This is a genomic window from Autumnicola tepida, assembly GCF_031846485.1.
In the GTDB taxonomy this organism is placed as follows: Bacteria; Bacteroidota; Bacteroidia; order Flavobacteriales; family Flavobacteriaceae; genus Autumnicola; species Autumnicola tepida.
In genome coordinates, this window is sequence record NZ_JAVRHQ010000001.1 from 115,344 (window position 1) to 172,317 (window position 56,974).

Sequence of the window (56,974 nt, forward strand, 5' to 3'; positions counted from 1 at the left end):
GGGAGCGCATTTTGGGTGAAGATCCCGAAACAGGCAAGCCGGTTAGCGTAAGATTGGGAAAATTTGGGCCTATGGTGCAGATTGGATCAGTGGAAGATGAGGAAAAACCAAAATTTGCCAGCCTTGGACCAGACCAGACTTTAGATTCCATTACTTATGAAGAGGCGATGGACCTTTTTCAGCTTCCGAAGAAATTAGGAGAATATAAAGGAGAAAATGTTGAGGTGAATAACGGGCGCTACGGACCTTATGTAAGATTCGGAAAAAAATTCGTCTCACTCGAAAAAGGAGAAGATCCTTTAAATGTCGATTTTGACCGGGCGATGGAGCTTATCAAAGAAAAGGAAAAAGCAGATGCTCCTATTTATGAATACGAAGGCCTTCCGGTTCAAAAAGGAGTCGGCAGATTTGGCCCGTACCTTAAATGGAACAATATCTTTATTAACGTCAACAAAAAGTACGATTTTGATAATCTTTCCGCAGAAGATATCGAAAGCCTTATTGAGGATAAGAAGAGAAAAGAGCGCGAAAAGGTGATCCATAACTGGGAAGAGGAAGGGATACGTGTGGAAAAGGCCAGGTGGGGCAGGTCCAATGTGATAAAAGGCAAAAGCAAGGTGGAATTGCCAAAAACAGTAGATGCGCAAAAACTTACTTTGGAAGAGGTTAAAGATATTCTTGAAAAGAATACGAAAAAGAAGAAACCTGCAAAGAAAAAGGCATCGGCAAAAAAGAAGACTACAGCTAAAAAGAAAACCACGAAAAAGAAATAAGAGCCTATGGATTTTGATTTTTTGAGTCCGGTAGATGGAGATTTACTGGATGAAATTTCAAATTTAGATAGACAATCTATCGGTGCCAATATAAAATTACATACTGCTGAAGGGGGAATTCCTGAGATGGATGATGTTCAGGTGGCAATTATAGGAGTGAAGGAAAACCGCCTGTCGTCCAACAGGGATGATGCGCTGCATTTTTATAATATCCGCTCTTCTTTTTACAGTCTGTTTCCCGGCAACTGGCACATTAACATTGCAGATTTAGGAGATATAGAAAGGGGTGCAGAGGTGGAAGACACTTATTTTGCGGTGCAGAGCCTTGTTGCCCAACTGGTAAAAAAGGATATTATTCCGCTCATACTTGGCGGGAGCCAGGATCTCATTTATGCGCAATATCGTTCTTACGATACCCTCGACCAAATGGTAAATTTGGTCAATATTGACCGTAAATTTGACCTGGGCGATGCCGATAATCCGATTTCCAACGAGTCCTACGTAGGAAAAATCGTAATAAATAAGCCCTACAATTTATTTAATTATTCTAACGTTGGATACCAGACGTATTTTAATTCCCAGAATGAAATTGAATTAATGGAGCGCCTCTTTTTTGATGCTTATCGTTTAGGGGAAATAAGTGCCGATATTTCCCAAATTGAACCTGTTATGAGAGATGCTAACCTGGTTGGCATAGATCTTGGTGCAATCAATGCCGCCGCAATGGGGCATGGGCTTCATGTATCCCCAAATGGATTTGACGGAAAAGAAATTTGCGCATTGGCGAGGTATGCGGGAATAAGTGATAAAGTTTCCTCTTTCGGGATTTACGAATATGATTCCCGGTACGGATCCTTAGGAAACATGCTGGTTGCGCAGATGATGTGGTATTTTGTTGAGGGAGTTAATTTCAGGACCAACGAGAATACTATTTCGGCAAAACAGGAGTTTATAAAGTACCAGGTTCCTGTAGATGAAGATATATTGGTCTTCTTTAAAAGCCCGGTTAGCGGGCGCTGGTGGATAGAAATTCCGTTTTTAGCAAATGTGAATACTAAATTAAAAAGACATACGTTATTACCTTGCAGTGAAGAAGATTACCTGGAAGCTTGCAACCAGGTTATTCCCGAAAGGTGGTACAAAGCCAAGAGAAAAAACGAAGTTTAAAAAATTTTCAGACAATAATTTGATTTACTGTATTTTTATCGAAAATATTGTTTTTTATAAAATATTTAGATAGGTTTACCGCCGTAAATCGAATGTCTTAACCTAGGAGAAATTATGAAGAAGTTTATTTCGCTAATTGCTGTTCTGGCCTTGCTTGCAGGCTGTGGTCGTAGTGATCGGGGGCAGCTGGTAGGTGCGAGAGGTAAAAAGTGGAATCCGGAGAAACCTTATGGTATGACATTGATTCCTGGGGGAGCTTTCATTATGGGTAAATCTGATGATGATATTGCCGACCAAAGGAATGCCCCACCCAAAACAGTTACTGTTCGTTCTTTTTATATGGACGAAACCGAAATTACCAATGCTCAATACAGGCAGTTTGTTAACTATGTAAAGGACTCCATAATCAGGGTGCGGCTTGCTATAATGGCAGAAATGGAAGGTGCCGTTCCCGGAGATGGCGGTATTGGAGAATTTGCCTTTGCTGATGCAGATCCCGAGAATATGACTCCTTATGAGGAATACATGCTCAATGCTTATGGCGAGGGAGGCCCCAGCGATACTTACGAGAACAGAAGGCTTAATAAAGACGTGGACCTTTATACAGAAACAGAGGATTATCCTGATGTTTATTACGCTGAAGTGATGGACTCCATGTATATTCCTTTAGATGAAGCTTATAACGGCCAGCGCACTATAGATGTTAAAAAGCTGAAGTTTAAGTATTCCTGGATGGATATTCAGGCTGCTGCCCGGTCTAAAGAAAACCGTAGTAATTTCATTAAGACTGAAGAAATTTCTGTTTATCCGGATACCACTGTCTGGATCAAGGATTTTAATTATTCCTATAACGAGCCTATGCATAATGATTATTTCTGGCATAGCGCTTTTGATGATTATCCCGTAGTTGGGGTTTCCTGGAAACAGGCCCGTGCTTTCGCACAATGGCGTACGATGTACCACAACCAGTTTAGACAAGGCAAAGATCTTGAGAATGTTCCTACTTACCGTTTACCCACCGAAGCAGAGTGGGAGTATGCTGCTCGTGGTGGCCTGGAAGGTGCAACATATCCCTGGGGGGGGCCTTATGCTAAAAATGATCGTGGATGTTTTATGGCCAATTTTAAGCCTCTTCGCGGGGACTACGCGGCAGATCAGGCATTGTACACTGTAGAGGCCAAATCTTATGAGCCTAATGATTATGGCTTGTATAATATGGCCGGAAACGTGGCAGAGTGGGTGTTTTCTTCTTACGATCCCATCTCTTACGAATATATGTCTACAATGAACCCTACCGTTAATAATCCTGACGATATGCGTAAAGTGGTTCGTGGCGGTTCCTGGAAGGATGTGGCTTATTTCCTTCAGGTGAGTTCCAGAGATTATGAATATGCAGATTCTGCAAGAAGCTACATCGGCTTCAGGACTGTGCAGGATTATTTAGGGACAGACGTTACCCTTAACCAGTCCAACAGATAAGAACCTTAAATTTACTCAAACAATAAAAACCTATTTCTAGAATCTAATCTTTTAATTAATTATGGCAAAATCAAGATCTACAAAGAAGATAACAAACATGGTGTACGGTTTAGGTGCATCTGTGGTAATATTAGGTGCGCTTTTTAAAATTATGCACTGGCCGTTCGCTAATCCTATGCTTATTGCAGGTCTTGTAGTAGAGGCTTTTGTATTCGCTTTTTCTGCTTTTGAACCGGTAGATGATGAATTGGACTGGTCTTTGGTTTATCCTGAACTTGCAGGAGGGCCCGCTGCCAACAACAGGCGTACAGCAACAGTTATTGAAGAAGACAAAGAAGCGGAAGGACAGCTGTCTAAAAAACTGGATACTATGTTAAAAGAAGCCAAGATTGACGCAAATCTAATGAGCAGCCTTGGAGAAAGCATTCGCAATTTTGAAGGAGCTGCCAAAGGTATTTCCCCAACTGTAGATGCTATGGCCTCGCAGAAGAAATATAGTGAAGAACTTGGTGTTGCGGCTTCTCAAATGGAAACCCTTAATAATATTTATAAAGCACAGGTGGAATCTGCTTCACGCCAGGCAGAAATTAATGAGGCAGTGGCTGAAAATGCAGGAAGATTAAAAGAAGAGATGGATTCTCTTACTAATAATCTTGCTTCTTTAAACAATGTTTACGGAGGTATGTTAACTGCTATGCATGGAAATCCTGCCAGGGTCTAAGCCAGAAGAAAGGAGCTTAAGAACCAAATCTTAATACTAAACAAACTACTTAATAATGGCGTCTGGAAAACAATCACCAAGGCAGAAGATGATAAACCTGATGTATCTGGTTTTCATTGCTATGATGGCCTTGAATATGTCAAAAGAGGTACTTACCGCTTTTGGTTTAATGAATGAAAAATTAATAGAATCAAACGCTTCCACTACGGCAAGAAACAATGCGGCTATGGCAGGGTTGGCAGCTAAGGCTGAAGAACAACCTGCTAAATACGCGACCCTGGAGGAAAAAGCGAATAGAATAGATGAACTGTCTCAAAATCTTGATGAGTATATAGCTGAAATAAAAAACAAACTTACTTCAGAAATAGAGGATACAGATGATTACGAGTCTATGGATAGGCCTGACCAGTTGGATGAAATGTTCTTTCAAAGCGGAAGAGTTAGTCCCAGTGGCCAGGAGTTAGTGAATGCTATAGATACCTATCGGGAAGGTGTTCTTGAAGTTTTGGGAGAGGACCCTCGTTTTTCACAAATCAGGCAGGAAGTTCAAAATGAATTTTCAACAGAGGAAGTTACCGATAGCGAAAATGTAACTCAACCCTGGTTGATGTATCATTTTCAGGGATATCCTCTTATTGCATCTTTAACTAAAATGACGCAACTTCAGGCTGATGTGAAAACTACTGAGAATGATATCTTATCAACTATGCTTGCAGGGCAGCTGCAAAGTGAAGTGTCTATGACCAATTATACCACTTTACTTGAAACTCCTAAGTCAGCATATTATCAGGGAGAAGAATTTAATGGTGCCATTGTTTTGGGAAGAAAAGATCCAACTACAAGGCCTAACGAAGTGCATCTTACTCTTGATGGACGAGAATTAAGTGATTCGGACTATAGTATTGAAGATGGCCGTGTAGTGCTGAATATTCCTGCCGGTAGTGCCGGGCAACATACCCTTGAAGGCCGGCTTGTTTTTGAGCAGGAAGGGGAAAGTGTGGACGTTCCTGTTTCTTCAGAATTCTCAGTAATACCTAAACCGAATTCTGCCGTTATCTCTGCCGATAAAATGAATGTACTTTATCGCGGGGTACAGAATCCTCTAACAATCTCTATGCCTGGTGTGCCAGATAATCAAATTAGTGCTAATGCACCTGGATTATCAAGAGTATCCGGGAGTAGCTATGTAATTAATGTTACTACCCTTCAGCAAAGAGAGGTGAAGATTAATGTAACAGGAACTATAGATGGTGAAAGCTATCCATCCAGTGCAACTTTCAGGGTAAAAGATATTCCAAGACCTGTGGGTACTATCCGCGGGGAAGATGGTTCAGTACAAATGCAGCGTAACAGCCTGGAAATTGCAACTGTTGGTGCAAATTTACCTGACTTTGATTTTGACCTGGATTTAAATGTTACAGGTTTTAGCTTTAAAGTTCCCGGGCAGCCTACTATCAGGATTAATGGAAACAGGTTAGATGACAGGGCTAAATCTGCACTTAGAAGGGCCGGTAGAGGTGAGTCTGTTCAGATATTTGATATCAACGCCTCACTGGCAGGAAATTCAGGTTATAAGCTAAAGCAGGTAGCTCCTGTATTTATTGAGCTTACTAATTAAAAAATTAAAACAATGAGCTGGAGAAGATTTTTGGTTTTTAGTTTCGCAGTGGCTCTTAGCGGAGCGTCTTACGGGCAGGCAAATATTTTAAATGCCAATAGCCCGGAAGAAATCGGTAAGAAGAGTGAAGCTCAAAAGCTAGTGGAGAGGAATGATAAGCCATTGGAATATGGATATGTGGGAGACAGGGATATTCTCTGGTCTAAAAGCACCTGGGAAATTATAGACCTTGATGAAAGGGTGAATTTTCCTTATTATTATCCCATAGATACCAACAATATCGGGAACAACAGGAGGTCTCTTTACGACGTGCTGGTTGCGGGTGTTAAGAATGGCGACATTAAGAATATTTATGCCGATTCTTATTTTAATGAAAAACGTACTTTGAAAGATATCCAGGCTACATTGTCTAAAATTGATACTACAGATTTAGGTATTGAGCAGTACAACGCCGGGGAAGAAGTAGACCCTCAGTTTATCGACCGTCGTGATCTTGGTTCTGCCGATGTTGCTGAATATCATATTCGCGGGATCTGGTATTTTGATAAGGTCCAGGGAGAATTGAGATACAGGCTTTTGGGAATTGCGCCCGTTGCGCCCGATGTTAACTTTATAGATTCTGGGCAGACCGATTTAGTGGAATTATTCTGGGTTTTCTATCCAGATGCACGCGAGGTGTTACATCAGGCAAAGGCTTTTAATGGATCTAATAATGCAACCGATTTGTCTTTTGACCATTTGTTGAATGCAAGGCGTTTTGACGGGGTGATCTATAAAGAAGAAAACGTACAGGGCGACCGCGAAGTGGAAGAATATATTCCGGAGAATGCGTTTATGCAGCTCCTGGAATCCCAGCGAATCAAAGAGCAAATTCGCAATTTCGAACAGGATATGTGGAACTATTAGTTTTCAATAGTTTTAAAGATTTAAAGCGTCTTCCCCGGAAGGCGCTTTTTTATTAAAGAAGATCTGGAATTTCTAATATCGGGTAATATGGTAGATTATATTGTTGTTGGATTAGGATTAAGCGGGCTTGCGGTTATTTCCAGGCTTGAGCAGCGAAAAAAGTCTTTTCTTGTTTATGAAGATAACTCCCAGCATTCCTCACAGGTAGCAGGCGGTATTTTTAATCCCGTAATTCTTAAAAGATTCACACTCGCCTGGAAGGCAGATGAGCAAATAAAAGAAGCCATTCCTTTTTATCAGAAGTTTGAAAAGAAGTATAATCGTCAATTTTTACATTTTTGGGAGATCTACCGTAGGTTCCATTCTGCGGAAGAACAAAATAACTGGTTTAATGCTGCCGATAAACCTGGCCTGGATGAATTTTTGAATACTGAACTGGTCAGGCAAGTCAATGCTAATATTCCTTCAAGTTTCTCCTTCGGGAGAGTAAAGAAAACCGGAAATATTAATACTGATGCTTTATTAAAGGATTACAGAAAGGACCTTTTGGGTAGTGGGAAATTAATTGCCGAAAGGTTTGATTATGATCAGCTGGAAATATCAGGGGAATTCTTCAGATATAAGGATCAGAAAGCCAAAAGGATAATTTTTTGCGAAGGCTTCGGGATGACTAAAAACCCCTTTTTCAATTATCTTCCGCTAAGAGGAAATAAAGGAGAATATATTATTATCCGTTCAGAGGCACTTCAGCTAAACAAAGCGGTAAAATCTTCAGTTTTCCTGATGCCGCTTGGGAACAACCTGTATAAAGTTGGCGCCACTTATAATCACAAAGATAAGACCCCGGGTCCAACACAGGAGGCAAGGGGAAAACTGGCAACAGAATTAAACAAACTCATTGAGTGTGAATACGAAGTAGTAGACCAGGTGGCGGGAATAAGGCCTGCCACGGCAGACAGGAGAGCTTTAATAGGTAGCCATCCGGAAATACCAAATATGTATTGCTGTAATGGTTTTGGAAGCCGCGGAGTGCTTATCGCTCCAATGGCTTCAAGGGAACTGGTAGATTTTATCGAAGAGGGTGCTGAAATATCACCGGAAATTGATTTGCAGCGCTTTACCAGGAAACACTACAGGCGCAATTAAGTTTTCCCTGCATTTTTATTATAACTGAAGAAAAAGTTAATCCAGATGTTCCTGGACAAACGTGTAATGACCGGCATAAAAACCACCAGCGTGCCTACAATGGCAAAAAAGGAGGTGAGGGGTGTGGAATTCAGGAATACATAAGAAATAATAAAAGCAGCTACCGAAAAGGCTACACCAACGGCATAGCTCACATACATGGCGCCATAAAAAAAAGACGGCTCTATTTTGTAACGGGTGCCGCAGTTGGAACAGCGTTCATGCATCTCAAAAATTCTTCCCATTTTGTAAGGGTTGGGTTCTTTATACATGCTCTCCTCCTGGCATACAGGGCAGGTGCCGGTTAAGATGCTGTAAATTTTAGTTCCTTTTAAAAATTTCATTTGAAAATTTTGACGGTAAGTCAGGAGGTTAAAAATTCCCCGGCCTTATATGTTATTGAAAAAAGGCGTTTTAGTGCCTCTATATCATTTTTTTTGCACCACAAATTTAAGCATCTTTGCAAAAATTTAATCAGATTTCATGCTTAACATTCACAATCTTTCCGTCTCCTTTAACGGAGAATATCTTTTTGAAGAAATCACCTTTAGGCTTGGCGCCGGAGACCGGGTTGGGCTAATAGGGAAAAATGGAGCGGGAAAATCTACCATGCTGCGTATTATTTCCGGAGAACAGGAATACGATACTGGGAGTATCGCGAAAGATAAAGAACTGAAAATTGGTTTTTTAAAGCAGGATATAGATTTTGTAAAAGGTCGTACCGTAATCCAGGAAGCGCAGCAGGCTTTTGAGGAGATAAAAAAAATGGAGAAGCAGCTGGATCATATCAATGAACAGCTGGCTACCCGCACCGATTATGAAAGTGAAAGCTATACGCAACTTATACAGGATCTAAGCGAAATCACCCATCAGTATGAAATTATCGGCGGCTACAATTATGAAGGCGAAACCGAAAAAGTATTGCTGGGCCTGGGTTTTAAAAGAGAAGATTTCAATAAGCTTACCGATACTTTTTCGGGTGGCTGGAGAATGAGGATTGAACTAGCCAAGCTACTGCTTCAAAGCAATGATATTTTACTGCTGGATGAGCCTACAAATCACCTGGACATTGAAAGTATCATCTGGCTGGAATCTTTTCTGAACAATTATCCCGGCTGTGTGATCCTTGTTTCCCACGATAAAATGTTCCTTGATAATGTGACCAACAGGACCATAGAAATAAGCCTGGGCAAAATATATGACTTCAAAAAGCCATATTCAGAATTTATGGAACTGCGCGGAGAGCTTAGGGAACAGCAACTGGCTGCGCAGAAAAATCAGCAGAAGGAAATAGAGCAAACAGAAAAACTTATTGATAAGTTTAGAGCGAAGGCTTCCAAAGCTTCCATGGCGCAATCCCTTATCAAAAAGCTGGATAAAATAGATCGTATAGAGGTAGATGAAGACGATAATGCGGTTATGAATATAAGTTTTCCTGTTTCCGTCCAGCCCGGGAAGGTGGTGATAGAAGCCAATCATGTGGGTAAATCCTATGGTGAGAAGCAGGTGCTGGAGGATATAAATTTGCTCATAGAGCGTGGCAGTAAGATAGCTTTTGTGGGGCAGAACGGACAGGGAAAAACCACTTTGGCCAAAATTATAATAGATGAAATTCCGCATAAGGGAGAATTAAAGTTAGGGCATAATGTACAGTTGGGATATTTTGCCCAAAACCAGGCAGATTATCTGGATGGGGAAAAATCTGTTCATGAAATTATGATAGATTCTGCCAACGAGAAAAACCGAAGTAAGGTTAGGGACATGCTGGGCTCCTTTTTATTCCGTGGAGATGAAGTAGAAAAAAAGGTGAAGGTGCTATCCGGAGGTGAGCGTAACCGGCTTGCCCTGTGTAAATTAATGCTTCAGCCATTTAACGTACTGGTAATGGATGAGCCAACCAATCACCTGGATATAAAATCTAAAAATGTACTTAAGGAGGCGCTGAAAAAATTTGAAGGAACCTTGATCCTGGTTTCTCACGACCGGGATTTTCTGCAAGGGCTTACTTCAAAAGTATATGAATTTAAGAACCGTAAGGTAAAGGAATATCTGGGTGATATTGATTATTATCTGGAACAGCGGCAGTTTGAGGATATGCGTGCGGTGGAAAAGCGGGAAAAACAAAAGCCTGGTGCTGCGGCAAAAAAGGAAGAGGCTCCTAAACAATCTTATGAAGACCAGAAAAAACTGAAATCCCTGAATAATCGTTTAAGTAAAACGGAAGCGAAGATCACCAGGCTGGAAAAGGAATTGAAGGAGAAAGATGTTGCCCTGGCTACCAATTATGATGAAACTATCGCAAAACCAGAATTTCTGAAGAAATATAATCAGAAAAAAATGGAGCTGGAGAAATTCATGAAAGAGTGGGAGAATATCCAGCAAGACCTGGACAAAATGAGCTGATTGTTTAATAAGGAGCCTTGAAAAAACAGGAATTATGGAAGAGCATTTTTTTCAATGTCCCTACTGTTGGGAAGAAATCTCTGTACTTCTGGATCCTTCGGTAGGAAGGCAGATTTATATTGAAGATTGTGAAAACTGTTGTAATCCTATAGAGTTCAGGATAAATTTCCAAAATGGAACATTAAATGAGTTCCAGGCGGTAAGTATTGAACAGTAAATCTAAGGCCTGCAAAGGTGATTTTAGTAAGATAAAAATCCTTAAATTAGGCTGAAATTTTCAAAAAAGGCCATGCTCCAAACTTTTAATCTAGCTGAAAACGTAATTGGTATTATCATAGATTCTTACGTAGATGAAGATCTTACGGAATCCCTGCAACAGGAAGTGCTGGAAAAAATGAAAAAGTTTGGGAAAATTAACCTTTTTCTAGAAATCCGAAAAGGCAGGGAATTATCAGTTAAAGCTTTTTTTAAAAATGCTCATTTTAATATAGAGCACAGTAATGGCTTTAATAAAGTTGCTGTTGTAAGTGACCTCACCTGGTTAAAGGGAGCGATGGTTTTTAAAGATATTCTTACAGAAGCGAAAATAGAGACCTTTCCTAATAGTGAGCGACTTAAGGCTCTAAGCTGGATTTCCCAATAATTTTTTTCAAAAAAGTTTTTGCAAAGTGAAATTCTGTTGTATATTTGCCATCCAATATCGCGGGATAGAGCAGTAGGTAGCTCGTCGGGCTCATAACCCGAAGGTCACTGGTTCGAGTCCAGTTCCCGCTACTAGCAATGACAAGGCTTTACAGAAATGTAAGGCCTTTTTTTATGGACTGGGTACAACATAGGTACAACATTTTTGGAAAGCCAAATTTGAATAGAAAATAATGTTAATTAACATTATTTGGGGATATTTCCTATCTCATTCGAAGTGTAACTTAGTAATTTGAAGGATTTGTATAATTCTCTATTTCATTAAATAGCTTATTAAAAAACAATGTTCTAATTCTTCAGTATAAGATCTTGGTAATTTTTTAATTGAAATTATTATCAAATTATGTGATAAACCTTTTGAAATCTGTTCCTATTCTTTTTGCACAATCTGTGCATTGATTTTTTTTTATCTTTGTAGTGTGAAAATTATCGCTGTCATATTATCTCTATATATATTCGGGCTTAACTTATTAGCCTGTAATGATAGTGACACTTCACAAGTGATTTCTGATTCAGAAGTAACAGTGGTTGCTACGCAGAATTTAGATATCGACTATTCACATGATAAAGTAGCAGATTTATGCCCTCCTTTTTGTAGTTGCCATTGCTGCCATGTGCATACAGTAGATTTCGGTTCTTCAAATTTCAAGGCTTTGATTATTGAAATTCCATCAAAAGCCTTTGTCCATTTTGACAGCTCAGTGGAAGAACCTATTCTTTCCTTTTTAGATCCTCCAAAAGTTTAATTCAGTTTTTTTAAAGGATAATTATATCCTTTTTTGACCAAATCCTGGTTCTCATACTAGATCCTTGGTCCTATTGATAGATTTTGTTAGGCACAAAATTATTATCAAGAATTTTAACTGAATTAAATTTTTATTTATATGATTAATAAGATAATCGCATTTTCCATTAATAATAAATTTATTATTGGACTACTTACCTTAGCGCTGATAGGGACGGGTATTTGGTCCATGATGACCGTCAACCTGGGATCGGTGCCAGATATTACTAACAACCAGGTTCAGGTGATCACCCAATCACCTAATCTTGCAACAGAAGATATTGAACAATTTGTAACCTATCCTGTAGAACTCTCAATGGGGAACCTGCCCGGGGTTACGGAAATACGATCTGTTTCCCGATTTGGCCTTTCCGTGGTTACAATTGTTTTTGAGGACGATATGGGCATTTACAAACCCCGTCAACTGGTTCAGGAAAAACTAAACGAAGTCAGGGACCAAATACCTGAAAAATTTGGAAGTCCCGCTATGGGACCCATTACTACAGGTTTGGGTGAGATTTATCAATATACGATAAAGCCCCAAAAAGAGTATGACACCGTTTATTCCCCTACGGAATTGCGTACCATCCAGGATTGGATCGTAAAGCGTCAAATGACCCTCGTCGAAGGTGTAGTAGAGGTAAATTCATTTGGGGGCTCTATAAAACAATATGAAATTGCCATTAATCCCGAAAAACTGAATGCGTTAAACGTTTCTATTTCCCAAGTCTTCGATGCCCTGCAAAAAAATAATGTTAATACAGGCGGTGCATATATAGAAAAAAATAATATGGCCAATTTTATCCGTGGTGAGGGTTTAATCAGGTCACTAGATGATATAAAATCTATTGTTATCAAGAATGAAAATGGAGTGCCTGTAACAATTGGAGATGCAGCTGAAGAGGTCCAGTTTGGTAGCCAGGTACGCTATGGTGCTTTTACCCAGGATGGCCGTGAAGCTGTTGGCGGTATGGTGCTCATGTTGAAAGGTGCAAATCCTAATAAAGTAATTGCAAATGTTCAGGATCGTATGGAGACGGTAGAACAATCTTTGCCTGAAGGTTTATCAATAGAACCCTTCCTTGACAGAAGTGTTTTAATTGAAAGAACTACGAGTACCGTGACCCAGAATCTTCTGGAAGGTGCTTTAATCGTGATTTTTGCCTTAGTAATATTATTAGGTAGTCTGAGAGGCGGTCTTATAACTGCTACTACCATTCCATTATCACTTCTTTTTGCTTTTATATTGATGAAGCAATTCAATGTCTGGGCCAATCTAATGAGTTTGGGAGCTATTGACTTTGGAATTATTATAGACGGTGCTGTGATCATCATTGAGGGTACGGTATATGAAATACAAAAACGGATGCGTTCCGGCAAAATAAAATTTAATAAGGCTAAAATGGATGAAGTAGCCTATGATGCCGGAAGTACGATGATGGGTTCCGCCTTTTTTGGACAAATTATCATTCTTATCGTATTTGCGCCCATTCTTTTTCTAACGGGGGTAGAAGGGAAAATGTTTCGGCCAATGGCATTTACTTTTGGTTTTGCCATGATAGGTGCTATTTTCTTATGCCTTACCTATGTCCCTATGATGTCTGCTTTATTTATGAAACCAATTCAGAATAAAAAGAACTGGTTTGGAAAGTTTGAACGCTGGCTGGAAAAAGTTAGTGATAAAATTATTGGAGGGATTCAAAAAGGATACATGCCTTTATTAAAAGGAGCTTTAAGATTGAAGTTCATAGTATTGGGGTCTGCGGTTGTCTCACTTATAGTAGCCGGTTTTATCTTTTCCAGAATGGGAGGGGAATTTGTCCCTCAACTTGATGAAGGGGATATCGCCATGCAGGCGTTAATCAGGCCTGGAAGTGGGTTGAGTGAAACAATCGATGTTTCCACAAAAATAGAAGATATCCTTCTTGAGAATTTCCCGGAAGTAGAAACCGCCGTAGCGAGGATTGGGGTTGCCGATATCCCTACTGATCCAATGCCTATGGATATTGCCGATATGTTTATTGTATTAGAGAAGGATATGGATAATTGGACTTCGGCAAGTTCTAAAGAGGAATTGATAGAAAAGATCAAAGAGAAACTTAATGAAGAACTTACGGGAGTCAACCTGGTTTTTAGCCAGCCTGTAGAGCTTCGTTTTAATGAACTGCTTACCGGGGTCAGGGAAGATGTTGCGGTAAAATTATATGGCGAAGATTTAGACCTTCTTGCTGAAAAAGCTGATAAAATGGCTGAAATAATACAGACTATACCGGGCGTAGGAGATGTGAACCCTGAACGAACATCTGGTCTTCCACAAATGACGGTGCGGTTTAATCGTAAAAAAATTGCGCAATATGGATTGGACATTGAAAAGATTAACGATTATATAAGTGCAGCTTTTGCCGGAGGAACGGCCGGAGTGATCTTTGAAGGGGAAAAGCGGTTTGATATGGTAATACGTTTTGATGAGGCGCACCGCCAAAGCATTGATGATTTACGTACCCTCTATATAGATCTGCCGGATGGAACCCAGGTTCCGATTAAGGAAGTAGCTGATATTAGTTATGTACCGGGTCCTATGCAAATTTCCAGGGATAACACCTTTAGAAGAACCTATGTGGGAGTTAATGCCCGCGGGAGGGATGTGGAATCTGTGGTAAATGACATCCAGCAAAAATTGGATGAAGAGTTAGATTTACCTCCAGGATATTACATTACTTATGGTGGGGAGTTTGAAAACCTTCAAAGAGCAAAAGGGCGTTTACAAATAGTAGTGCCCATCGCTCTATTTCTGATATTCGTGCTTCTGTACTTTGCACTCCAATCTTTTTCCCAATCAATTATGATCTATATAGCCATTCCACTGGCGGCTATTGGAGGAATATTTGCTCTTTGGTTAAGAGATATGCCGTTTAGTATTTCAGCTGGTGTAGGCTTCATTGTATTGTTTGGGGTTGCCGTTTTAAACGGGCTGGTGCTTATTAACAGGTTTAATTCCTTAAAAGAAGAAGGGGTAACCAGTATAAAAGATAGAATTTTTACAGGAACCAAAGAACGAATACGTCCCATTATGTTAACAGCAACAACAGATATTTTTGGATTTCTGCCGATGGCTTTTTCATCGTCAGCAGGAGCTGAAGTACAACGACCCCTTGCTACGGTTGTTATTGGTGGCATGCTTACAGCTACCTTACTTACGCTGGTTGTTCTTCCTGTCCTTTATACATTTGTAGAGAAGAGACGAGAGAAAAAGGAACAGAACAAGCTTGGTTCTTCCAATTCACGATCTTTAGCCACAATTTTGATAATTGGCTTGATGTTAGGCGGAACCTTTTCCGTAAATGCACAATCTGATGAAATGTCATCGGAAAATCCAATACAGGATTCTTTACAAACTATTAGTTTGGAAGAGGCTAAAGAAATGGCAATCCAAAACTTTCCACAATTAAAAGCTGCCCAACTTGAAATTGAAAGTGAGGAAGTATTGCGTAAAACCGCCTATGATTTTGGGAATACCCAAATCTTTACAGGAAAAGAAGAGGTAGGAAATGGCTCTGATGGGATCTATACCCAAATTGGTGTTCAACAACAAGGCATAGATGTTTTTGGAATAGCTCCCCGTTTGAAATTACAGAAAGAAAGGGTGGCCCTTGCTGAAAATGCTTTAGAACTAAATACCTTAGAAGTGGAACGTGAAGTAAGCAGGGCCTGGGCTTCAGTTTATACAAGTAAAAAGAGGTATCGGGTATATAAGAAAATGGATTCAATTTTTGAAGACATTGAAAGAGCAGCACGAATCAGGTATGAAACAGAAGCTACCTCTAAACTGGAGTATCTTGCTACTTCAAATCAGGGGAATGAGGTTAAAATACAGCTGGAACAATCGTACCGAGATTACCTGAAATCAATACAGCGTTTAAACCTATGGTTCGTTAGTGACACAATCTATGATGTACCAGATTTGCCTGTTGAAACTTTAGACGAACCTTTAAACTTTCTGGTAGAGTCGCTTGAAAATCATCCGTTGCTGCAGGTTTCGGAACAAAGGATAGATGTTGCCAAAGCGGTTACCAGAGAACGAAAATCTGAATTTTTGCCCAAATTTCAGGGTCAGTACGGTAGGCAGGAAATAGCCGGGCAATCGGGTTTCTTCCAATATCAAATAGGAATTCAAATTCCGCTGTTTTTTGGGCCGGAATTAGGCCGTACACAGGAAGCACAAGTAAATAGACAGATTGCAGAGCAAAACTTTTATCAGGATAAAATCGAACTGGAAACCGCCTATAAAAATATGCGTGAAGACTACATCAAATGGAGAAACTCATGGAATTATTATAGGGATGAAGCACTTCCGCTGGCCAAAGAGCAACAAGGTGGATCAGTGCTGGCCTTTAAGGAAGGCGCTATCGATTATGTGACATTTCTCCAAAATATAAGAGATGCCATTAGAATCGAGGTAAATGCCTGGAGTGCTTTTAACGATTATCTCGACAGCCGCTACCAACTGGAATATTACCTTAAGAATTCAAATTAAAAATTAAAATAAGAAAATCGATATGAATACAAGATCAATAAATATTCTAATGCTTGCCTTAACGCTCAGCATATTCTTTGGATGTAAAGAAAATCCTGCGGCAGGGGAAGATGCTTCCAGTGAAACTGCAACTACTAATACCGAAGAAGGTGAAAATCACGGTGAGGAAGGAGATGAAGAACACGGTGAAGAAGAAGGTGGGATGCGTTCGGTACATCTTTCAGAAATGAAATTCAATAGTCTGGGGATTAAAGTAGATACCTTGCCTAAAAAAGCTTTGTCGGGTATTGTGGAAGCCAATGGCCAGTTAGAAGTGCCGCCACAATATGAAGCTACCGTTACGGCAATTTTAGGCGGTAATATAACTTCTATAAAGGTTATTGAGGGGGATAAGGTAAATAAAGGTCAGGTGTTGGCTTATCTTTCTCACCCAAATTTAACCAGAATGCAGTCTGATTATATTAATGCATATAGTAGGATGCAATTTTTGGAAAAGGAATTTGAAAGACAGAAACGTTTATATGAAGCAGAGGTAGGATCTGGAAAATCTTTTCAACAAACCCAATCAGATTACCAGTCTGTACAAGGTGAAGTGCGGGGGTACGAATCGCAATTGCGCCAGTTAAACCTAAATGCTTCCCAGGTTAGAGACGGTGAATTATATGAATATATTCCGGTAGTAAGCCCAATTGGAGGTTATATTGAAAAAGTACTGGTACAGGTAGGACAATATGTAGACCCTCAGACCAGTATGTTTATGGTAGTTGATAATGAACATGTTCATGCCGATCTAATGGTTTTTGAAAAAGATATTTATAAGGTGAAAGAAGGCCAAAAGATTGCGTTTACACTGGAATCGGTTCCAGGCAGTAATTTAACCGGGGAAATTTATTCAGTGGGGAAACAATTTGAACAAAACCCCAAAGCGGTACATGTGCATGCAGAAATCGATAATAAAGAAGATTTTCTAATTCCGGGGATGTATATAAACGGAAAAATCAGGACCGGTGAAGAAGCTGTTCCTGCCTTACCGGAAGAAGCAATAATTGAAGAAGAAGGAAATCCCTACATCTTTACGGCCCAAAAACACCAGGAAGATGGTGAAACCGAATGGGAATTGAAACCAGTGCAGGTTAGAACGGGAATAAATGAAGATGGTTGGGTTGAAATTAAACTGCTGGAGCCTCTGCCTGAAGGTACGTTGGTTGCCTATAATAATGCCTATTATCTGGTTTCTGAAATGCAGAAAAGCCAGACTTCCCATGGTCATTAAATTAAAAAAATTAGATGGATGGACTCTCTGTTAAATGTTTGTCTTAATTAAAATTCCAGAGGGTTCATCCTTAATACTAAAATTAATATTACAGCAATGAAAGAAATAAAAGCATTTATAAAACCGAAACGAGTTCAAAATGTAATTGAAGCTCTTAGTGAAAGCGGATTTAAAAGTATGACCCTTTCCCAGGGAGAAGGAACGGGGGCTTTTAAAGCAAAAGGCGCATCACCTTCTTTAGATTTCCGTGTAACAGACAGTCCGGTTGTAAAGTTAGAACTGGTATGTCAAAACGAAGAAGCACAATCAGCAATAGATATTATCCTTGAGAATGCAAAAACAACTGAACCCGGTGACGGAATAATTTATCTTTCCGATATTGAAGATGCCTTCCAGATAAAAACCGGGGAATCCATAAAGCGTTACGACCCCTAAATACTTTTATAGCAAATGGAAAAAATAGTAAAAAAGTTGGAAAGCAAAGGCATCCGCCCTACGGCAATGCGCTTGATGACCTATAGACGGCTGGCACAACTGAATGTGGCCGTTAGCTTAGGCGACCTTGGAAAGGATTTCGAAAGCTCGGAAAGGAGTACGCTTTTCCGTACTATGAAGACATTTGAAGAAAAAGGAATCGTGCATCAAATTGAGGATGGCACCGGCATCATTAAATATGCCCTGTGCGAAGACAATTGTGAATGTGAGGTGGGAAACGACCTTCACTTACATTTTCATTGCAATAGTTGCGGGGAAACCGTGTGCCTTACAGAGCACAAAATCCCTCAGATAAACCTGCCCGACGGCTATGTGGCAGAGGATATCAATCTGGTGGCCAAGGGAGTCTGTGAGAAATGTAGCAATGACTTGGATTAAGTTTTTTGATTTAAAAAATTGGAACAATGATGAAAATTTATAAAAAAGAAAACAAGGTATATATGGTAGCTCAAAATAGATTGGATGCTACCGATTATGACAATTTGATATCTCAATTAAAAAACCATATACAGGCAAACCATAAAGTATACTGGTATATTGAAATGGAAAATTTTGAGGGGTGGACTGCAAGTGCGTATTGGAAAGGCATTGAACTGAAACTTCCGAATGAAGAACGCGTTAAAAAGGTTGCATTGGTGGGAATTACAAAATGGCAGGAACAGTTTACCGAAGTTTTGATACCCTTTACAAAGGCACATATTAAATTCTTTAGCCCTGAAGAAAAACATTTGGCCAAGGAATGGATGGAGAAAGGAAATCATTAAAAAAGTTAAATAAATTTAAACAGAAAGATTATGATGGACAACTGGAATTTTGGGGGAATGCACTGGATATGGTGGGGGCTTTGGATAATCCTCATCTTTTGGATATTCTTAATTCCTTATCCCACCCCGGGACAAAATAGACGGAAGGATAAGGCTATGGAAGCCCTGAGAGAACGATACGCCCGGGGCGAGATAAGCGATGAGGAATTTGAACAAAAGAAGAAAGTCCTTCAGGATAAGAAGAAGTAGTTATAAGGCACAGGCATCGAAAGCGATGGCACCTATGGCTTATAAAAGAAGGTAAAAATGAAAAAACGCAAAGTATTTGTTTTTATATTCATTGGATTAGCCCTTGGCTTATTTATAATACAGCCCCTGGTTATTTCACTCCACATGTATGACATGCAGGGAGGTAATGGCGAATGGTGGAAATCTCTGCTTGCTTCATATCAGCAGGAAGTTAGTTCATGGGATTTGGATCAAGCCATCATCAAATTGCTATTTGGACTGCTGGGCATTGCCTTGTCGCTTATGTTTATGGTCAGGCAAAGAATATTTCAATTGACCGGAAGAAGAGATAAGCTGGAGGAGATCAGAGAGCTGATTGCGGCAGGAGAAAACCAGCAAGTAGAATTTAAATCTACCTTGAGATGGGATTTGAGGCAGTTTAAACCGAATAAGGCTTTGGAAGACGTAATAGCAAAAACAATTGCCGGGTTTATGAACACCCAAGGAGGGCATTTAATTATCGGAATTGATGATGAAGGTAGTATTCTGGGGCTGGAACAGGATTATGGTACTTTAAAAAAACCTGGCAAGGACGGGTTTGAGCAATATATAATGCAATTGGTGTCCCTCAAGTTGGGTACCCATTTTTGCACTTTGGTTAAAGTGTCTTTTCACCAATTTGAAGAAAAGGATATCTGTTATGTAAGGGTTCACAAATCACAAAAACCTGTGTATTTGAATTTGGGCGATCGTTCGCATTTCTTTATCAGAACAGGGAACGGAACCCGCGAGTTGGATATGCCCGAGGCGTTGGAATATATGGAAACATACTTAAACTAAACAATATGGGATTTTTAAAACATTTATTAAGAGGAAATTATGGTCATCATTCCAACAAGCATCAACGTAAAAATAATGACCCAAGATTTAATGAACCCAAGGTTGTTGTGAGATGTACAAAATGCGGCAAAGACAATCCTGAAAATGCTTCTTTTTGTCAACATTATGGCGAGCCTTTAGGTAAAGTAAAATGCATAAGTTGTCAAGAACCAATACCTATGGATGCAAAATTTTGTTCTAAATGTGGCAATGAAGTATAGTTTACATTATGAGAATAAGCAAACAACTTATTGAACGGACTTAAATAATTTTTAAATATGCTCTTAAATAAGCGGATATCAATTTTTGACTTCTTGAAAACCATAAAATTTGACCTGATATTTATCGGTAGTTATTCAATTCTGGTTGGCTATATGGACCAATATGGTTTTTTGTCAAAAATCTCTATTCCAATTGCAATAACCGGCGTTTTTGGTACTGCGGTGGCTCTACTTTTGGGTTTTCGAACCAATCAAGCCTATGAACGGTGGTGGGAAGCCCGTATTATTTGGGGGGCTATTGTCAATGATTCCAGAACACTGGTCAGGCAGTGTGTGTCTTTTTTTGCAAGGGATCAAGGAGGCTATCAAAAGATGGTGAAAGAGATGACCGATCGTCAGGTAATCTGGTGCTATGCCCTAGGGGAATCGTTGAGGAAACTACCCTTTTCCACTCGGGTTAAGGTATACTCAGAATCCTATGGGATTAAAGCATTTAATATTCCTAATGCTTTATTGTCACAACACTCTGAAACTTTGTTAAAGGCAAAAGAAATTGGTATGGTCAATGATTTTCAGCAGGTACAGATAGACAGTACTATAGCCAGGTTATGTGATTCAATGGGCAAATGCGAACGTATAAAAAATACTGTCTTCCCCAAAGCACACAGCTTATTGATTCATTTGATCATCTACGTTTTTGCTACAATGTTGCCTTTTGGATTGGACGATAAAAATATAGCAGTTGAAATCGCTATAACATTTATTATACCAGTCATTTTCATTGCCATTGAAAAAACATCCATACTCATGCAGGATCCCTTTGAAAACGACCCTTTGGATACACCCATGACTGATTTGGCCGAAACGATAGAAATAAACATTAAACAAATGATAGGTGAAACAGATGTTCCTGTAAAGAAAGAGCCAACAGATTATTATATTTTATAATACAAGATGAATACAATGGATTTTCAAACTGAAATAACACTGATACCGAGATTATTTGTCGCTCTTTTACTAGGTGTCCTGATAGGACTCGATAGGGAAATTGACGGAAATGCGGCAGGAATTAGAACGTATGCAGCCGTTTGCCTTGGGGCCGCATTAATTACAATAATCAATACTCATATTGAAGTAACTGCCCAAACCCGCATTGTCGCCAATATTGTTTCCGGTATTGGGTTCCTTGGTGCAGGAATTATTTTTAGGGATAGCGCGAAAAATTTAATTTCCGGTTTGACTACCGCAGCTACAATTTGGGCCACTGCCGCGGTTGGTATATCAATTGGGTTTGGTATGTACCTCATTGGAAGTGTTACATCCGCTTTTCTTATTCTATTATTGGTTTCACATCATTTCCCTTTTTTGAAAAAACATAAAATAAACAACACCTAAAATGAAAAAATTACAACTGAAAATTCCGGTACTGTTACCTCAGGTGCCAAATGAAAAAGACACTTGTGTGCAAAGGCTCATTGAAGAATTAGAAGCCAAAGAAGGTCTTGATAAAGTGCATATAAAAGACGATCAGGAAGATACGGTGCCACAATTGTGCTTTCATTACGATCCGGATATAATTTCTATTGACCGCATTCAATCATTGGCAGAAAGAACCGGGGCTGAAATTACCGCGAAATATGGACATTTGCTTATAGAGGTTGAGGGGATTAGACATACCCGGCATGCAAGGACTTTAGAAAAGAGTCTGCTGAATATCAAAGGCGTTTTGGAAGCTTCCGCCAATGCCGGAGGAATGATCCGTTTAGAATATGATAAACGGGAAACAAGTTTTGATGAGATAACTACAAAGCTCGAAAAAGAAAACCTACAAGTTAAAAAAAGCTCCTCTGCTGAGAATAAGGGCTTTAAATCTGCCGAAAAGAATCCTCAAAATTTAAATAAAGAAAAGGTAAGGGATATAGAAGAACAAAAGCATAAAGATACTGATCTCCAGAATCATAGAGAAGCGGATAGCCACGGGGCCGGGGAAGAAAATTCCCACGCCCACGGAGGTATTTTTGGGAAAAACACCGAACTTATTTTTGCTATTATTTGTGGTGCTCTTTTGGGTATTGGTTTTGGTTTGTCCTACGTAACATCAATACCGGAATGGGTCAGCTTATCCCTATACATAGGTGCCTACTTTTTTGGAGGTTACTTTACAGCAAAAGAAGCCATACAGACCGTAGCCAAAGGTGGATTTGAAATTGATTTTCTCATGTTGGTCGCAGCTATAGGAGCAGCTATTCTTGGGGAATGGGCTGAAGGAGCTTTGTTATTATTTCTCTTTAGCCTGGGGCATGCCTTGGAGCATTATGCAATGAACAAAGCACGAAAATCTATAGCTGCACTGGCAGAACTGGCGCCAAAAACAGCTTTGGTTAAGAAAAATGGTAAAACGGAAGAAGTTGGTATCGAAAAACTCAATATTGGGGATATCATTGTGGTGAAACCAAATAGTAAAATATCTGCAGATGGCGTAGTGGTAGATGGGCAGAGTAGTGTTAACCAGGCTCCAATAACCGGGGAGAGTGTACCGGTAGATAAAGTTCCCGTAGAAGATGTTGAGAAGGATTACTCAGAGGTAGATGATATTAAAGATGAAAACCGCGTTTTTGCCGGAACGATCAATGGGAACAATACTTTGGAGATTAAAGTTATCAAAGCAGCCAAAGATTCAACGCTTTCCCGATTGGTGAAACTGGTTAACGAAGCTCAGACTCAAAAATCGCCTACCCAGTTGCTCACCGATAAATTTGAAAAATATTTTGTGCCGTCCGTCCTTATTTTGGTCGGGATTCTTTTGTTTGCTTTTTTAGTTATTGACGAACCCTTTAGCGCCAGCTTTTACAGGGCGATGGCCGTATTAGTAGCTGCAAGTCCCTGTGCGTTGGCAATCTCGACCCCAAGTGCTGTATTAAGTGGAGTGGCCAGAGCTGCCCGTGGCGGGGTATTAATTAAAGGAGGGCGCCCTCTGGAGGACCTGGGGGTTATTACCGCCCTAGCCTTTGATAAAACCGGAACTCTAACGGAAGGAAAGCCAAAACTTACCCAAGTGGTGCCACTTGGGGATATTTCAGACAATGAACTTCTCAAAATAGCAGTAGCCGTGGAAGGTCTTAGTGATCACCCCCTGGCCAAAGCTGTAGTTCGTGATGGAAAAGAGCGTCTGGAAGGCGAGGAAATCCCAAATGCCTCTAATTTAGAGGCAGTTCTGGGTAAAGGGATTAAAGCATCATTTGGCAATGATAAAATCTATATAGGTAACCTCGACCTGTACGAAGGGCTTGATGAGAGTACACCTTCCGAAAAAATAGCTACGAAAGTGCGTGGTCTTGAAGGTGGTGGAAATACAACAATGCTTATACGAAAAAATGAAGAATATATAGGCATCATTGCATTAATGGATACCCCTCGTGAAGCCGCCAAGGGAACCCTTAAAAAATTAAAAGAAATAGGAATTAAACGAATGATCATGCTTACTGGTGATAACCAGAAGGTAGCAGACGCAGTAGCAGAAGAAATAGGATTGACCGATGCCTGGGGGAGCCTATTGCCGGAAGAAAAAGTGGATGCTATAAAAGAATTAAAAGAAAAGGAATCCAAGGTGGCAATGGTGGGCGATGGCGTTAATGATGCCCCTGCCATGGCAAACAGCACTGTAGGAATAGCTATGGGTGCTGCGGGAAGTGATGTAGCCCTGGAAACGGCGGATATTGCGCTAATGGCCGATAAGTTGGAAACCCTGCCCTTTGCCATAGGTTTAAGCAGGAAGGCAAAGGCGATTATCAGGCAAAACCTTTGGGTTAGCCTTGGTATTGTGGCCCTGCTTATACCTTCAACCATATTCGGCTTGGCAAATATTGGAGTGGCGGTAGTAATCCATGAAGGTTCGACGCTTCTGGTGGTTTTTAATGCGTTAAGGCTTTTGGCTTATAAAAAAGATTAGATCCGGACTTAGACTGTTTTTCGAAAGAATATAAAATGACAAAAACGGAAAAAAAATTATCGTCAAAAGGGATACGTCCCACTGAAATGAGGTTGAAAATTTACAAATACCTCAAAAGGAAAACTTATGCAGTAAGTTTAAATGAAATGCAAAAAGTCTTTATCAATAAAAATATCAAAACAGCCAATAAGACCACTTTCTACAGGGCGATAAAGCTCTTTGAGAAAAAAAGCATGGTGCACCAAATTGACGATGGAACTGCTTTTGCAAAATATGCGATTTCCGATGAAAACGCCAAAGGTAAACACAGTACAGATTTACATATGCACTTTCATTGTACCAATTGTAAGAAAACAATCTGTTTACCAAATAAAATATCGGAAGAGAGTTTGCCAAACCAGTATGAGGTGAACGATGTGAACCTAGTTTTAAAAGGGATATGTAAAAACTGTAGTAAAAAATAATAGGTGGGAGTGCCTTAAGCCTGAATCCCAGCCCCCAATGGTCAAGCTTAAGGTTTTTTCCACCGTAACTAACTTAAAAAAATGTGAATATGGAAAAATTTGATGTAACTATAATAGGATCTGGCCCGGGCGGGTATGTAAGTGCGATCCGTTGCGCCCAATTAGGATTAAAAGTAGCCATTATTGAAAGGTACAACACGCTTGGCGGCACCTGCCTTAACGTGGGCTGTATCCCGTCAAAAGCCTGGTTGGAAGCCTCTGAGCATTATTACAAACTCAAGCATCAATTCGAAAATTTTGGGATTGATGTTAAAGAGGCCAATGTCGATATCCTGAAAATGAACCAAAGGGTTCAGGATGTGGTACAGGAAATCATCAATGGTGTTGATTATCTGATGAAAAAGAACAAGGTTGCCGTCTATCAAGGCCACGGCACCATCAAGGACAAAAACACGATTGAGATTAAGGGCGGGGACAAAACGGAAACCATAACAACCGATAAAATCATCATTGCCACAGGGTCCAAACCCGCTTCACTGCCCAATATTAAAATAGACAAAAAGCGTATCATCTCTTCCACCGAAGCCCTTGCCCTACAGGAAATCCCCAAGCACTTAATGGTCGTTGGGGGTGGCGTTATCGGTGTTGAGATAGGTTCCGTATTCGCCCGCCTGGGTTCAAAGGTTTCCATAGTAGAATATTTTGATAGCCTTATCGCCACTATGGACGGCGCACTGGGACATCAATTGCACCGTTCCCTTAGAAAACAGGGAATTGATTTTTATTTGGAACATAAGGTGACAAACGCAACGGCAACTGAGGATAAAGTAGAATTGAAAGCGGAAAATCTTTCCGATAAAGAAGAAATGAGTTTAGATGGCGATTACTGTCTTATGGCCATTGGCCGAAAACCATACACCGCCAGTTTAGGGCTTGAAAATATAGGAGTGGAAACCAATGAGAAAGGACAGATAACGGTAGATAAAAACCTTGAAACCAATGTCAAGGGTGTGTATGCCATTGGGGATGTAATCCGGGGGGCAATGCTTGCCCATAAAGCCAGTGAAGAAGGCGTTTTTGTAGCCGAAAGCATAGCAGGTCAAAAGCCACATATCAATTATTCCCTTATCCCAAATATCGTGTACACCCAGCCTGAGGTCGCCGGTGTAGGCTTGACGGAAGAAGAACTGAAGAAGACCAATAGAAGTATAAAAACGGGCTCTTTTCCCTATAAGGCAAACGCACGGGCGAAGATAAGTATGGATACGGATGGTTTTATCAAGGTAATCGCAGATAAGGAAACCGATGAGATATTGGGCGTGCATATGATAGGCCCTCGCATAGCAGACAGTTATACCGAAGCGGTGGTAGCGATGGAATTTAGGGCGGCTGCCGAGGATATTGCAAGAATGTCACACGGTCACCCCACATTTTCCGAGACCTTTAAGGAGGCCTGTCTGGCAGCTACCGAAGACAGGGCGTTGCATATTTAAAGTTGACCTAACAGTAAGTTCTTAAAAATTAAGACGCTACTGAGCTTTTTGAAATATTAAGGTTTAAGTAATGAACTCAAAAAACAGATAAGATAAAATGGGGCAATCAGTTCGAAATCAATCCACTATTGGGTATATCAGGGAAACGGCAACAAAGTTCCTCGACAGGGAAACAGCTGGGGGGATTTTTTTAATAATTGCTACTATAGTTGCCCTTCTTTTAGCTAATTCAAAGTGGGCAGGTGCCTATCATCATTTTCTTGGCGATGAATTGCTTTTTGAATTTTCCGAGCATCTTAGTTTTGGGCTAACAATTGAAGAATGGATCAATGATGGCCTAATGGCAATTTTCTTTTTGGTTGCCGGCCTTGAATTGAAGAGGGAGGTTATGGTGGGGGAATTATCTTCAATTAAAAAAGCCTCAGCCCCATTGTTGGCAGCTTTAGGTGGCATGGCAGTTCCGGCCCTCATTTTTATTAGCCTAAATTTAGGCACTGAAAATATAAAGGGTTGGGGCATCCCTATGGCTACCGATATCGCATATTCACTAGGGATTATTGGCCTACTGGGAAAAAATGTCCCCAGGCAGTTAAAAACATTTTTAATAGCCCTCGCTATTGCTGACGATATAGGTGCCATATTGGTGATAGCATTGTTTTATAGCAACGAGTTGAGCTGGATATACCTTGGATCGGGCATGGGGGCATTTGGGTTATTATTATTAATGAATTGGACTGGGATCAAAAATTTGATTTGGTATATTATTATTGGGATCATCTTATGGTATTGCTTCCTTAATTCGGGGATCCATCCAACTATTGCGGGAGTACTTTTTGCCATTACCATTCCAATAGTGCCCAAATTAGACAGTAAAATATTAAAAGAAAGGACCGCCACAAACGTTACTAATCTTGAGAAAACAGAGCTGGAAAAATTAAATCCTCTTCAGGATAAAAAACAACAAATAATTTTAAAAGCTATTAAAACAGATACTGAGAATTCAAGGCCTCCTTTGCTCAAACTGGAAAATTCCCTTGTTGATTTCAATGCTTTCTTTATCATTCCAATTTTTGCAGTCGCGAATGCGGGAGTAAAGCTCGATGTAAATTTAATTGAGGTTGTTTCCGGTTCTTTAGGGCTGGGGATCCTTTTGGGATTAGCTATTGGGAAAGTAACAGGGATTGGTATTTTTACATTGATCGGGCAAAAACTTGGAGTTTCCGAATTACATATTACACTAAACTGGAAACATATAATTGGAATTGGTATGATCGCGGGAATTGGCTTTACCATGTCCCTTTTTATTACCAATCTCGCATTTAATGATCAGGAATTGATTAAAATTTCGAAAATAAGCATTTTGATAGCTTCATTACTTGCAGCTATTGGCGGTGCGGTAATTCTCTTATTAACTTCCAATAAAGGAAGGAAAAATATAGTTAAGTGATATGGGAGAAATGAACAAAAGTACTTTTATAGTAAGTCAAATGGACTGTCCTTCAGAAGAACAGATGATCCGGATGAAATTGGAATCTTATGCTCAAGTGAAATATTTGGATTTTGATATACCCAATCGAAAACTTGAAGTATATCACCTTGAAGGGAATGAGGAAATCAAAGCCTCGATTTCAGAATTAAAATTAGGTGATAAATTTATGGGGACCGAAGAAGCCGAGCCTCCCGTAATAGAAGACCAATCCAAACAGAAAACAATCCTTTGGTGGGTCCTGGGGATAAATTTCGGCTTTTTCATTATCGAAATGACCACGGGGTGGATTTCTTCTTCTATGGGCCTAATTGCAGATTCTTTGGATATGCTGGCAGATTCGATAGTATATGCGCTAAGTTTATTTGCAGTAGGTGGTGCCATTTCCAGAAAAAAGAAGGTGGCAAAATTCAGCGGCTACTTTCAAATTGCATTGGCAACACTTGGTTTTGCAGAGGTATTAAGAAGGTTTTTTACAAGTAGTGAAACACCAATGTTCGAATGGATGATCATAGTTTCCATTTTAGCCTTACTGGGGAACCTTATTTCGCTCTGGTTGATAAATAAGGCCAAAAGTAAGGAGGCGCATATGCAGGCCAGTGCTATTTTTACGTCCAATGATATCATCGTAAACGGCGGGGTGATACTGGCCGGGGTGCTGGTCTATTTTCTGGATAGCAAATGGCCCGATTTGGTAATTGGCGGCATCGTTTTCACGTTTGTAATGCGGGGCGCCATAAGAATTTTAAAATTATCTAAATAATGCAAATATATGTTGCACAAGACGTTGGGCAAGAATAAGGAAATTATGAATAAAAGTAGTGTAGCATTATTAATTTTACTGTTGTTGGTAATAGACCAGGCCATAAAGATTTATGTGAAGACCCATTTTTATTATGGCGAGGAATATTTTGTGTTTGGCCTGGATTGGTTTCGCTTACATTTTTTGGAGAATGCCGGCATGGCCTGGGGCTTTAAATTTGGCGAAGGTTATCTGGCCAAATTTGTTTTAATACTATTTCGCTTCGTAGCCGTTATTTGGGGGACCTTTTATATCAAAAAGATGATACGTGAAGGATATGCAAAAGTCTTTATAATCTGTGCCGCATTTATATACGCAGGTGCATTGGGCAATTTGATTGACGGTGCATTTTACGGACTGATTTTTGAAAAAAGTGATCCCGCACTTCGCAATATTGCAGAAATATTCTCCTCAGGCGGTGGTTATGCCGGATTTTTAAATGGCAATGTGGTGGATATGTGGTACTTCCCTATTATTGATACAAGGCTTCCGGAATGGCTGCCATTATGGGGAGGTAATGAATTTACTTTTTTCGACCCTGTATTCAATACCGCAGATGTTTGGATTAGCACGGGAGTGATTTTACTCCTGATCTTTCAAAGCCAACAAAAAAAAGACCAGAAAATATCGGATAAGAAAAAGTTGAAATATACTGAAAGTAACAGGACAATTATAAAAATCGATTAGTTATGAACGCTTGGCTTTGGGTAGTAGTATTGGGATTGGCAGCTTGGGCTGCCCATTGGGGTGCTGATCAACTCCTTACCCCTTTAAAGATGCTGCGCAAACAATGGGGGCTTACTGCTTCTGCAGGGGCAGCTTTCCTGGCTATTGTAACAGCGAGCCCTGAAGTGGCGATAAATATTACGAGCGCCGCCCGTGGGGTATCTGATATCGGGTTGGGGAATTTGCTTGGTTCCAATATCATTTCCATTCCGCTCATGGTAACCATTGCATACTTTGCTTCCAGAAGAAAGTTTAAAAACAATAAGGAGCATCAAAAACATTTGGATGCCAACCTGCTGGCCCTGAACAAACGTTCCGTCTCGGTATTATCTATCCCCTATCTGGTAATTATCGGGTTGGTGGCTATATTAACGCTTCCCAAAGCCTGGCGTGGATTACAACCCATTGATGGGTGGATCATGCTGGCTGCCTATGCGGCTTTTTTAACGCATGCCATTATAAAAGGCAGGGAAAAGGGTCAGAAGGTAGAATGGGATAAAAAGAAAATATGGCTTTCGGTTGCAGGGGCCCTGGCCATAGCCGTGGGGGCTTTTTTTATTGTAAAAGCTACCGAAAATATTGTTTCGGCACTGAATATTTCCGAAATTGTTGGAGGGTTGTTTATCACCGGAATTATGACTACCGCCCCTGAAATATTCAAAACATGGAGTGTGGTAAAGGGAGGTGAAGTGACTGCAGGTACCACCAGTGTGATTGCAGATAATGCCGTTACCATGACAGTGGCATTTTTCCCCCTGGCACTGGTAACGACCCCAATCGAAGATTTCCAGTTGTTTTGGGTCAACCTGGCTTTTGTAGGACTGATGCCGCTTTTATATTCAGTATTTGTCCATCAAAGCAAGGAACTTCACGGGTTCAGCAGATGGCAGATATTCGTTTTCGATGCAGCGTATATTGTATATCTTTTAACTATGGTGTTTTTTGTTCTAAAACTATTTTAAAAAATGAAGGAGGATTTATTTAAGGATTACCAGGAGAGGCTTAATGTGCTGGATGAAAATATTAGAGCAGTAGCATTAAAATATGCAAGGGATTTCTATTTGAACAAAAATTGTTCAAAAGAAGAGGCTATTGAGCGTGGCATCGTAAAGGCAGAGATGGAAAAAAGGAATTTAGATAGAAATGGATAATATATTACTAATAGTATTATGGCAGAATTAAAAAAATCTCTGGGTACTCTTCGCCTTACTTTTTATGGTGTAGGTACCATTGTTGGTGCTGGAATATATACTGTAATTGGTGCAGCCGCTGGACAGGCGGGAACAGACCTTTGGTTGAGTTTTATTTTTGCCGCCATTGCGGCCAGTGTCTCGGCAATGTCGTATGCAGAGCTGTCCTCTACCTATCCTAATGCCGGTGCAGAATTCATTTTTGTACGGAAAGCTTTTCCAAAAATCGACATTCCATCTTTTCTAACAGGTTGGACGATTGCATTTCACAGTTCGGCCACCATCGCCGCGGTGCTACTTGCTTTTTCAGGGTATTTCAATACGTTTTTTAACATCCCTTCCTTACTGGTTAGCTATGCTGTGCTACTGATTCTTGCATTTATAAGCATTACGGGCATCAAAAAATCATCTACCGCCAATATCATTATGGTCAGTATTCAGCTATTGGGATTGTTTATTCTTATTGCGGTCGGACTTTTGGAAACAGGACCACCAAAATCAGAATTTTTTAAAGTGGAGTCCTTTTCCGGCACCCTGGCAGCGACTGCTACCTTATTTTTTGTTTATACCGGCTTTGAGCATATGGCAGCATTGGGTTCCGAGGTAAAAAATCCGGGCAAGACGATTCCGAGGGCATTTTTATTGACAATGGTGTTTACCACAATTATATACCTACTAATATCTTTTACGGTACTCAATATAAGTGACCCCGCAGAAATAGCAAAGGTAAATTCCCCATTGTCGCTGGCCGCTTCAAATTTAAATTCCTGGTTGCCCGTAGCCCTGGCAGTTGCGGCACTTTTTGCTACGGCTAATGCGGCTTTTAGTGGCATTATTTCCATTAGCAGGTTGCTTTTCGGTATGGCAAGCGTGGGCGAGCTTCCAAAATTTATGACCAAGACCAATGCACAGAAAGTACCCTGGGTAACTACACTGGTGGTTATGGCTGCGGTAGCGGCATTTTTGTTATTGGGAGATATTAAAATTGTCGCAGGAATGTCCTCTTTAGGGGCGTTACTCGTTTTTGTAGCTGTGAATATTGCACTCATCGTTTTGCGTTATAAAGCACCTGACAAAGAAAGACCTTTTAAAGTTCCCCTTTCCATAGGGAAAGTACCTATCCTACCCATTTTGGCCATAATTATTAGCCTGTCTCTGGTAGTTCAGTTTAACTGGCAGGTGTATGTTGCTTTTGTGGGAGCAATTATAGTGGGCATCGTGCTGGATTATTTTTTGGACAAAAAGTCAAAGAATGAGATGGATCCCGAAAAAGAAAAAGAACTGTTCAACCATTAAAATGAAGCTATGGAATGGACCTTTGAAGAATTTAAAACCAGTTTGGATGGCCTCCATCCTGCAGTGAAGCAAAAAGCCCTGGAAATTGCTAAAAGTCTGGTTATAGAAAAGAATTATACTAAGGGAAATGCCATAAAAGAAGGAATTATGAAAGCTGAAGAATGGTTTTACGATTTAGGCGGTTAATAATTAATAAAAATAGATATGTTACAAATTATAGAGATTTCAGGAGATAATATTATTGCAACCAGAGCATCGGGAGATTTATCCGAAATGGATATTGAGAAGGTACATCCCATTATTCATGCTATTTTGGACAAAGGATTAAACGTACGCTGGTATTTTGAAATGGAGAATTTTACCGGCTGGGATTTTCCAGGCCTGTGGGAAGATCTAAAAATGGATACTGCCCACGCAAAAGATTATGAAAAAATCGCCATGGTAGGTGATAAAAAATGGCAGGACTGGATTACAAAGTTCATGAAACCTTTTACCAATGCTGAAGTAAAATATTTTGACTTAGAGGAAAAGGAGATTGCCAAAAAGTGGATTAAACAATAAAGCTTTTATTTAAACAATTAATTGAAAAACTGAATGTATAATTAAAATTAAAAAACCATGAAAATAATAGTTCCGATTGATTTTAGTCAAAGTTCCAAAATTGGAGTTGAGTATGCCATAAAGGTGGCCGAATCTTTAAATTCAGAAATTATCTTTGTTCATGCCTATTCTGAAGGTTATCAATATGCCGGATACGGGGCTATAGTTTATCCGGTTCCCGACAACTTTAGTTCTTATCAGAAATTGTACAAAGAAAAAATGCTGGAATTTCTCGAAAATTTTCCACGTCTGGCGACAATAAAATATAAGAGTATGGTAGCCCCAGGAAGACCTTCAGATATAATTTATCAATTAGCAACAGAAGAAAAAGCAGGTTTGATAATTATGGGGACAGAAGGTGCAGGTGAGGTAGAAGGTTACCTTGCAGGAACTACCAGTGAAAAAGTGAGCAAGGATGTACCCTGCCCTGTGCTGGTTGTACCTGAAGATTTAGAAACTTTTGGTTTAAAAAGAATTTGTCTGGCGCTGGATTCAGATAATCTGAAACCTGATAGGGAACTAAAGGTTCTGGCTGATCTATTAAAGGCATTTAACGCGCGCCTTTTTATATTTCATTTTGCTAAAAGTAAAGATGAAGTTATTAAAGAACAGGAGATAAAAAACTATTATGAGGAGTTTTTTAATCTACAGAATATTTCTGTTCACCTTTTTTCCGAAGGGAAAACTGAAGATAAAATAACCGGTTTTTTGAAAGATAATGCCATAGATATTTTGGCGCTACTTTACAGGAAACATGCCTTTATAGAAAAACTAACTGAACTGGGGCTGAGACGGAAAATGATTTTCAAATCAGAAGTTCCTGTACTTATTTTAAAATGATAGTAGGATTGAAAACAAATCTGCATTTTTAAGTTTATGAAGTCACTATTTTTTAGAAATTAACTGAATTCCTGAGCTTCATACCTTCAGTAAGACCACAGAATTATTTGTGAAATATTCCTATGGTATCCTAGGTGCCCTAAATTAAGGCAATTGTAAGACTACAGTACAATGAATTTTTATCTAATTAGAGGGAATAAACCCTTTTTAAAGCGATAAGTTTGCAATTTACCCAAAAGAAAGTGTAGAAGAAAAATGTCAAAATATAGGAGAAATAGAAGAAAGAAGAAGGGTCAAAAATCTTCCCGGAATAAAATAACTAAAAAAGAAAAGCTTTTTGGAATTTTTTCATTAATCCTTTTGGTCATTGCATCATTTTTATTGTATTTTTTTGTCTTAAAAGACTTTATTCATAAGCCCTGATTATTTAAAAATGTTTACCTACCAACTTTTTCTTAATCTAATGATTCTATGGAATTCATTATTTTTCTTTTTAAAAGTTGAAGTTTTAAGAGGCGTAGAAAATTGACCTTTTGTAAACAAAATACTTCAATTAAAAACCGATTCCCTGTAATATAAGGAATCGGGAGTTCTCTGGTATTTCAATTCAAGTACTTCTAAAGGAGGGGCGACCAGAATTATACTCATATTATTGAGAACCTTCATAATACTCCTAATAGGTAGGCTGTCTCATAGGAGTAAATACAAAGCTTCCAAGTTAGAAACTTTAAACGTACAAACGAGGTTTTCGCCGTTGGTAAATCTTTTAAGAAGCTTAATACTATATATTCCTACAACTGGGACTATCTCAAAAACTGTGTAAGTAGAAAATATCGGGGTTTGCAAACCCCGATATTTTTTTAATCTTGCCTGTAATTTCAGGCCTCTAATATTTACACAGTAATGAAAAAAGAAGATTTATTTGACGATGATTTTTTAAAGCAGTTCAAATCAGGTGAAGAACTCAGTAGTTTTCTAAAACAGCTGCAAAAGCGTGGGCTGGAAAAGATGCTGGAAGGTGAACTCGATGGGCACCTGGATTACGGGAAAAACCAGCGTTCCATAGATACCAATACCCGCAATGGTTATTCCCGGAAGAAGGTTCGCAGTTCCTTTGGCCAGGACACTATAAAAGTTCCAAGGGACAGGGACGGATCCTTTAATCCCATGATTGTTCCCAAGCGGCAGAATATGGTTGATGGTATTGAGAATGTTATTGTATCGCTCTATGCCAAAGGAATGAGCAATAGCGATATTGAAGAACAGATCTCTGAGGTTTATGGTTTTGATGTTTCTACTTCCACCATATCCCGAATTACTGATCGAATTAGTAATGATATTGTTGCCTGGCAGAATCGTCCTTTAGAGTCTGTTTATCTTATTGTCTGGATGGATGGGATCGTGTTTAAGGTACGGGAGAATTCCAAGGTAGTAAACAAGACGATCTATATCGCAGTAGGCCTTAGGAGGGACGGTAAGAAAGAAGTTCTTGGCCTCTGGCTTGGAAAGAATGAATCTGCAGCCTTCTGGATGAGTGTACTCACGGATATGAAAGCCCGTGGGGTGGAGGATATTCTTATCACCGCCACAGATAATCTAAACGGATTTACCGATACCATCAGAAACGTATTCCCGCAGTCCAGAACTCAAATATGTGTAGTTCACCAGATCAGGAATGCCTGCAGGTATGTGGTCTGGAAAGACAAAAAAGCCTTTACAAAAGATATGAAGCTCATCTATGATGCTCCGACCAAACAGGCCGCAGAAGCTGCCCTGGAGGATTTTGCAGAAAAGTGGAATGACAAGTATTCCTATGCTATTAAAAGCTGGAGAGACAACTGGGAGGACCTTACAGTTTTCTATGAGTTTCCACTGGAGATTAGGCGTATTATTTATACAACCAACCTTATTGAGAATTTAAACGGTAAGATCAGGAAGTACACCAAGAATAAATTATCCTTCCCTACCGATGATGCTGTTATGAAATCTGTATATTTGGCTTTAAGGGAAGCCACAAAAAAGTGGACTATGCCGGTTAGAAATTGGGGAATTATCCTCAATCAGTTCTTAACCATATATGAAGAAAGGGTTCGACTTTAAGTAATAAAGCCAAACCCCTTTATTTAAAACTTACACACTTTACGGGATAGTGTCTTAATTTTCTGGTTGTAAATCAGTCAGCACATTACCGCTTCATTCTGCAAAATGCTCCATGTCGGGTAAAAAGATTCCTTTAGGATATCTTGAGCATCCTTTTCATTTTTCTCTTGATGTATTCGATATATAGTAATTTGTGCTTATCCTATAGTCTTATTCTATAAACTAAATAATAAAGGACGCCCGCTAAATCGGAATTCCATTTATCCATTTACTTCGCTTCCGGTTGTTTTTTAATTTCAGCATTTCCATTTCCTTCCCGGCCGTTGCTGTTCCTACCTTTTTTGTAATGCAAAATACCAATATTTAGAAGTTAGTCCAGACTGCATAAGCCAGTCGTATACTCCTTTTTATAAGTCTTCCCTAATTCTAACTCTTGAAAATGTATCAGCATCAAAAAAGGTAACAGCACACGGCCTTTAGATTTGTCATATAGTATTTATCTATAATGGTGATTGTGTTGAAAAGAGGGGGTCTGGGGGAGACTCATAACTTTCAATTTTGTTAATAAATACAAGTTTGGTAGGTGAACTTCGGCGACGGCTAGGATAACGACCTATATAGAGTTTTGGCACCTACCCTTTCTAAAATTGAAATTAATTATTCCTTGTCATTAAATTTAGGATGATAAAAGAAAAAGGACGGGGTGAACTTTTGCGACGGCCAGGTTCACGGCCTCTATAGCGTATTAGTCCCCGTCCTTTGTAACCAGATTGCCAGAACCATATAGGATTTTAGCCTTTGCTATTAAAGGTCTTAGTTTAAGCAATCTATTAAATGCAATATAAAAATATGGAAATTATTGATGTTATTGGTATTGATGTGAGTAAACTGACTTTGGATTGTTGTATCCATAAAAGTGGACTTCAAAGGGGGTTTGCAAACGATCCAGAAGGTATTGGCAAGATGATCAAGTGGTCTTTGAGCAAAAGTAAAGTGAATAAGGAAAATCTCTTGTTCATATTGGAGCACACGGGACTCTATTCAGATAGGCTTGTCGAAATATTAGCCACTGGAGATTACTTGCTAAAAGTAGTATCTGGTCTGGAGATCAAGCGCTCGTTGGGGATCATTAGGGGTAAGGACGATAAGGCGGATGCCAAACGCATAGCCTTGTATGGTTATCGAACCCGGGAAGAGGGGGTATTGGTTAAATTACCCGGCTCCACCTTGGTTAGGTTGAAACGGTTAATGTCCCTTCGAAGAAAATTGGTTGGACAACGGGCGGGACATATGGCGACACTTAAGGAGCAGAAAAAAGTTTTAGAAGAGGATGCTCTTTTGTTCTGGGTACAGGAGGACATTATAAACCTCTTGAGCTGGAGAATAAGTGACCTTGAACGTGAAATGGACAAGCTATTACAGAGCGATCAGGAGTTAAAGGAAATGATGAAGCTATTGGTTGGGATAAAAGGAATTGGCAGGGTTACTGCTCGTTTCTTGATCGTATATACGGCTGGATTTACATCATTCGGGTCGTGGAGGAAGTTTGCTTCCTATTGTGGTATAGCACCTTTTCCGCATACCTCAGGGACTAGTATAAAAGGAAGGACGAAGATTAGCCGTTTGGCAAACCTTGAAGGTAAATCACTGCTTCACCAATGTGCCATTGCTGCAATAAAGTCAAGTCCAGAGATGAAAGCGTACTATGAGAGGAGGCTTGAAATGGGTAAGAGCAAAATGAGTACAATCAATATAATAAGAAATAAGTTGGTGGCCCGGGCATTTGCGGTGATTGCGCGAGGGACACCTTATGTGAATACAATGGGCTACTTTTCCTAATTCACCGCTCCAGTTATTCTTCATATGTACTGCAAGAAGGTTCAATCCAAGTGAACATTTTTAGCGGTTAGAAACTTATTTTCCAAATTCTGCATAGAATTCCTTCATACCTCATTTTATGCCTTAGCGTTGAAGGTAGCTTCTCTTCATCTTCAGGCCTTCGACTTCCTGGCCGTCCACATAGCACATTAACTTTTTTTGGTGGCGAAATAACAACATCCATTCCTGCGGGCGGCATAAAGCCGCTTCGCTTTTTATACGCCCTATGCAGGTCTGGATATTGTAAAATTATTTGCATCAAAAAAAGGTAATGTAAAGGCTCTATGGGAAGTAAGTCGAAAACAAAAAAAGATGAAATCAAATCCACCACAAAATATCGCAACGGCACAAAAGAATCAAAAAAAGGAAAATGCTCTGGATATAAAAAGTATGTCGATCAAAAAGGCTTTGTGGATAAAAAGCAGAACTATAGAAGAAAATTATGAAAGGAAATTTGGATTTATCATAGGATACTCTATAGGAAGTAAATCAAATAAAAATCTCATGAAATCATTTCAAAACAACATACCCGGAAGCGAAGTAAAAAAAATCAAAAACAGGAAAACGCCCCGGATATAATAAGTAAATCAATTATTAATTTTTAAATCTTTTAATTATGAGTACGCTTAGAAACAAAGTTCAGTTAATCGGAAATGTGGGACAAACCCCGGAAATCAGAAATCTTGAAAGTGGTAAAAAAGTAGCCAGCTTTTCAATTGCAACCAATGAATTCTATAAAAATTCAAAAGGAGAAAAAGTACAGGATACGCAATGGCACAATGTTGTGACATGGGGAAAACAGGCGGAGCTTATCGAGAAATATGTTGATAAAGGTAAAGAAGTGGCCATCCGTGGCAAACTAACTTCCAGGTCCTATGAAACCCAAAGCGGGGAGAAACGATATGTTACCGAAATTTTGGTGAATGAAATCCTATTCCTTGGAAACAAGGAAAACGCAGACCAGTAATTTTTAAAACTAAGAGGGCGCCTATCTCCAAAGTTGCGCCCTCTTTTAATTATTAATCTAAGAAAATCAATAATTATGAAAACCAAAGTTAGTGAAATAAAAATAGTCTATCGCAGCAGGGTAAAACTTAGTGAAGCACCAAAAATAAAATCTTCCGCTACCGCTGCCGATGTCCTTTATTCCAATTGGGATAAAGATGAAATAGAAGTGAGCGAGAGTTTTAAACTCCTTCTGCTCAACAACAATAACCGTGTAAAAGGGATTTTTGAAGTGTCCAGAGGCGGGATTACCTATACCCTTGTGGATCTGCGCCTTATTTTCGGAGTTATCCTAAAGAGCCTTAGTACAGCGGTTATCCTTTGCCATAATCACCCCTCGGGAACGCTACTACCAAGTAACCCCGACAAAGACCTTACCCGTAAAATTAAAAATGCCGCTGGGTTATTTGATATCAAAGTGTTGGATCATTTGATTTTAACGCCCGGTGGAGATTACTATAGTTTTGCCGATAATGGCATGCTTTAAAACCCGAAAGTCATGGTTTATCTGAATTTTAACGATTTGAACAAAAAACCCCAAAAACGGCTAATCAAAATTTCCCGGGAAGAAGTAACCCCAAAAATACGGGAAATCGATCCAAAGGTATGCAAGGGAACACCAATCCGATTTTAAGAAAATAATCGAGGAGGAAGGCTTAAAAAACTTATATTCCTATACCTATATTTTTAATATCTGAATAGGTTAATCATTCAAGAAGCTCCCAAGTATTTCTTCTAAAATGTATTCGGCAGTTTTTTATATAAACCAATTCCTTGAAAACAAAAAGGGAAAATTCGCTGTTACCTGAATTTCCCCTTTCTTTTTAGGTCATTGAAACCTATTCAATAAAGATAAAAAAATTCCTGAATTTGCTCACCCTGTTGAATAGGAAATATTTGTTTATTACAACCTGGTACTAAAAAAATCCTTATATTTATTTCGCTGACTTTCAGCATTCAAATTTACGCAGGCGTATCCATTTTTGACTTTCGCCGATAAACCTGCAATCAAATAATTAACAACGGAAATTTTTTCCTGAAAAATGGCAAGGGGCTTTTGACTGTCTATCAAGACAGGCAATAGGCCAAATTGTACGGAATTTTTGTCCCGCGCTGCGGGACGAAAAGGAGTAGCAAGAGGGTAACACGCTACGCGATGTTAAGTACTCCTTTTCGTTTTTAAATAACTGTAAATCAGTTATTTAATGTTTGTTTGAATTCCTGTGTTTAAGCAATTTGCGACAAATGGCCTGCCAACGCCCATTTCTAGGGAAGAATTTGCGACAAATCGGCGAATTATGGACTCATTTATTGGCATCAGGTTTAAAAAAGAAACAGCAAAACGTTTCCAGGAATTTTCAAGAACACACTTCAAATCACACACCGAAGCCCTGGAAACAATGCTGGAGTTTTTTTTCTATAATGAAATTTCCCCCCACGAAAAATTAGGGCCAACCGGCAGGACTATCGAAGCTTCTTTTAAGAAACGTATCAATGCGGTTATTGCCATTATGCGTGATATGGAAAAAACCCAAACCAAACCTACCGCGGCGATGATCGCCTCACTTTTCCAAACCGAAGCACCTCCAAAGAAACCCCTCATCCTGGAAAAGAAAATCCTCCGGGAGAAAAAAGATGGTATTCCCAAACAGGAACAAGATGGTAGGGGTGAAAAGAATTTTTCTGATAATAACCTTTAAAATTTCCTGCTATGTATATCACGATCACTCCCCAAAAGTTAGGTGGGAATTACTCCCAAAGTTCCGCCGGTTTTGTTAGCTACCTGGAAAAGGAAAATGAAGGGTTAGAAGAAGGGGCAAAGGAACATTTCTTTAATCAATATGAGGATGCCATTACCCCTGAGAAAGTCGTCAAAGAAATTGATAACAATACCGCCAAGCTCAAAAAGAAAGAACCCAAGTTCTATTCCATTACCGTGAGCCCTTCCAAATACGAATTAAAACGCCTGCAAAGCAGTAGTAAGGATCTAAAAAGGTATACCCGGGAACTGATGAAAGATTATGTGGCCTGCTTTAACCGGGAAATAGACGGAAGGCCGATTAATATCAATGATATTAAATATTACGCTAAAATCGAACATAGCAGGAGTTTTAAAGGTACAGACCGCCAGGTTCGTGAAAACCAGCCTTACGCCACTAAAATCCTTCAACTTAAAAGTGAAGTCCGAAAAATTGAAACCGGGCTGATGCAGGGAAGTATTCAAAAACGGGAAAAGAAAATTGAGAAACTGGAAGCACAGGCACCACACCGGCAAGATGGTAAGCGAATCGTACAGGGAATGCCCAAAGCAGGAAACCAAAGCCATATTCATATTATCGTAAGTAGAAAAGATGCTTCCAATTCGGTTAGCTTATCCCCGGGAAGTAAATACAAAGCTTCGGAAGTTAATTTTAATGGTAAGACCGTTAAACGCGGATTTGACCGGGACCGCTTTTTTGAAAAAGCAGAAAAGACCTTTGATAAAACCTTCGGCTATCAGCGCAATTTTGTGGAAACCTATACGGCTCGAAAGGAATTTATTAAAAACCCGAACCACTATTTTACCGCGCTAATGGGATTACCGGCTAACGAAAAAGCACTTGCTTTTAAACTTATCCGGGAATCAGGGATCCCGATGATGCCCAGCATTCCAACTTCCCAGGCACAAGTTGCCCTCAAAATTTTTAACAGGCTTAAGAAAGGGGTGGAGCTAGCCGTTAAATCAAGTTCAATCGGTATTTAATTTTAATTATTATGGACATAGAAAATCTTGTTAGACTGCTTCTGATCATCGGGCTGGTAAGCATATTGTTCTATATATGTTTTAGGCTGATCAACCGCTTTGCTTTTATTTTGAATTTATTGCTGATAGTGACCCTTGGCATTTATGGGGTCCAGGATAACCAGTGGATTCCGGCTTTATTATTCCTGGGGTGTCCGTTGCTCCTAATCAATACCCTGATGTATGTATTTTTACATAAGGGTGAGAATAATAAAAAGATCGATAGAAAATACCAAGTCGGTTTTACGACCACCAACGGAAAATTTAAACTGGAGAATATTAAACGCGGTGTTTCCGTTATTGGCTCTGCCGGAAGCGGGAAGACCGAAAGCGTGGTGTATGGCTTTTTAAAGCATTTTCAAAAGGAAAATTTTTGTGGGGTGATTCACGACTATAAGGACTTTGAGCTTACCGAAATGGCCTATCCCCTTTTTAAGGACCGGGAAATTCCCTTTAAGATTATTTCCTTTGATAAAATCATCCATCGGGTGAATCCCATAGCTCCACGATACCTGGAAAATGAGGAAAGCGTCAATGAAGTCTCCCGGGTCCTAGTGGAAAACCTACTTGAACAACGAGAGTCAGGTACCTCGGGGACTACAAAATTTTTTAATGATGCCGCAGAAGGGCTAATCGGGGGACTGATCTGGAAATTAAAAACGGATTACCCGAAGTTTTGTACGCTCCCGCACCTTATCGCTACCTACCAGTACCTGGATACCGATAGCCTGATCCAGTTTTTGGAAACCAATACCACCTCCCGAGCAATGGCCGATGCCTTTATCAGTGGGAAAGATTCTGAGCGGCAAACGGCCGGTGTAAAAAGTACCCTGGCCAATGCGCTTAAAAGGATCAGTACCCAGCAGATTTTTATGGTGCTTTCTAAAGATGAGGTTCCGCTTAATATTAATAGTGAAGAAAACCCTGCAGTTATTTCCGTAGTGAACAATCCAAAATACGAAGCTTCCTACTCTCCGGTAATAGCCACTATTATCCATACCATAACTAAACAAATGAGTGTGCGAAACTCCAAAGCTTCCTTCCTACTGATGGAAGAAGCCCCCACCCTTCGTTTGTTGAATATGCACCGGATCCCGGCAACCCTGAGGAGTTATGATATCGCTACTATTTATGTAATGCAGGATAAGATCCAAAATGATATGATGTATGGGGATAAAGCTAGTAAGGCTATTTTAAGCAACCTGTCCTACCAGTTCTTTGGAAAGGTAAATGACCCCGACACCGCCAAATACTACGAGCGCTTTTTTGAAATTGTAAAGAAACCTACCACCAGTGTCAACCGCGGGTATAGCCTTGATTTTGATACCCGAGTAACAACCGGGGAGAAGGAAATCCCAAAAATCCGTGCCGATGTTTTCTTTCGCCTGAACCAGGGAGAATTTATAACCTATGCAGATGGAAAGGATAAAAAGGTACAGTTTAGATTGCAGAATATTAGGCGCGATCTGCCTTCGGCTAAAGATCAAAAACCTTATTCCAAAGCTGATTTGGAATCTAATTTTGAGCGGGTGTATAAGGAGGCCAAGTCTATATTTGACCAGTAATTATAAGTATATTTGTGGCGTTAAAATCTTTTTTATGAGTGAGACCAACCGTATAGAATATAAAAGGGAGCTTTCCGATGGTTTGGAGAAAGAAGTTGTTGCTTTTTTAAATTATCGTGAAGGCGGTATTATCTATATAGGGATTGATAAGGAAGGAAGAACTTTTGGGGTGAAAGATCCTGATAGTGTGCAATTGAAAATTAAGGATAGGGTAAGGAACAATATACGGCCTTCTGCACTTGGGTTATTTGATATTGTAACTGAGGAACGGGATGGGAATGATATTCTGAAAATCATCGTAGCAAGCGGTTCAGAAAAACCTTACCATCTCAAAAAATTTGGAATGAGTGAAAAAGGTTGTTTTATACGGCTTGGTTCTGCGGCAGAGCCTATGTCACAAAAACTCATTGAAGAACTTTTTGCCACACGTACCCGAAATTCTATCGGAAAAATAAAAGCACACCGACAGGATTTAAGGTTTGAGCAACTTCATATATATTACCAGGAAAAACAAAAGCCCCTCAACAAACAATTCAGAAAAAATTTAGAGCTAACTACGACAGGAGGAGACTTGAATTATGCAGCATATTTATTAGCAGATGAAAATAATGTTTCTGTTAAATTAGCTAAGTATAAAGGGAATACACGGGTCGATTTAGTTGAAAGTAATGAATATGGTTACTGCTCTTTAATAAAAGCCACTAAGAGCGTATTGGATAAAATGAACTTGGAAAATCGAACGATTACCAAAATCACCCACAGTGAACGAAAAGAACATCGTCTTTGGAATGCCATTGCACTGCGGGAAGCCATTATAAATGCCTTTGTCCATAATGATTACACTCGTGAAATAGCTCCAAAGTTTGAAATTTTTAGTGATCGGATAGAAATCACTTCTGCAGGTTCTTTACCGGATGGCTTAAGTAAAAATGAATTTTTTGAAGGTTTTTCGATTCCCCGCAACAAAGAATTAATGCGCATTTATAAAGACCTAGATTTGGTAGAACAACTTGGATCGGGGATCCCCAGAATATTAGAATCCTATAGTAAAGATTCCTTCCGTTTCTCCGAGAACTTTTTACGAATGGTTTTTCCAGCTTCAGAAGAAGTTTTTGATAAAACTACTAATGAAACCCCGCAAGTAACCCTGCAAGAGACCCCGCAAGTAACCCCGCAAGTTCAGGATCTCTTAAATGTGATTAATGGTGAAGATAGCAGAAGTGAGTTGCAATATCATTTAGGACTTTCCGATAGAGAAAATTTTAGAAAAAATTATTTGCAACCTGCACTTGCCGAAGGCTTGATTGAAATGACCATTCCCGAGAAACCACAAAGTAGTAAACAGCGTTATAGACTGACTGGCAGGGGTGCAAAAGCCAGAAAAATTTAAACTTTTAAAGTCGGAATTTTTCAAAATTATCAATTAGGATTATTAATAAACCGATGGGAGATCTTTAGTTTTAAATTACGTTCCCCATCCTTTTCATTAAGTTCCAATATCGCCCTCCTTTCTTTAGACAAGGAAAATTTTGGCATCACATAAACCAATCTTACCGTTTGTTTTTTTCCAATCTTAGCCGGCAAGTTGTACTTGAAAACCGGATCCTGGTATAAGCGTTGTAAGGATTTCTTCTTTCCCTTTTTGCGGGTTTCAATCGCCAGGTTTAAGAAATTAAGATCATAATCCAGGCTGGATCTATTCTCAATTTCGATCACAAAATAGAGCTGCTTCTTATTAAAAACAATATTCTCAACACTTAAAATAATACCCGTCTTGCGTTTTTTTATGCGGCCTATGCGTTGCTTTTTACTCAGCAGGTAGCTGCAGAATCTGCGGTAATGATCTTCCTTCTTGTTTAAGTTCTTTTGCGGTTTTTTGTCCCTAACTGAATCCTTGACAACTGGCTTTTCCTTTCCGATACTTTGCGCTTCAGGGATAAAATAGTTCAGCCTGGAAAGTTGTTCTTTATACTTCAGGATATAGGAGAATACCGAACCATTTGTTCCGATAACAAGTAAATTACTTTCTCTGCCGGGCTTGGCCTGCAGCAGTCCGAAGTGTTGCTGCTTATCCCGGTTATAGGTAAAAACAAAATGCTCAGCACCGGTAATACCCTGGCTAATTTCCTCTGGAAAAAATAGCGCAACATTCTTGTACTCATTAGCGTAAATAGTGTCCAGTTTTTCCTGGGTTTGTGCACTGGTCATAATAAAAACAAGTAGAGCGGCCTTGGTTAAAATATACTTTTTCATAATGATTGTTTTATTGGTTAGCCAATCCCCAATTTGATTCAGGTCTGCTGGCTTTGAGAATTAATTTGTAATTATTTAGAATGGTCACTTTTACATTGCGGTTATTTCGGCGAAATACTTTGCTTATTCCAGTGACCTGGGGTACACTTGGGATATTAATATCACCGATTACATCATCCAAGACTTCCGTGGTTACTTCCGCCCGGAAATTATTCTCGATGTAGATACCTTCGCTACCATCTTCAAGGTCAAAAGCTTTTAGGCTAGTTTGATGCTTATTGATATTTTCAATCTCAATCAGGACACGATTAGGCTGAAAACTAACAAAACCAAAAACCGGGGTGCTTTTGGGAATAAGTTTATCACCAATCCTGGCAGGCTGCGAAAGTCGCATCCGAAGCCTGGAGTTGGCTTTGACTACCTGGGTGCCATCGACGACCACCTTAATTTCCTTATCGGTAGCTTCTTTGGAAGAAACCTCGGGTTTCATAGATGCAGAAGCAAAGAATAATTGATGTTCCAATTCCATTTCTTTGGCCGCTATTTTTTGCGCTTCCTGAATCTCTGCAGTATCAGCCTTCGCTATTGTTTTAATTGAGTATGAGCCGTTATTCTCCGGTGGTCTGGTTGGCCGAGTTTGTGTAAGGTTTACAATTTGCGCCTGCCGGGCTTTTCCCAGCTCATAAATACTATCGATCTTGCGCTCTTTTTCTTTTTCCAAAAGCTCGGTGTCGTAATAACCTAAAGAATCCAAAAACGTTTCATCATAAATACTTGGCGCATTCCTATCCCGAACTTCTTTGAGGTTATCAATAGCCTCCAGTTTGGAATCATAGGTTTGCTGGCTTTCTTCTTCAAGGGCTGGGATTTCCGTTTGCCTGAGGTTTTCCTGTTGCTCTTCCTCCTCCCCAGTGATCATTAAGGTATAGGTGACAAGAAAAATCACAATGACCACCAGGACGCTAATGAATACAATTTTGTTCTTTTCAATTTTCATCCGTTCTAATTTTAATTTTGTGAGGGTACTTTTCTTAAACTGTTTTCGAAATAATCCGTTATGAGAAGTCCGTGAGGGTTATGGGGAAAGTGTCGATCTACGATGAGCAGTTTTCCTGAGCTTACTAATTCATAGGTGTCTACTATATTGCCGCGGTTGATTTCAAAAATAACAGTGGTTTTAAAATGAAACGATTCCTCCTTTTCTTCGAGCTGCGAATCGATCGTTAATACCTTTTGAACCAGTGAGTACTGCAATAAGCGGTTGTAAACCCCTTCGGCCTTTTTCTGCCTGTATAGGTTATCTACCGAACTATTGCCAAGCCATAATGCTTTTTCCAGGTTTTTCTCATAGCTGCTGGCATCAATATTATAGAAGTAGGTGTGAAACAGCTCCAAATGGGCCAGGGCCTCTACCCGGAAGTTTTCTTTTTGGGTAACCAGTTTTAAAGGAATAATACTGCCGTCGGTATTGATGGCGAAGGCACTGTTCAAGGCCTTATTCCTGGTGGAGATGGCCATCCAAATTGCAAACACACTGCAAAACATCGAGCAAAGCACTACGGCCAGCACGATAAAGCGGTTTACCTTTAATACCGAATAGATATTTTTATAAGGTGTTTTCATTTTTAGAATATTTTTTTCAATGATTTAAAGTGGTTATATCGGTTGCTATTGATTAAGTGGTGAACAGTCTCAGGGTAAATGAAATGGCACGCCGGTAGAGCTTGAATTTTAAAAAAACGATAAATACTATCGAACCCAGTTCTACCACAGGGGCAAAAAAACCGCTCCCGTAATCCGTACCGAATAGGTTTTCCCAAAAATTGGTGTTGATTTCCGTATAAAGAGCATTGATAAATACATTAACCAGGAAGAATGCAGGCACCAGCATATATACCGCTGCATACAACCGGAAAAAACCATAGGCCATCGAGCGAAACTTTTCAAATACCGCCAGGCTAAGTACCAGCGGAAAAAAGGCCTGCATAATCCCAAGCAGGAAGTAGCGCTCCGCAAGGAATAAGGGATAAATGAATAAATCCAAAATCCATAAAAACAGGCTGATAAGAAAAGCAAAGGTTTTAAACCCGTATAACGGCGTTACGAGAGCCTCATAAAGTAAAGCCATAGCTTTACGCATCGCCCCCATAGGGGAGACATCTTCCGCAATGGGGATCTCCTGCATTTGGAGTGGCAATAGGGCAGGGGCAGTATCTCGGTACTGGTTTTCAATAGCTACAAGAATATTGTCAAAGAAGCCCAGGATTTGCGTTGAAAAAATAACCAGCAAGACTACCGCAAAGTTTTTCGCCAAATCACCGGGTGAAAGCCCCCAGGTATAACCCTGCCTATCGGCTACCCCTTCATTATACTTTTTAAGGATGTTGACCAAAAAGAAGAGCACCGCCAAGGTCTTCATGCCGACAATGGTATACCGGGAAAATTCGCTTTCCTGGATGGTTTGGAAAACGCTGTCGATATATTCGACACCTACGGCTAATATGATCATCCCTTCCATCATTAAAAGCCTGTTTCCCTGTTATTGATCCTGTCCTGCATTTCCCGAAAAGAAATGATCTCACGGTAACGTTTGGTCTTTAGCCGCACATCGGTGACCATTTCTTTAGACTCGAGTTCTTTTTGCTTTAAAACCTCCGCCCGCTCGGCATCACTCATTTTTAAATGATCACTTGATAAAATCTCATCGATAAAGCTTGCGGTCTCCAGGGAATTATCTACCACGTCACTGAAGGATTCGCTAACACGGCTAACTTCTTCAGATTTTATATAAGGGGAATTCAAAATATCCCGAAGGTCATTCTGCATCACCGCAATAAGGCGTTGGTTGTTACGACCTATCTCACGAACGGCTTTTAAATCCTGTACTACGCTATTGACCTTTTCAATATTTTCTTTCTGAGCTTTTAGAAAATTGACGGTTTTAACAAGATTAGCGGTTTGCTTGGCCGATTCCACCAGGGATTTAACCAGGCTGACGAAGTTCGTATTATCATATACCGGCATCCCCTGGCAGGCAGCGCCTGCAGGAAAGCATAAAGCAAGGGCTATTGTAAATACTAAAGTTTTGTGTTTATTTTTCATATCAAAGTGTTTTAAATTGTGAAGTGCGCTTAGGGCTGTTTGATAAATTCCTTGATAGCCTTTTCCATATTTTTGGTTTTTTTATAAATGGCCATTATGGCCTCGTTTTCGGTTCCGTCGGTGAGATAGGCAGCATAGACTTCGGGTGGTACTTCCAGGCGGAAAATGTTACTTTCCTTACCGATCTTGATAAAGATCTCGGTGTATTTCCGTTTTCCGGTCAAATTATTCCTGATCGATTTCAACTGGTTGAGATCGTGGCTGGAGAGGCTTAAGCGCCTAGCTAGTTCTTCATAACCTTTTTCGTTATTCAGGCTATAGATCACCTGGGTGTTTTCCAGGATGCTTGAGGAAGTCGCATTATTAGGAAGCTGGTTTATGGATTGTAAAATAATTCCAATGGCACCGTTCTGTTTACGAATGGCCTGGTAGTAGAATTCAACGCTTTCCAGGACATTTTCAAATTTGAGTTGCTTGGCAAATTCATCAAAAAGAATAATTCCCTTTTCTGCCCTGTTTTTCCAGATTGTGCGTTGGATCGCTGACTTGATTAGTTTGAGCATCACCGAGAGGATCTCTTTATTGTCCTTGACTTCATCGAGTTCAAAGACAATTAGCCGCTTATCTTCGATCTTGTAAGTTTGATCTTCGCTAACTTCAAATAAGAAGCTGTATAGACCATCGGCGACATACTCCGAGAGCACGTGCAAAAAGTTGGTAACATTGAAGTAGTCGGGATGGATTTTAAGGGTCTCCAGCAGCTCATCTTTTCGCTGCTCGATAAAACGGTAAAAACTATCTAAGGAATGGTTTCCCGTGGTGTTTTTGTAATAGTAACGGAGGATCTTTTTTATGGCTACGGATTGTGCTTTAGTAACCTTGTCATCTGCAGCAATGAGTTCTAATAGAAATACCGAAAGATCTTCCAGCCGCTCCGGGCTTACATCATTGGTATTGGATATGTAGAAAGGATTGATCCCTAAATTCTTTCCGCTCTCGTAGCGCAATACAGTGTACTTATCAGGATAAAGTTTAGCGAACTTGGTATAAGACCCCCCAAGATCTATAATCACCAGGCGGACGCCGTTTTCGAAATATTGGCGCAGGATGTTATTGGCCAAAAAGGATTTCCCTTCCCCGGTAGGGGCGAAGATGGCAAAGTTTCGCGCCTTGATGCGTTTCTTTCCCTCATCCCAAACATCTTTTAGCACAGGAATATTATGCTCACGGTCATTGAAAATAATCCCTGTAGGATCGGTTTTGTAATTAGTGTTATTGATAAACAGGCACAAGGCGTGTTTCAGATCGGTCACATATAGGTCTTCGTCTGAAAAGTTGAAAGAAAAGCAGCAGTAACTGTTCAGTAGGTAATTCTTTCGTTCCTCGCCGCGTGGAGCATAAGGGATGATATCCAGTTCCTTGAACTCAGCCTTAATTTTAGAGGCAATGCCTTCCAAATTACGAGGATCCCGATCCCAAAAAATGACATTAAGATGGCCCCGGATAATCCGCGCGTTCTCATCGCTATTGATCTTCTCCAGGATTTCCTGGATCTTTCCAAGAACAACTTTGTTATGAGAGCCAAAGTTGGAACTTTTGCTAAGCTCTTCTACTTTTTTATCCAGTAGCTTGCGCCACTTGTGTTTATCATCCAGGTAGAGGATATGGTTGACTATATGGTTCTCTCTTAAATGAAGCCCCAGCCCATCAATAAACCCCTGGTGAAATACAAAATCATCGGATGTGAATTTCTCATTGGTTTTGCTCGACTGTACCCTTTCGCCAAAGCACAGCTCGCTATTGATAGCCAGGGCATCAAAATAATTGTCCCCCGTTTGAATATGTTGTTTTTGGAGTAGGAAATCGGTATCGAAACCCTCATTGAAACCATTGAAGTACTCGGAAGTTAGGCTGATGATTTCTTCTGATGGTATTGCTTTTATAGAAACCTTTCGGCTGTTAGCAATAAAGGAAACACAATCGTTTACCGAGCCGATAAAGCTTTTAACGTTGGCATCCAGTTCCCTGACAATTTCTTTGGAAACTTTTCGAAAAGGATTTACATATTTGGAGTTGTTTAAAGCTTTGTTCCTGGTCAGGGTAAAAAATATTAAAGAGCGGTGTGCTATATACTCCCGATCTTTAAAATGATCTCGTGTGGCTTTTTCCAAAAAGGTTTTGTTTGGAAGTGTCGTTGCAGTGAATGCTTTCTTCTCATAAATATCCTGCATATGCACTACTGTACCTACCGGCAGGGACTTAAGCGCCTGGAACCAGGTGGCGTGCAGGTCTTCAAAATCTTTTTCCGATAAGGAGTAAATTTCAGGTAGGTCCAGCTGATAACACAGCACAACGTTACCGTTTGTGGAAAAAATGATATTGTCTCGGATATCGGCAATTGGCCAGTGGGAGGAAAGCTTAATTTTTTTCATAATCGATACCAGAATCTTTTTTGTTACTAATCATTTTCGGAAATGCCCCTGTCATCTGCATAAATTCTAGGAGCCTGCTGGTACGGTTTAACCCGATATACAAGAATGCATTAAAGAGCATAGCGCTGATAATCATACCCAGGCTGAAGGAAAAAATGATGACCAACAGGGAAGCGATAATTGAAAGCATCATTAGTGCAAATAGGGGAAGGGAAAGCCCAAAGATGACGGCACCCTTCCGAATGTTCCTATAAGGTTCATACTTCTTCATGATTTTACCTTTTAAGAATTAAACTACAATGCTGATCAAATAAGTGAAGATGCCTACCACGGCTCCTGCTATAAGTACAAAGACCAGGACGCGGGTAATTCCCTTTTTGAGATCGGAGTTTTCCCCAAAGAAGTGGCCGGCATTAAAAAGAAAGCCGACCAAAAAGATGATTCCAAGTATAATTGGAAATATATTCCTTATAGTATCGGAAATATCAGCCACAGAATCTTCGATCCCGCCGATTTGCGCAAAAAGTGAAGTGGAAAGCAACGATAAAAAAGTTGCCAGGAAGATTGATTTTTTCATAACGGAAAATTTTAAATTTTTGATTCGATTTCGTTATGAGAAAATTAGAAATTTAATGACTTAAATTATTGAAAATCAATAAATTGTGGATAAAATATTATTTGTAGTTAGTTGATTTTCAATGGTTTCATTTAGCACTAAATGCTATGAAATTTTGAAAATGGGGTGTTGATAACTTGAAATGTGGAAAGGGGAGGAGGGGACAAAAACATCAATTTTGTGATTTTGTTCCTGAATATGTGCATCAATTTTGACAAGAACCGGCAACCAGAAAACGAATTGTTATTGATGTTGGACACAGGGGAAAAGAATCTGGTGCCATCGGAATAAATCGCATTAAATAAACAGATGTGGTACTGGATATAACCTTGGAGCTTTAAGGCTCAACGAAAAGTCATAAAAACCAGTGGATATTTATTTGATCCGGTATAGCGATACGCTTATTTCCTTATCCGATTGTACTAAACTGGCAAAGGCACTGAATGCTGATTTGTTTATTTCTTTGCACTGCAATCATTCTCATAATCCCACTGCAAGAGGGATTTAGGTGTATGTTGAAAAATACGAATCTAGAAATTCAAATGAGTCTACTTGGTTTGTCTATCAATTACAAAACCAAATTAGAAAGCATTTAGGCTTTGAAAGTAGGGGTGTGAAGTTTTTTAATTTTCAAGTGTTTCAGGAAACAGTTGGTGCTCCTTGGAATTGGGCCTTATGAGCAATCGGGATGAAAATTCTTTTATCCAAGCACATCCGAAGCATATTAGTCTAATCTTATTAACTACTCTAAAAAATGTACAATGAAGAAATTATTTAAAGAAGTTTTTAAAACAACTAAAAAGATATTTAAACAGCTTATTGCAGAATTCTTGATTTACCGCAAAAAGTGATTAGTTGTGAGGTTTATTATTAGTAAAAATGTTTTTGCAAGATTGAACTTCTATTATGCTGAAATGCAATTGAAGCTAATTCGGCAAAATTTTTAATTTTTGTTGGGTCACTCTCATCCATATCAATAAAATTATCTTCGTTGAGCAAAACATCTATTCGATCGTAAATAAAATTAGGATTATCCTTTTCCGACTTATCGATTCCTTGATATAAAAGACTGATATAATTTGCAACGAGTTGTGATTGACTTTGCATAAATAAATCTATTAGCCGTTGACGTTTGTCTTTTCTCATCCAGTAGTAAAGCCCCCATCTTTTCCGAGAATTACCATCAGTAAATTTTTTATGACCAGTACCTAACGACAGTATTTCCAATTGAGACATTTCAACTTTAAAAGCTTTAATTGCTTCTAAGAAAGCTACCAAAGTTGGATTATTTGCCATCACACCGCCATCTACTTTGTTTGAGAAAATTCTCTTTGTCCCTTTCAAATCTACATATTCGGATGTGTAAGGATTAAAATAGGTGGGTGCGGCAGATGTTGCCATTGCAGCCTGGTATGCAGGAATATGGTAGTCTCGCTCAAATGCGGGATGGTATTTTGTTTTGAGAACACTTGGATTGCCCTGGATCAAATCGTATATGGGGATGCAAACATCTGTTTTACAATCATCAAGCCTTGGTTCTACGCCATCATTTATTTCCTTAAATTTATTGCGCACCAACTTTTCTAAAAATTCTCTTTCGTGTGCAGAATTACGAATTTGTCCAAACCAGAAAGACTTCTTTTTGCCAAATATCCCTTTGGCATTATCTAAATAAAGATTATAAATTTCCTTAGCGGGAATGCCAAGTGCTAACGCAATTGCTATAATTCCACCAGTCGAAGTCCCTGTAATCAAATCAAAATGCTGATAAATCTGGAATTTACCATCCGAGCGATTTTTTAGTTCATCCTCAAGTAGCATTAAGAACATTGCTGGAAATACACCCTTTACTCCACCACCATCTATGGAAAGTATTTTAAACTTTTTATTTTTCATCTCTTATAATGTTTGTATAATCTTCATTAGGGTATTCATTATGACCACCACCATACCATTGCCCTTCTGGTAGCCATAATTCGTAATAATAAAGCCATTCACTTGCCCAAGGAATTACCGTATCCACAATATAAGTAAATCCATTCCACTCTTTTTTACTGGGGGAAAACAAACACAACTGTTGTTGTTTACTATTATAGACGTGAGGTAGCTTGGTTCTGTTTGAAGCAATTTTTAAATCCTTCTCAATCACAAACACTCTAATAGACCTATTCTTTTCGTAGTTAACGAGAATTTGGTACTTTTCGCTAATAGCCGTAGGTTGAATCTCTATTATGATTTGAAAGCTGTCCCAAGAATTTTTGACCAATTGTGAATCTGGGAAATCTATTTTAATCTTTTTTAGCTGTTCTGAAGAAAGTATCCCTTTAAGCTTTCTCTTGCTATTGGTTTTAAAATATTGACTTCTCATCTTTAAATATTCCCTTCAAAATTATGATTAGGAATTGGCTTACCAACACTGCCTAAAAGACCAGTACCTATTGCCATTTTTCTATTTCCTTTCTCACGTAGAATCCTATTTTTTTCGCCATACTCAGCAAAAGTTCTCTTTACTACCTGATTTCCGTACTGCGCCGAAAATGATTCATTTAAAATATGTAGTCCCTTATTTTCACCATACTTAATCGCAGATAAATCCTCTTCCAATTTATCAAGCCAGGCATAAAAGTATTCTTCTTTTTGAGCAACTAATGCCCATTTATCAGCAAAATTTTCTGCTTCATTAACTGGGTTGCTTACCCATCTTTCTTGTTGACCTGTTTTAGGATTTAGTTTTGTTTCAATATAACTCCGCAATCTACTAACAATGTTTATGTAAGCATCGGCAATATTTTCACCTTTATCATAAGCTCTACTCGCAAGAGTAGTTATGATAATAGAAATAGGTTTGTTTTCACTGTCATACTCATCTGAGGAAAACATTATATCTCTGTGTCTTTTTAAAAGTTGAACTACACGCTGTAACGGCATTTTTTCCTTTTGAAACGGACGAACTGGGTCGACGGATTCGCTCAGGGCAAACATTCGTTTTGAACTGTATATTGCTCTTTGAAAAAACCATTTTGCATACCCAAAAGGATTGCTTTTTAGCCACCATTCAGTCTCGGTCATTATTGAGTAGAAAATGTTCTCTTTATCTGTTATTCGGATGGCCAATTTGTTTGTATCCAATTGTTGATGATTATTGAAAGCTTCGTTAAGTAAGACTGTAAAATTCTTATCGGCAATGGATGGAAGAATATCCATATGATAATTTGCTTGGTCTGAATATTCAAGTGTCCAGCACCTTTGGCCACCATCTTGACTTTCCAGCATATTTTTATACACAGAATGCTCTTTAAGCCTATCACCAACAGCTTCTTTTAAATGCTTTTGGGTCCAATGGGCAGGCTTTCCGTTTAGTTTACACACAAGGTCGATATCAATGTCGTCATCTTCACATATTGGCTTAATAATAGTTCCGAGCATAAAAGATCCTTGAGGGATTATTCTTGGCGAGTAAGGAAAAAGGAAGGAACCTTCCTTAGATAGCCAATCACCAACCGCTTCGTAGCTTTCTACTGCTGCATTGTATTGATTCTCTGTAATATCCAAGTTCTCACCCAGAATTTCGAGTATTTCATTAATTTCTTTTTTGTAGGATTCAGTCATGTTTTTATATTTTAAATGGTCTTCTTTGGGATGTTGTCAACGACAATTTGCTTTGTGGACTATGGCGATGCTATAATTATGGTGGCTGACTTTAATGAGAGCCACCATAATTACTTAGTTGGGCTGTACAAGAACTTTAGCTATACTACCAATGACAATTAATGTAGCAAGTCCAAAGGTTATAGCTTTAGCTACATCGCCTCGAACATTAACACAATTGTTCTTATGGCAAACACTTAGCCTACCTTCTGCAAAATTTATAGAATTCATAAAAGAATTGTTTAATTGAACACTACCCCAACATCAAGCTCTGGGGAATAAGCTTACTTTTCTTTTCTTACTCCTTTAAAAGGTTTGTTGCTTGAGGTTTTTCCATCCATAAACCTACCCGTGTTTGAATCACGTTTTACCCAAGAATCAGTTTTTGGGTTGTAGGTCTGTGAACGGTCTCTCACAGCACCTTTTCTGGAATTGTCTTTTGGTGGATTAGTTGCCATAATTTTAATTTTATGTCCTTTGGAGTTTTCTATATATTTGATCTCCTAATGAACGTATTAATAATTTGATTTATATAGTTATATGAACAATGTGTGACACGTAAAATTTTGTCACACTCTTATCATATAATATTGAAGGTGTTTATGGACATAGAAACCCAATTATTAGAAATTGCTGTGAAGGAAGACTCTCCTTCTGAAGCCAAAAAATCAATATCAATATTATATGAGCATTTCAGAAAATTTGTTTACAATGTAACGTACCAGCATATTGGATTCACACTGCAAAGAGAAGAACTTGCATTAACAGTAACCTCAGAAGTATTTATTAAGATATGGGATTCTCCTTTAGATTGGGAGTATGACAAAAAGAAACACTCCACCCAAGAAGATGGTTTTAAAGCGTATTTAGCCACTATTGCTCATTATAAGTTGATGGAGGAATTAAAGAAAATTAAATCTGTTCGAGAGACTGAATCAACAATTATTGATGATGAAGACAGTGAGTGGAAATGGTTTGTAAGTGAAGAGGAATTCAATCAGTTGGATAAAGAGCTGGAAGAAAAACGTAACTTGATAGATGATTGTTTAGCCGAATTTTCTGGTAAAAAAGCAGATATTGTACGTATGTACTTTTTGCTTTATGATGATGAAAAAAGAATGACAAAGGAAAAAATAATCCTAATGGAAAAGACTTTTGAAACTACTTGGCAAAACATCAGACAAATCATATCAAGGTCAAAAAAGAAAATCGAGAGTATGTTGAAGGATAAACTCTAAACTTATAGAAAATGACATCTAATAAAAAAGACATTGGAAAGCTCTTGAGAAAGCACGGATATTCTACACCTAAAAATTCAGATGAAATTAAGGCATTTGAAAAAAAATTTAGTGATGGGTATGTAACTCCAAAAAGGTGGCCTGACATAGCAGATATTATTTCTGGAAATAAATCTTCTGCTAAGGTTATATCCATTGAGAAATCTGAAAACAAGGCTTCAAAAAACTTAGCTATGGCGGCAAGAGATGGTAAAAAAATATCTGAGAAAGATAGACAGCAAATGAATAAGGACAAGAGAAATGCCAAGAAAAAATGAATTCCTTTCACGTAGCGATGTTGAAGAACTTAATGAATTGGCTAGTGGTATTGCTGATTACTACTTTCCAAATGGGCAAGTCGATCCCATATTAATCGCTGAAAAGAATAATATATCTTACAGTTTTGGCAATTACTCAGACTCATTTGATGGTCTTCTTGAATGTGAGCATAATAATTTCCATATTTTCATAAACTTAGACAGGTTATCTCAAGCCTACTCGGAAAGAGCCCGGTTTACTTTTGGACACGAACTAGGTCACTATTTTATAGACGATCATAGAAATTCACTACTCAAAGGACTTTCACCTAGTCATTGTTCAATTACTGGATTTCAAAGTAGAAATAGGGCGGAAAGACAAGCAGATTATTTTTCTTCTTGTTTATTGATGCCTGAAGTTGGATTTAGAAAATATTGTTATCGGAAAAAATTTGAATTTAGAATAATAGAAGAGCTGTCAAAAAAATATGGAACCAGTAAAACAGCAACTGCACTTAGGTTTTGCGCTATTGGCAATCAGCCTATAATGGTTGTTTATGCTTATAAAGGCAAAATTAAGTGGTTCTGGTCATCATTTGATTTTAAATTTAGATGGTTAAAATATGGTAAGGATAGACTTCCTGAAGATACGGTCGCGGGAGAATATTTTTCGATGGGTAGGGTATCCTCACGCACTGAACCAGTATTTGCTATGGACTGGTTTGATATAAAATTTTCCGGTCAAGCAGAACTTCCTTTTAAAGAACATTGCCTAATGAAAGGGGCGCATACGCTCAGCATAATCTGGGAGGATTAGCTTAGCTTATTATTTCCTCTTATCCCTAGCATTTTGATCAAAAGCTACTAAATTAAACAATTCCCGCATCCGGCTGCGAACACGGTTACCGTAACGTTCTTCCAATTCTTCAGCATTTAAATTAGTGGTAGCATGTGTTTTTACTTTTCTATTGGTTTCCAGGAAAAGGTCATATCGGGAGAGTAGTACTTCTCCCATAACATTCAGGTCTTTACCGTAAAATCTACCGGGCGGTTCAACGCCCATATCATCAAAACAGAAAAA

61 protein-coding genes and 1 tRNA gene (2 of these 62 only partly in view) are annotated in these 56,974 nt (G+C 39.2%); 48 read left to right on the plus strand and 14 right to left on the minus strand.

All coding sequences use genetic code 11. The features are described 5' to 3' along the window. The 7 genes from topA to RM553_RS00580 all read left to right on the plus strand — a co-directional run. On the plus strand, positions 1-773 hold the final stretch of the coding sequence (gene topA, locus RM553_RS00550; protein ID WP_311532945.1) for a type I DNA topoisomerase. It extends 1,750 nt beyond the left edge of the window; the window shows 773 of its 2,523 coding nt (coding positions 1,751-2,523); its start codon lies beyond the left edge, outside the window; it ends in the stop codon at positions 771-773. Between the two features lie 6 nt (positions 774-779). Continuing rightward, positions 780-1,940, plus strand: a complete 1,161-nt coding sequence (locus RM553_RS00555; protein WP_311532946.1) for a formimidoylglutamase — start codon at positions 780-782, stop codon at positions 1,938-1,940. A gap of 114 nt (positions 1,941-2,054) precedes the next feature. Continuing rightward, entirely contained in the window at positions 2,055-3,419 is a 1,365-nt protein-coding gene (porK, locus tag RM553_RS00560) for a T9SS ring complex lipoprotein PorK/GldK (RefSeq protein WP_311532948.1), read from the plus strand. A gap of 61 nt (positions 3,420-3,480) precedes the next feature. Continuing rightward, positions 3,481-4,140, plus strand: a complete 660-nt coding sequence (gene porL / locus RM553_RS00565) for a type IX secretion system motor protein PorL/GldL (RefSeq protein ID WP_311532950.1) — start codon at positions 3,481-3,483, stop codon at positions 4,138-4,140. A gap of 55 nt (positions 4,141-4,195) precedes the next feature. Then, complete coding sequence (porM, locus tag RM553_RS00570) at positions 4,196-5,758, plus strand: type IX secretion system motor protein PorM/GldM (protein ID WP_311532951.1); 1,563 nt, start codon at positions 4,196-4,198, stop codon at positions 5,756-5,758. A 12-nt stretch (positions 5,759-5,770) separates the two neighbouring features. Beyond that, a complete protein-coding gene (gene porN / locus RM553_RS00575; protein WP_311532954.1) occupies positions 5,771-6,664 on the plus strand; it encodes a type IX secretion system ring subunit PorN/GldN in 894 nt (297 codons plus the stop codon). An 87-nt stretch (positions 6,665-6,751) separates the two neighbouring features. Further along, the gene (locus tag RM553_RS00580; protein ID WP_311532956.1) at positions 6,752-7,810 is read left to right on the plus strand and encodes an NAD(P)/FAD-dependent oxidoreductase; all 1,059 of its coding nucleotides are present in this window, start codon (positions 6,752-6,754) and stop codon (positions 7,808-7,810) included. Here the strand turns inward: RM553_RS00580 and RM553_RS00585 are convergent. Then, the gene (locus tag RM553_RS00585) at positions 7,807-8,193 is read right to left on the minus strand and encodes a DUF983 domain-containing protein (protein WP_311532957.1); all 387 of its coding nucleotides are present in this window, start codon (positions 8,191-8,193) and stop codon (positions 7,807-7,809) included. The genes RM553_RS00580 and RM553_RS00585 overlap by 4 nt on opposite strands. Positions 8,194-8,332: 139 nt before the next feature. On the opposite strand from RM553_RS00585, the gene RM553_RS00590 reads away from it, so the two are divergent. The 36 genes from RM553_RS00590 (at position 8,333) to RM553_RS00765 (ending at position 43,698) form a co-directional block, all read left to right on the plus strand. Next, positions 8,333-10,252, plus strand: coding sequence for an ABC-F family ATP-binding cassette domain-containing protein (locus RM553_RS00590; protein WP_311532959.1), 1,920 nt, complete (start codon positions 8,333-8,335; stop codon positions 10,250-10,252). Positions 10,253-10,286: 34 nt separating this feature from the next. After that, complete coding sequence (locus RM553_RS00595; RefSeq protein ID WP_311532960.1) at positions 10,287-10,469, plus strand: CPXCG motif-containing cysteine-rich protein; 183 nt, start codon at positions 10,287-10,289, stop codon at positions 10,467-10,469. 72 nt (positions 10,470-10,541) lie between these two features. After that, complete coding sequence (locus RM553_RS00600) at positions 10,542-10,895, plus strand: SpoIIAA family protein (RefSeq protein WP_311532962.1); 354 nt, start codon at positions 10,542-10,544, stop codon at positions 10,893-10,895. 58 nt (positions 10,896-10,953) lie between these two features. After that, positions 10,954-11,026 (plus strand) — tRNA-Met (locus tag RM553_RS00605). Positions 11,027-11,373: 347 nt separating this feature from the next. Continuing rightward, on the plus strand, positions 11,374-11,700 hold the full coding sequence (locus tag RM553_RS00610) for a DUF6660 family protein (RefSeq protein WP_225573949.1): 327 nt from the start codon (positions 11,374-11,376) through the stop codon (positions 11,698-11,700). Positions 11,701-11,838: 138 nt separating this feature from the next. Then, positions 11,839-16,272 (plus strand): CusA/CzcA family heavy metal efflux RND transporter, encoded by a 4,434-nt coding sequence (locus tag RM553_RS00615; RefSeq protein ID WP_008613766.1) that lies wholly within the window; start codon positions 11,839-11,841, stop codon positions 16,270-16,272. Between the two features lie 22 nt (positions 16,273-16,294). Continuing rightward, the gene (locus RM553_RS00620; RefSeq protein ID WP_190324899.1) at positions 16,295-17,545 is read left to right on the plus strand and encodes an efflux RND transporter periplasmic adaptor subunit; all 1,251 of its coding nucleotides are present in this window, start codon (positions 16,295-16,297) and stop codon (positions 17,543-17,545) included. Between the two features lie 96 nt (positions 17,546-17,641). Beyond that, positions 17,642-17,980 (plus strand): P-II family nitrogen regulator, encoded by a 339-nt coding sequence (locus tag RM553_RS00625; protein ID WP_009778856.1) that lies wholly within the window; start codon positions 17,642-17,644, stop codon positions 17,978-17,980. Between the two features lie 15 nt (positions 17,981-17,995). Further along, a complete protein-coding gene (locus RM553_RS00630) occupies positions 17,996-18,418 on the plus strand; it encodes a Fur family transcriptional regulator (protein WP_128766680.1) in 423 nt (140 codons plus the stop codon). A 26-nt stretch (positions 18,419-18,444) separates the two neighbouring features. Then, a complete protein-coding gene (locus tag RM553_RS00635; RefSeq protein WP_128766681.1) occupies positions 18,445-18,804 on the plus strand; it encodes a SpoIIAA family protein in 360 nt (119 codons plus the stop codon). 30 nt (positions 18,805-18,834) lie between these two features. Next, the gene (locus tag RM553_RS00640; RefSeq protein ID WP_008615618.1) at positions 18,835-19,053 is read left to right on the plus strand and encodes an SHOCT domain-containing protein; all 219 of its coding nucleotides are present in this window, start codon (positions 18,835-18,837) and stop codon (positions 19,051-19,053) included. Positions 19,054-19,110: 57 nt separating this feature from the next. Then, entirely contained in the window at positions 19,111-19,872 is a 762-nt protein-coding gene (locus tag RM553_RS00645; RefSeq protein WP_311532966.1) for an AlbA family DNA-binding domain-containing protein, read from the plus strand. Between the two features lie 5 nt (positions 19,873-19,877). Continuing rightward, positions 19,878-20,132 (plus strand): zinc ribbon domain-containing protein, encoded by a 255-nt coding sequence (locus RM553_RS00650; protein ID WP_008613749.1) that lies wholly within the window; start codon positions 19,878-19,880, stop codon positions 20,130-20,132. Between the two features lie 57 nt (positions 20,133-20,189). Next, on the plus strand, positions 20,190-21,080 hold the full coding sequence (locus tag RM553_RS00655) for a bestrophin family protein (protein ID WP_008613747.1): 891 nt from the start codon (positions 20,190-20,192) through the stop codon (positions 21,078-21,080). A 15-nt stretch (positions 21,081-21,095) separates the two neighbouring features. Beyond that, a complete protein-coding gene (locus RM553_RS00660) occupies positions 21,096-21,527 on the plus strand; it encodes an MgtC/SapB family protein (RefSeq protein WP_311532971.1) in 432 nt (143 codons plus the stop codon). A 1-nt stretch (position 21,528) separates the two neighbouring features. Next, entirely contained in the window at positions 21,529-24,081 is a 2,553-nt protein-coding gene (locus RM553_RS00665) for a heavy metal translocating P-type ATPase (protein WP_311532973.1), read from the plus strand. A gap of 35 nt (positions 24,082-24,116) precedes the next feature. Continuing rightward, the gene (locus RM553_RS00670; RefSeq protein ID WP_057482988.1) at positions 24,117-24,545 is read left to right on the plus strand and encodes a Fur family transcriptional regulator; all 429 of its coding nucleotides are present in this window, start codon (positions 24,117-24,119) and stop codon (positions 24,543-24,545) included. Between the two features lie 89 nt (positions 24,546-24,634). After that, the gene (gene lpdA, locus RM553_RS00675; RefSeq protein WP_057482989.1) at positions 24,635-26,038 is read left to right on the plus strand and encodes a dihydrolipoyl dehydrogenase; all 1,404 of its coding nucleotides are present in this window, start codon (positions 24,635-24,637) and stop codon (positions 26,036-26,038) included. Positions 26,039-26,135: 97 nt separating this feature from the next. Continuing rightward, on the plus strand, positions 26,136-27,485 hold the full coding sequence (nhaA, locus tag RM553_RS00680) for a Na+/H+ antiporter NhaA (protein ID WP_057482990.1): 1,350 nt from the start codon (positions 26,136-26,138) through the stop codon (positions 27,483-27,485). A 10-nt stretch (positions 27,486-27,495) separates the two neighbouring features. Continuing rightward, positions 27,496-28,287, plus strand: a complete 792-nt coding sequence (locus RM553_RS00685) for a cation efflux transmembrane domain-containing protein (RefSeq protein ID WP_217806691.1) — start codon at positions 27,496-27,498, stop codon at positions 28,285-28,287. Positions 28,288-28,332: 45 nt separating this feature from the next. Then, complete coding sequence (locus RM553_RS00690) at positions 28,333-29,013, plus strand: lipoprotein signal peptidase (RefSeq protein WP_041579156.1); 681 nt, start codon at positions 28,333-28,335, stop codon at positions 29,011-29,013. A 2-nt stretch (positions 29,014-29,015) separates the two neighbouring features. Then, the gene (locus RM553_RS00695; RefSeq protein WP_013073444.1) at positions 29,016-30,014 is read left to right on the plus strand and encodes a sodium:calcium antiporter; all 999 of its coding nucleotides are present in this window, start codon (positions 29,016-29,018) and stop codon (positions 30,012-30,014) included. A gap of 3 nt (positions 30,015-30,017) precedes the next feature. Further along, positions 30,018-30,203, plus strand: coding sequence for a hypothetical protein (locus tag RM553_RS00700; RefSeq protein ID WP_013073443.1), 186 nt, complete (start codon positions 30,018-30,020; stop codon positions 30,201-30,203). A gap of 18 nt (positions 30,204-30,221) precedes the next feature. Continuing rightward, on the plus strand, positions 30,222-31,538 hold the full coding sequence (locus RM553_RS00705; protein WP_013073442.1) for an APC family permease: 1,317 nt from the start codon (positions 30,222-30,224) through the stop codon (positions 31,536-31,538). 9 nt (positions 31,539-31,547) lie between these two features. Then, complete coding sequence (locus tag RM553_RS00710; protein WP_013073441.1) at positions 31,548-31,724, plus strand: hypothetical protein; 177 nt, start codon at positions 31,548-31,550, stop codon at positions 31,722-31,724. An 18-nt stretch (positions 31,725-31,742) separates the two neighbouring features. Beyond that, entirely contained in the window at positions 31,743-32,099 is a 357-nt protein-coding gene (locus tag RM553_RS00715; RefSeq protein WP_008615606.1) for a SpoIIAA family protein, read from the plus strand. 57 nt (positions 32,100-32,156) lie between these two features. Continuing rightward, entirely contained in the window at positions 32,157-32,978 is an 822-nt protein-coding gene (locus RM553_RS00720; RefSeq protein ID WP_013073440.1) for a universal stress protein, read from the plus strand. A 903-nt stretch (positions 32,979-33,881) separates the two neighbouring features. Then, complete coding sequence (locus tag RM553_RS00725; protein WP_311532977.1) at positions 33,882-35,078, plus strand: IS256 family transposase; 1,197 nt, start codon at positions 33,882-33,884, stop codon at positions 35,076-35,078. Between the two features lie 849 nt (positions 35,079-35,927). After that, entirely contained in the window at positions 35,928-36,917 is a 990-nt protein-coding gene (locus tag RM553_RS00730) for an IS110 family RNA-guided transposase (protein WP_311532979.1), read from the plus strand. Positions 36,918-37,268: 351 nt separating this feature from the next. After that, a complete protein-coding gene (locus RM553_RS00735) occupies positions 37,269-37,535 on the plus strand; it encodes a hypothetical protein (protein WP_013073402.1) in 267 nt (88 codons plus the stop codon). Between the two features lie 37 nt (positions 37,536-37,572). Further along, positions 37,573-37,923, plus strand: a complete 351-nt coding sequence (locus RM553_RS00740) for a single-stranded DNA-binding protein (protein WP_013073401.1) — start codon at positions 37,573-37,575, stop codon at positions 37,921-37,923. Positions 37,924-37,998: 75 nt separating this feature from the next. Then, the gene (locus RM553_RS00745) at positions 37,999-38,448 is read left to right on the plus strand and encodes a JAB domain-containing protein (RefSeq protein ID WP_311532982.1); all 450 of its coding nucleotides are present in this window, start codon (positions 37,999-38,001) and stop codon (positions 38,446-38,448) included. An 811-nt stretch (positions 38,449-39,259) separates the two neighbouring features. Then, positions 39,260-39,661: a BfmA/BtgA family mobilization protein gene (locus RM553_RS00750; RefSeq protein WP_013073397.1), complete on the plus strand. Its 402-nt coding sequence runs from the start codon at positions 39,260-39,262 to the stop codon at positions 39,659-39,661. 11 nt (positions 39,662-39,672) lie between these two features. Beyond that, on the plus strand, positions 39,673-40,704 hold the full coding sequence (gene mobB / locus RM553_RS00755; RefSeq protein ID WP_311532984.1) for a MobB family relaxase: 1,032 nt from the start codon (positions 39,673-39,675) through the stop codon (positions 40,702-40,704). Positions 40,705-40,715: 11 nt separating this feature from the next. Beyond that, entirely contained in the window at positions 40,716-42,308 is a 1,593-nt protein-coding gene (locus RM553_RS00760; RefSeq protein WP_041579134.1) for a type IV secretory system conjugative DNA transfer family protein, read from the plus strand. A 34-nt stretch (positions 42,309-42,342) separates the two neighbouring features. After that, positions 42,343-43,698, plus strand: a complete 1,356-nt coding sequence (locus tag RM553_RS00765) for an RNA/DNA-binding domain-containing protein (RefSeq protein WP_013073394.1) — start codon at positions 42,343-42,345, stop codon at positions 43,696-43,698. A gap of 29 nt (positions 43,699-43,727) precedes the next feature. On the opposite strand, the gene RM553_RS00770 is transcribed toward RM553_RS00765, so the two are convergent. From RM553_RS00770 to RM553_RS00805, 8 genes are read right to left on the minus strand one after another with little or no spacing between them, the layout of a single operon-like run. Then, complete coding sequence (locus tag RM553_RS00770; protein ID WP_311532986.1) at positions 43,728-44,561, minus strand: DUF4138 domain-containing protein; 834 nt, start codon at positions 44,559-44,561, stop codon at positions 43,728-43,730. Between the two features lie 10 nt (positions 44,562-44,571). Continuing rightward, positions 44,572-45,558, minus strand: a complete 987-nt coding sequence (gene traM, locus RM553_RS00775; protein WP_311532988.1) for a conjugative transposon protein TraM — start codon at positions 45,556-45,558, stop codon at positions 44,572-44,574. 11 nt (positions 45,559-45,569) lie between these two features. Further along, entirely contained in the window at positions 45,570-46,184 is a 615-nt protein-coding gene (locus RM553_RS00780) for a conjugal transfer protein TraK (RefSeq protein WP_013073391.1), read from the minus strand. 52 nt (positions 46,185-46,236) lie between these two features. Further along, the gene (locus RM553_RS00785) at positions 46,237-47,079 is read right to left on the minus strand and encodes a hypothetical protein (RefSeq protein ID WP_311533415.1); all 843 of its coding nucleotides are present in this window, start codon (positions 47,077-47,079) and stop codon (positions 46,237-46,239) included. 2 nt (positions 47,080-47,081) lie between these two features. Continuing rightward, entirely contained in the window at positions 47,082-47,663 is a 582-nt protein-coding gene (locus RM553_RS00790) for a conjugal transfer protein (RefSeq protein WP_311532991.1), read from the minus strand. 29 nt (positions 47,664-47,692) lie between these two features. Beyond that, positions 47,693-50,095 (minus strand): TraG family conjugative transposon ATPase, encoded by a 2,403-nt coding sequence (locus tag RM553_RS00795; RefSeq protein WP_311532993.1) that lies wholly within the window; start codon positions 50,093-50,095, stop codon positions 47,693-47,695. Further along, entirely contained in the window at positions 50,082-50,366 is a 285-nt protein-coding gene (locus tag RM553_RS00800) for a hypothetical protein (protein WP_041579128.1), read from the minus strand. The genes RM553_RS00795 and RM553_RS00800 overlap by 14 nt, the downstream gene beginning before the upstream one ends. Before the next feature lie 18 nt (positions 50,367-50,384). Then, positions 50,385-50,672: a hypothetical protein gene (locus RM553_RS00805; protein WP_013073387.1), complete on the minus strand. Its 288-nt coding sequence runs from the start codon at positions 50,670-50,672 to the stop codon at positions 50,385-50,387. 406 nt (positions 50,673-51,078) lie between these two features. Between RM553_RS00805 and RM553_RS00810 the strand changes: the two genes are divergently transcribed. Then, positions 51,079-51,219, plus strand: coding sequence for an N-acetylmuramoyl-L-alanine amidase family protein (locus tag RM553_RS00810; protein ID WP_229792169.1), 141 nt, complete (start codon positions 51,079-51,081; stop codon positions 51,217-51,219). Between the two features lie 362 nt (positions 51,220-51,581). Here the strand turns inward: RM553_RS00810 and RM553_RS00815 are convergent, their stop codons facing one another. From RM553_RS00815 to RM553_RS00825, 3 genes are read right to left on the minus strand one after another with little or no spacing between them, the layout of a single operon-like run. Continuing rightward, positions 51,582-52,607, minus strand: coding sequence for a CBASS cGAMP-activated phospholipase (locus RM553_RS00815; RefSeq protein ID WP_013073384.1), 1,026 nt, complete (start codon positions 52,605-52,607; stop codon positions 51,582-51,584). Beyond that, positions 52,597-53,079 carry a type II CBASS E2 protein gene (locus RM553_RS00820; RefSeq protein WP_013073383.1) on the minus strand — a complete coding sequence of 161 codons (483 nt, stop codon included), beginning with the start codon at positions 53,077-53,079 and terminating at the stop codon, positions 52,597-52,599. Before RM553_RS00820 ends, RM553_RS00815 begins: the two co-directional genes overlap by 11 nt. Before the next feature lie 2 nt (positions 53,080-53,081). Then, positions 53,082-54,320 carry a nucleotidyltransferase domain-containing protein gene (locus tag RM553_RS00825; protein WP_013073382.1) on the minus strand — a complete coding sequence of 413 codons (1,239 nt, stop codon included), beginning with the start codon at positions 54,318-54,320 and terminating at the stop codon, positions 53,082-53,084. Positions 54,321-54,350: 30 nt separating this feature from the next. Between RM553_RS00825 and RM553_RS00830 the strand changes: the two genes are divergently transcribed. After that, positions 54,351-54,482, plus strand: coding sequence for a hypothetical protein (locus tag RM553_RS00830; protein WP_311533001.1), 132 nt, complete (start codon positions 54,351-54,353; stop codon positions 54,480-54,482). Between the two features lie 161 nt (positions 54,483-54,643). On the opposite strand, the gene RM553_RS00835 is transcribed toward RM553_RS00830, so the two are convergent. Then, entirely contained in the window at positions 54,644-54,817 is a 174-nt protein-coding gene (locus tag RM553_RS00835) for a hypothetical protein (protein WP_013073381.1), read from the minus strand. Between the two features lie 144 nt (positions 54,818-54,961). On the opposite strand from RM553_RS00835, the gene RM553_RS00840 reads away from it, so the two are divergent. From RM553_RS00840 to RM553_RS00850, 3 genes are read left to right on the plus strand one after another with little or no spacing between them, the layout of a single operon-like run. Continuing rightward, positions 54,962-55,597 carry a sigma-70 family RNA polymerase sigma factor gene (locus tag RM553_RS00840; protein ID WP_013073380.1) on the plus strand — a complete coding sequence of 212 codons (636 nt, stop codon included), beginning with the start codon at positions 54,962-54,964 and terminating at the stop codon, positions 55,595-55,597. Positions 55,598-55,608: 11 nt separating this feature from the next. After that, positions 55,609-55,914: a hypothetical protein gene (locus tag RM553_RS00845; protein ID WP_013073379.1), complete on the plus strand. Its 306-nt coding sequence runs from the start codon at positions 55,609-55,611 to the stop codon at positions 55,912-55,914. Further along, positions 55,898-56,710 (plus strand): ImmA/IrrE family metallo-endopeptidase, encoded by an 813-nt coding sequence (locus tag RM553_RS00850; RefSeq protein ID WP_057482320.1) that lies wholly within the window; start codon positions 55,898-55,900, stop codon positions 56,708-56,710. The genes RM553_RS00845 and RM553_RS00850 overlap by 17 nt, the downstream gene beginning before the upstream one ends. Positions 56,711-56,719: 9 nt before the next feature. On the opposite strand, the gene RM553_RS00855 is transcribed toward RM553_RS00850, so the two are convergent. Further along, positions 56,720-56,974, minus strand: the 3' end of a protein-coding gene (locus tag RM553_RS00855; protein ID WP_057482319.1) for a hypothetical protein. Its footprint extends 408 nt past the window's final position; only the last 255 of its 663 coding nucleotides appear in the window; its start codon lies off the right edge, out of view — the gene reads right to left on this strand; the stop codon is at positions 56,720-56,722.

What these genes read in the sequence shown, in the direction of transcription:
- RM553_RS00665 (WP_311532973.1), top strand. Translation starts at nt 21,529, where the DNA reads ATGAAAAAATTACAACTGAAAATTCCGGTACTGTTACCTCAGGTGCCA.
- RM553_RS00795 (WP_311532993.1), bottom strand. Translation starts at nt 50,095, where the DNA reads ATGAAAAAAATTAAGCTTTCCTCCCACTGGCCAATTGCCGATATCCGA.
- nhaA (WP_057482990.1), top strand. Translation starts at nt 26,136, where the DNA reads ATGGGGCAATCAGTTCGAAATCAATCCACTATTGGGTATATCAGGGAA.
- RM553_RS00815 (WP_013073384.1), bottom strand. Translation starts at nt 52,607, where the DNA reads ATGAAAAATAAAAAGTTTAAAATACTTTCCATAGATGGTGGTGGAGTA.
- traM (WP_311532988.1), bottom strand. Translation starts at nt 45,558, where the DNA reads ATGAAAATTGAAAAGAACAAAATTGTATTCATTAGCGTCCTGGTGGTC.
- RM553_RS00635 (WP_128766681.1), top strand. Translation starts at nt 18,445, where the DNA reads ATGATGAAAATTTATAAAAAAGAAAACAAGGTATATATGGTAGCTCAA.
- RM553_RS00555 (WP_311532946.1), top strand. Translation starts at nt 780, where the DNA reads ATGGATTTTGATTTTTTGAGTCCGGTAGATGGAGATTTACTGGATGAA.
- RM553_RS00825 (WP_013073382.1), bottom strand. Translation starts at nt 54,320, where the DNA reads ATGACTGAATCCTACAAAAAAGAAATTAATGAAATACTCGAAATTCTG.
- RM553_RS00700 (WP_013073443.1), top strand. Translation starts at nt 30,018, where the DNA reads ATGAAGGAGGATTTATTTAAGGATTACCAGGAGAGGCTTAATGTGCTG.
- RM553_RS00580 (WP_311532956.1), top strand. Translation starts at nt 6,752, where the DNA reads ATGGTAGATTATATTGTTGTTGGATTAGGATTAAGCGGGCTTGCGGTT.
- RM553_RS00645 (WP_311532966.1), top strand. Translation starts at nt 19,111, where the DNA reads ATGAAAAAACGCAAAGTATTTGTTTTTATATTCATTGGATTAGCCCTT.
- RM553_RS00630 (WP_128766680.1), top strand. Translation starts at nt 17,996, where the DNA reads ATGGAAAAAATAGTAAAAAAGTTGGAAAGCAAAGGCATCCGCCCTACG.
- RM553_RS00650 (WP_008613749.1), top strand. Translation starts at nt 19,878, where the DNA reads ATGGGATTTTTAAAACATTTATTAAGAGGAAATTATGGTCATCATTCC.
- RM553_RS00655 (WP_008613747.1), top strand. Translation starts at nt 20,190, where the DNA reads ATGCTCTTAAATAAGCGGATATCAATTTTTGACTTCTTGAAAACCATA.
- RM553_RS00830 (WP_311533001.1), top strand. Translation starts at nt 54,351, where the DNA reads ATGTTGTCAACGACAATTTGCTTTGTGGACTATGGCGATGCTATAATT.
- mobB (WP_311532984.1), top strand. Translation starts at nt 39,673, where the DNA reads ATGTATATCACGATCACTCCCCAAAAGTTAGGTGGGAATTACTCCCAA.
- RM553_RS00615 (WP_008613766.1), top strand. Translation starts at nt 11,839, where the DNA reads ATGATTAATAAGATAATCGCATTTTCCATTAATAATAAATTTATTATT.
- RM553_RS00690 (WP_041579156.1), top strand. Translation starts at nt 28,333, where the DNA reads ATGAATAAAAGTAGTGTAGCATTATTAATTTTACTGTTGTTGGTAATA.
- RM553_RS00740 (WP_013073401.1), top strand. Translation starts at nt 37,573, where the DNA reads ATGAGTACGCTTAGAAACAAAGTTCAGTTAATCGGAAATGTGGGACAA.
- lpdA (WP_057482989.1), top strand. Translation starts at nt 24,635, where the DNA reads ATGGAAAAATTTGATGTAACTATAATAGGATCTGGCCCGGGCGGGTAT.
- porN (WP_311532954.1), top strand. Translation starts at nt 5,771, where the DNA reads ATGAGCTGGAGAAGATTTTTGGTTTTTAGTTTCGCAGTGGCTCTTAGC.
- RM553_RS00660 (WP_311532971.1), top strand. Translation starts at nt 21,096, where the DNA reads ATGGATTTTCAAACTGAAATAACACTGATACCGAGATTATTTGTCGCT.
- porK (WP_311532948.1), top strand. Translation starts at nt 2,055, where the DNA reads ATGAAGAAGTTTATTTCGCTAATTGCTGTTCTGGCCTTGCTTGCAGGC.
- porM (WP_311532951.1), top strand. Translation starts at nt 4,196, where the DNA reads ATGGCGTCTGGAAAACAATCACCAAGGCAGAAGATGATAAACCTGATG.
- RM553_RS00715 (WP_008615606.1), top strand. Translation starts at nt 31,743, where the DNA reads ATGTTACAAATTATAGAGATTTCAGGAGATAATATTATTGCAACCAGA.
- RM553_RS00850 (WP_057482320.1), top strand. Translation starts at nt 55,898, where the DNA reads ATGCCAAGAAAAAATGAATTCCTTTCACGTAGCGATGTTGAAGAACTT.
- RM553_RS00725 (WP_311532977.1), top strand. Translation starts at nt 33,882, where the DNA reads ATGAAAAAAGAAGATTTATTTGACGATGATTTTTTAAAGCAGTTCAAA.
- RM553_RS00585 (WP_311532957.1), bottom strand. Translation starts at nt 8,193, where the DNA reads ATGAAATTTTTAAAAGGAACTAAAATTTACAGCATCTTAACCGGCACC.
- RM553_RS00835 (WP_013073381.1), bottom strand. Translation starts at nt 54,817, where the DNA reads ATGGCAACTAATCCACCAAAAGACAATTCCAGAAAAGGTGCTGTGAGA.
- RM553_RS00705 (WP_013073442.1), top strand. Translation starts at nt 30,222, where the DNA reads ATGGCAGAATTAAAAAAATCTCTGGGTACTCTTCGCCTTACTTTTTAT.
- RM553_RS00695 (WP_013073444.1), top strand. Translation starts at nt 29,016, where the DNA reads ATGAACGCTTGGCTTTGGGTAGTAGTATTGGGATTGGCAGCTTGGGCT.
- RM553_RS00600 (WP_311532962.1), top strand. Translation starts at nt 10,542, where the DNA reads ATGCTCCAAACTTTTAATCTAGCTGAAAACGTAATTGGTATTATCATA.
- RM553_RS00640 (WP_008615618.1), top strand. Translation starts at nt 18,835, where the DNA reads ATGATGGACAACTGGAATTTTGGGGGAATGCACTGGATATGGTGGGGG.
- RM553_RS00785 (WP_311533415.1), bottom strand. Translation starts at nt 47,079, where the DNA reads ATGGAAGGGATGATCATATTAGCCGTAGGTGTCGAATATATCGACAGC.
- RM553_RS00735 (WP_013073402.1), top strand. Translation starts at nt 37,269, where the DNA reads ATGAAATCAAATCCACCACAAAATATCGCAACGGCACAAAAGAATCAA.
- porL (WP_311532950.1), top strand. Translation starts at nt 3,481, where the DNA reads ATGGCAAAATCAAGATCTACAAAGAAGATAACAAACATGGTGTACGGT.
- RM553_RS00720 (WP_013073440.1), top strand. Translation starts at nt 32,157, where the DNA reads ATGAAAATAATAGTTCCGATTGATTTTAGTCAAAGTTCCAAAATTGGA.
- RM553_RS00620 (WP_190324899.1), top strand. Translation starts at nt 16,295, where the DNA reads ATGAATACAAGATCAATAAATATTCTAATGCTTGCCTTAACGCTCAGC.
- RM553_RS00840 (WP_013073380.1), top strand. Translation starts at nt 54,962, where the DNA reads ATGGACATAGAAACCCAATTATTAGAAATTGCTGTGAAGGAAGACTCT.
- RM553_RS00745 (WP_311532982.1), top strand. Translation starts at nt 37,999, where the DNA reads ATGAAAACCAAAGTTAGTGAAATAAAAATAGTCTATCGCAGCAGGGTA.
- RM553_RS00670 (WP_057482988.1), top strand. Translation starts at nt 24,117, where the DNA reads ATGACAAAAACGGAAAAAAAATTATCGTCAAAAGGGATACGTCCCACT.
- RM553_RS00595 (WP_311532960.1), top strand. Translation starts at nt 10,287, where the DNA reads ATGGAAGAGCATTTTTTTCAATGTCCCTACTGTTGGGAAGAAATCTCT.
- RM553_RS00710 (WP_013073441.1), top strand. Translation starts at nt 31,548, where the DNA reads ATGGAATGGACCTTTGAAGAATTTAAAACCAGTTTGGATGGCCTCCAT.
- RM553_RS00790 (WP_311532991.1), bottom strand. Translation starts at nt 47,663, where the DNA reads ATGAAAAATAAACACAAAACTTTAGTATTTACAATAGCCCTTGCTTTA.
- RM553_RS00805 (WP_013073387.1), bottom strand. Translation starts at nt 50,672, where the DNA reads ATGAAAAAATCAATCTTCCTGGCAACTTTTTTATCGTTGCTTTCCACT.
- RM553_RS00800 (WP_041579128.1), bottom strand. Translation starts at nt 50,366, where the DNA reads ATGAAGAAGTATGAACCTTATAGGAACATTCGGAAGGGTGCCGTCATC.
- RM553_RS00820 (WP_013073383.1), bottom strand. Translation starts at nt 53,079, where the DNA reads ATGAGAAGTCAATATTTTAAAACCAATAGCAAGAGAAAGCTTAAAGGG.
- RM553_RS00770 (WP_311532986.1), bottom strand. Translation starts at nt 44,561, where the DNA reads ATGAAAAAGTATATTTTAACCAAGGCCGCTCTACTTGTTTTTATTATG.
- RM553_RS00750 (WP_013073397.1), top strand. Translation starts at nt 39,260, where the DNA reads ATGGACTCATTTATTGGCATCAGGTTTAAAAAAGAAACAGCAAAACGT.
- RM553_RS00780 (WP_013073391.1), bottom strand. Translation starts at nt 46,184, where the DNA reads ATGAAAACACCTTATAAAAATATCTATTCGGTATTAAAGGTAAACCGC.
- RM553_RS00625 (WP_009778856.1), top strand. Translation starts at nt 17,642, where the DNA reads ATGAAAGAAATAAAAGCATTTATAAAACCGAAACGAGTTCAAAATGTA.
- RM553_RS00765 (WP_013073394.1), top strand. Translation starts at nt 42,343, where the DNA reads ATGAGTGAGACCAACCGTATAGAATATAAAAGGGAGCTTTCCGATGGT.
- RM553_RS00845 (WP_013073379.1), top strand. Translation starts at nt 55,609, where the DNA reads ATGACATCTAATAAAAAAGACATTGGAAAGCTCTTGAGAAAGCACGGA.
- RM553_RS00730 (WP_311532979.1), top strand. Translation starts at nt 35,928, where the DNA reads ATGGAAATTATTGATGTTATTGGTATTGATGTGAGTAAACTGACTTTG.
- RM553_RS00590 (WP_311532959.1), top strand. Translation starts at nt 8,333, where the DNA reads ATGCTTAACATTCACAATCTTTCCGTCTCCTTTAACGGAGAATATCTT.
- RM553_RS00760 (WP_041579134.1), top strand. Translation starts at nt 40,716, where the DNA reads ATGGACATAGAAAATCTTGTTAGACTGCTTCTGATCATCGGGCTGGTA.
- RM553_RS00685 (WP_217806691.1), top strand. Translation starts at nt 27,496, where the DNA reads ATGAACAAAAGTACTTTTATAGTAAGTCAAATGGACTGTCCTTCAGAA.